General features: G+C 72.2%; 49 protein-coding genes (2 of these 49 running past the window's edge). 35 read left to right on the top strand and 14 right to left on the bottom strand.

The features are described 5' to 3' along the window. The 11 genes from PV342_RS21750 to PV342_RS21700 all read left to right on the top strand — a co-directional run. A protein-coding gene (locus PV342_RS21750) for an ABC transporter ATP-binding protein (RefSeq protein ID WP_500318443.1) crosses the window boundary here: on the top strand, nucleotides 1-68 show its 3' end. Its footprint begins 751 nt before the window's first position; 68 of the gene's 819 nt are visible here — the last part of the coding sequence; the start codon falls outside the window, past its left edge; it ends in the stop codon at nucleotides 66-68. Next, complete coding sequence (locus PV342_RS21745) at nucleotides 61-777, top strand: ABC transporter ATP-binding protein (protein ID WP_018558050.1); 717 nt, start codon at nucleotides 61-63, stop codon at nucleotides 775-777. The genes PV342_RS21750 and PV342_RS21745 overlap by 8 nt, the downstream gene beginning before the upstream one ends. A 30-nt stretch (nucleotides 778-807) precedes the next feature. Next, nucleotides 808-1,653, top strand: a complete 846-nt coding sequence (locus tag PV342_RS21740; protein WP_400807324.1) for a branched-chain amino acid ABC transporter permease — start codon at nucleotides 808-810, stop codon at nucleotides 1,651-1,653. Between the two features lie 7 nt (nucleotides 1,654-1,660). Continuing rightward, a complete protein-coding gene (locus tag PV342_RS21735; protein ID WP_500318442.1) occupies nucleotides 1,661-2,764 on the top strand; it encodes a branched-chain amino acid ABC transporter permease in 1,104 nt (367 codons plus the stop codon). Nucleotides 2,765-2,852: 88 nt separating this feature from the next. Next, entirely contained in the window at nucleotides 2,853-4,169 is a 1,317-nt protein-coding gene (locus PV342_RS21730; protein WP_500318441.1) for an ABC transporter substrate-binding protein, read from the top strand. Between the two features lie 79 nt (nucleotides 4,170-4,248). Continuing rightward, on the top strand, nucleotides 4,249-4,968 hold the full coding sequence (locus tag PV342_RS21725; protein ID WP_400807319.1) for a TetR/AcrR family transcriptional regulator: 720 nt from the start codon (nucleotides 4,249-4,251) through the stop codon (nucleotides 4,966-4,968). Between the two features lie 417 nt (nucleotides 4,969-5,385). Then, nucleotides 5,386-5,613, top strand: coding sequence for a hypothetical protein (locus PV342_RS21720; RefSeq protein ID WP_018558045.1), 228 nt, complete (start codon nucleotides 5,386-5,388; stop codon nucleotides 5,611-5,613). Between the two features lie 102 nt (nucleotides 5,614-5,715). Next, complete coding sequence (locus tag PV342_RS21715; protein WP_026250788.1) at nucleotides 5,716-6,522, top strand: HlyD family efflux transporter periplasmic adaptor subunit; 807 nt, start codon at nucleotides 5,716-5,718, stop codon at nucleotides 6,520-6,522. Continuing rightward, nucleotides 6,519-8,777 carry an NHLP family bacteriocin export ABC transporter peptidase/permease/ATPase subunit gene (locus PV342_RS21710; RefSeq protein ID WP_500318440.1) on the top strand — a complete coding sequence of 753 codons (2,259 nt, stop codon included), beginning with the start codon at nucleotides 6,519-6,521 and terminating at the stop codon, nucleotides 8,775-8,777. Before PV342_RS21715 ends, PV342_RS21710 begins: the two co-directional genes overlap by 4 nt. A gap of 1 nt (nucleotide 8,778) precedes the next feature. After that, nucleotides 8,779-11,640: an NHLP bacteriocin export ABC transporter permease/ATPase subunit gene (locus tag PV342_RS21705; RefSeq protein WP_500318439.1), complete on the top strand. Its 2,862-nt coding sequence runs from the start codon at nucleotides 8,779-8,781 to the stop codon at nucleotides 11,638-11,640. A 703-nt stretch (nucleotides 11,641-12,343) separates the two neighbouring features. Then, on the top strand, nucleotides 12,344-15,289 hold the full coding sequence (locus PV342_RS21700; RefSeq protein ID WP_500318438.1) for a S8 family serine peptidase: 2,946 nt from the start codon (nucleotides 12,344-12,346) through the stop codon (nucleotides 15,287-15,289). A 129-nt stretch (nucleotides 15,290-15,418) separates the two neighbouring features. On the opposite strand, the gene PV342_RS21695 is transcribed toward PV342_RS21700, so the two are convergent. Next, nucleotides 15,419-15,940, bottom strand: a complete 522-nt coding sequence (locus tag PV342_RS21695; protein WP_500318437.1) for a universal stress protein — start codon at nucleotides 15,938-15,940, stop codon at nucleotides 15,419-15,421. Nucleotides 15,941-16,262: 322 nt separating this feature from the next. On the opposite strand from PV342_RS21695, the gene PV342_RS21690 reads away from it, so the two are divergent. Both PV342_RS21690 and PV342_RS21685 read left to right on the top strand, forming a co-directional pair. Beyond that, nucleotides 16,263-17,444: a low temperature requirement protein A gene (locus PV342_RS21690; RefSeq protein ID WP_500318436.1), complete on the top strand. Its 1,182-nt coding sequence runs from the start codon at nucleotides 16,263-16,265 to the stop codon at nucleotides 17,442-17,444. Nucleotides 17,445-17,492: 48 nt separating this feature from the next. Next, complete coding sequence (locus tag PV342_RS21685) at nucleotides 17,493-17,876, top strand: hypothetical protein (protein ID WP_400807307.1); 384 nt, start codon at nucleotides 17,493-17,495, stop codon at nucleotides 17,874-17,876. Nucleotides 17,877-17,889: 13 nt separating this feature from the next. Here PV342_RS21685 and PV342_RS21680 read toward each other — a convergent pair whose 3' ends face one another. The 7 genes from PV342_RS21680 to PV342_RS21650 all read right to left on the bottom strand — a co-directional run bounded on the left by PV342_RS21680 (nucleotide 17,890) and on the right by PV342_RS21650 (nucleotide 25,712). Then, a complete protein-coding gene (locus tag PV342_RS21680) occupies nucleotides 17,890-18,225 on the bottom strand; it encodes a hypothetical protein (RefSeq protein WP_400807306.1) in 336 nt (111 codons plus the stop codon). A 49-nt stretch (nucleotides 18,226-18,274) separates the two neighbouring features. Beyond that, nucleotides 18,275-18,604, bottom strand: coding sequence for a hypothetical protein (locus tag PV342_RS21675; RefSeq protein WP_089227031.1), 330 nt, complete (start codon nucleotides 18,602-18,604; stop codon nucleotides 18,275-18,277). Between the two features lie 316 nt (nucleotides 18,605-18,920). After that, nucleotides 18,921-20,015, bottom strand: coding sequence for a mechanosensitive ion channel family protein (locus tag PV342_RS21670; protein ID WP_500318435.1), 1,095 nt, complete (start codon nucleotides 20,013-20,015; stop codon nucleotides 18,921-18,923). A gap of 332 nt (nucleotides 20,016-20,347) precedes the next feature. Further along, on the bottom strand, nucleotides 20,348-22,363 hold the full coding sequence (gene fusA / locus PV342_RS21665) for an elongation factor G (RefSeq protein ID WP_500318434.1): 2,016 nt from the start codon (nucleotides 22,361-22,363) through the stop codon (nucleotides 20,348-20,350). A gap of 631 nt (nucleotides 22,364-22,994) precedes the next feature. Next, the gene (locus PV342_RS21660) at nucleotides 22,995-24,506 is read right to left on the bottom strand and encodes an NlpC/P60 family protein (RefSeq protein WP_500318433.1); all 1,512 of its coding nucleotides are present in this window, start codon (nucleotides 24,504-24,506) and stop codon (nucleotides 22,995-22,997) included. 147 nt (nucleotides 24,507-24,653) lie between these two features. Further along, nucleotides 24,654-24,779: a hypothetical protein gene (locus tag PV342_RS21655; RefSeq protein WP_400807298.1), complete on the bottom strand. Its 126-nt coding sequence runs from the start codon at nucleotides 24,777-24,779 to the stop codon at nucleotides 24,654-24,656. A gap of 354 nt (nucleotides 24,780-25,133) precedes the next feature. Beyond that, nucleotides 25,134-25,712, bottom strand: a complete 579-nt coding sequence (locus PV342_RS21650; RefSeq protein WP_500318432.1) for a TetR/AcrR family transcriptional regulator — start codon at nucleotides 25,710-25,712, stop codon at nucleotides 25,134-25,136. 298 nt (nucleotides 25,713-26,010) lie between these two features. On the opposite strand from PV342_RS21650, the gene PV342_RS21645 reads away from it, so the two are divergent. After that, complete coding sequence (locus PV342_RS21645; RefSeq protein ID WP_500318431.1) at nucleotides 26,011-27,459, top strand: MFS transporter; 1,449 nt, start codon at nucleotides 26,011-26,013, stop codon at nucleotides 27,457-27,459. A 483-nt stretch (nucleotides 27,460-27,942) separates the two neighbouring features. Here the strand turns inward: PV342_RS21645 and PV342_RS21640 are convergent, their stop codons facing one another. Then, nucleotides 27,943-29,220, bottom strand: a complete 1,278-nt coding sequence (locus PV342_RS21640; RefSeq protein WP_500318430.1) for a nucleotidyl transferase AbiEii/AbiGii toxin family protein — start codon at nucleotides 29,218-29,220, stop codon at nucleotides 27,943-27,945. A gap of 151 nt (nucleotides 29,221-29,371) precedes the next feature. Between PV342_RS21640 and PV342_RS21635 the strand changes: the two genes are divergently transcribed. From PV342_RS21635 to PV342_RS21620, 4 genes are all read left to right on the top strand, one after another. Next, nucleotides 29,372-30,274, top strand: a complete 903-nt coding sequence (locus tag PV342_RS21635; RefSeq protein ID WP_361005601.1) for a metallophosphoesterase family protein — start codon at nucleotides 29,372-29,374, stop codon at nucleotides 30,272-30,274. A 449-nt stretch (nucleotides 30,275-30,723) separates the two neighbouring features. Continuing rightward, nucleotides 30,724-32,724, top strand: a complete 2,001-nt coding sequence (locus tag PV342_RS21630) for an LTA synthase family protein (RefSeq protein WP_500318429.1) — start codon at nucleotides 30,724-30,726, stop codon at nucleotides 32,722-32,724. A 236-nt stretch (nucleotides 32,725-32,960) separates the two neighbouring features. Next, nucleotides 32,961-33,725: an alpha/beta hydrolase gene (locus tag PV342_RS21625; protein WP_500318428.1), complete on the top strand. Its 765-nt coding sequence runs from the start codon at nucleotides 32,961-32,963 to the stop codon at nucleotides 33,723-33,725. 52 nt (nucleotides 33,726-33,777) lie between these two features. Beyond that, entirely contained in the window at nucleotides 33,778-34,638 is an 861-nt protein-coding gene (locus PV342_RS21620) for an alpha/beta fold hydrolase (protein WP_500318427.1), read from the top strand. On the opposite strand, the gene PV342_RS21615 is transcribed toward PV342_RS21620, so the two are convergent. Then, nucleotides 34,633-35,526: a class I SAM-dependent methyltransferase gene (locus PV342_RS21615; RefSeq protein WP_500318426.1), complete on the bottom strand. Its 894-nt coding sequence runs from the start codon at nucleotides 35,524-35,526 to the stop codon at nucleotides 34,633-34,635. The genes PV342_RS21620 and PV342_RS21615 overlap by 6 nt on opposite strands. Nucleotides 35,527-35,644: 118 nt before the next feature. Beyond that, nucleotides 35,645-36,187 carry a glycine-rich domain-containing protein gene (locus PV342_RS21610; RefSeq protein WP_400807277.1) on the bottom strand — a complete coding sequence of 181 codons (543 nt, stop codon included), beginning with the start codon at nucleotides 36,185-36,187 and terminating at the stop codon, nucleotides 35,645-35,647. 703 nt (nucleotides 36,188-36,890) lie between these two features. Between PV342_RS21610 and PV342_RS21605 the strand changes: the two genes are divergently transcribed. After that, nucleotides 36,891-37,160 carry a hypothetical protein gene (locus PV342_RS21605; RefSeq protein ID WP_500318425.1) on the top strand — a complete coding sequence of 90 codons (270 nt, stop codon included), beginning with the start codon at nucleotides 36,891-36,893 and terminating at the stop codon, nucleotides 37,158-37,160. Nucleotides 37,161-37,335: 175 nt separating this feature from the next. Beyond that, a complete protein-coding gene (locus PV342_RS21600; RefSeq protein ID WP_500318452.1) occupies nucleotides 37,336-39,216 on the top strand; it encodes an ABC transporter ATP-binding protein in 1,881 nt (626 codons plus the stop codon). A gap of 142 nt (nucleotides 39,217-39,358) precedes the next feature. Here PV342_RS21600 and PV342_RS21595 read toward each other — a convergent pair whose 3' ends face one another. Beyond that, on the bottom strand, nucleotides 39,359-39,646 hold the full coding sequence (locus PV342_RS21595; RefSeq protein ID WP_500318451.1) for a DUF4333 domain-containing protein: 288 nt from the start codon (nucleotides 39,644-39,646) through the stop codon (nucleotides 39,359-39,361). 111 nt (nucleotides 39,647-39,757) lie between these two features. On the opposite strand from PV342_RS21595, the gene PV342_RS21590 reads away from it, so the two are divergent. The 3 genes from PV342_RS21590 (at nucleotide 39,758) to PV342_RS21580 (ending at nucleotide 41,961) form a co-directional block, all read left to right on the top strand. Next, on the top strand, nucleotides 39,758-39,880 hold the full coding sequence (locus PV342_RS21590) for a hypothetical protein (protein ID WP_500318424.1): 123 nt from the start codon (nucleotides 39,758-39,760) through the stop codon (nucleotides 39,878-39,880). Between the two features lie 611 nt (nucleotides 39,881-40,491). Continuing rightward, nucleotides 40,492-41,028, top strand: coding sequence for a glycine-rich domain-containing protein (locus PV342_RS21585; RefSeq protein ID WP_500318423.1), 537 nt, complete (start codon nucleotides 40,492-40,494; stop codon nucleotides 41,026-41,028). A 258-nt stretch (nucleotides 41,029-41,286) separates the two neighbouring features. Continuing rightward, a complete protein-coding gene (locus PV342_RS21580) occupies nucleotides 41,287-41,961 on the top strand; it encodes a GAP family protein (protein ID WP_500318422.1) in 675 nt (224 codons plus the stop codon). Nucleotides 41,962-41,996: 35 nt separating this feature from the next. On the opposite strand, the gene PV342_RS21575 is transcribed toward PV342_RS21580, so the two are convergent. After that, nucleotides 41,997-42,200 carry a hypothetical protein gene (locus PV342_RS21575; RefSeq protein WP_400807265.1) on the bottom strand — a complete coding sequence of 68 codons (204 nt, stop codon included), beginning with the start codon at nucleotides 42,198-42,200 and terminating at the stop codon, nucleotides 41,997-41,999. 1,157 nt (nucleotides 42,201-43,357) lie between these two features. Between PV342_RS21575 and PV342_RS21570 the strand changes: the two genes are divergently transcribed. After that, entirely contained in the window at nucleotides 43,358-44,977 is a 1,620-nt protein-coding gene (locus PV342_RS21570) for a tannase/feruloyl esterase family alpha/beta hydrolase (protein ID WP_500318450.1), read from the top strand. A gap of 44 nt (nucleotides 44,978-45,021) precedes the next feature. Next, nucleotides 45,022-45,612, top strand: a complete 591-nt coding sequence (locus PV342_RS21565) for a DUF308 domain-containing protein (RefSeq protein WP_400807260.1) — start codon at nucleotides 45,022-45,024, stop codon at nucleotides 45,610-45,612. 66 nt (nucleotides 45,613-45,678) lie between these two features. Here PV342_RS21565 and PV342_RS21560 read toward each other — a convergent pair whose 3' ends face one another. Then, nucleotides 45,679-46,455 carry a DUF5707 domain-containing protein gene (locus PV342_RS21560; protein ID WP_500318421.1) on the bottom strand — a complete coding sequence of 259 codons (777 nt, stop codon included), beginning with the start codon at nucleotides 46,453-46,455 and terminating at the stop codon, nucleotides 45,679-45,681. A 636-nt stretch (nucleotides 46,456-47,091) separates the two neighbouring features. On the opposite strand from PV342_RS21560, the gene PV342_RS21555 reads away from it, so the two are divergent. The 10 genes from PV342_RS21555 to fxsT all read left to right on the top strand — a co-directional run. Then, complete coding sequence (locus PV342_RS21555; RefSeq protein WP_500318420.1) at nucleotides 47,092-48,246, top strand: alpha/beta fold hydrolase; 1,155 nt, start codon at nucleotides 47,092-47,094, stop codon at nucleotides 48,244-48,246. Nucleotides 48,247-48,447: 201 nt separating this feature from the next. Next, nucleotides 48,448-48,858, top strand: coding sequence for a VOC family protein (locus tag PV342_RS21550; RefSeq protein WP_500318419.1), 411 nt, complete (start codon nucleotides 48,448-48,450; stop codon nucleotides 48,856-48,858). 337 nt (nucleotides 48,859-49,195) lie between these two features. After that, nucleotides 49,196-49,324, top strand: a complete 129-nt coding sequence (locus PV342_RS21545) for a hypothetical protein (RefSeq protein WP_500318418.1) — start codon at nucleotides 49,196-49,198, stop codon at nucleotides 49,322-49,324. 126 nt (nucleotides 49,325-49,450) lie between these two features. Continuing rightward, nucleotides 49,451-49,900, top strand: a complete 450-nt coding sequence (locus PV342_RS21540; protein WP_500318417.1) for an LppU/SCO3897 family protein — start codon at nucleotides 49,451-49,453, stop codon at nucleotides 49,898-49,900. Between the two features lie 74 nt (nucleotides 49,901-49,974). Further along, complete coding sequence (locus tag PV342_RS21535; RefSeq protein ID WP_500318416.1) at nucleotides 49,975-50,859, top strand: metallophosphoesterase family protein; 885 nt, start codon at nucleotides 49,975-49,977, stop codon at nucleotides 50,857-50,859. A gap of 138 nt (nucleotides 50,860-50,997) precedes the next feature. Continuing rightward, the gene (locus tag PV342_RS21530; RefSeq protein WP_329184581.1) at nucleotides 50,998-51,321 is read left to right on the top strand and encodes a CU044_2847 family protein; all 324 of its coding nucleotides are present in this window, start codon (nucleotides 50,998-51,000) and stop codon (nucleotides 51,319-51,321) included. A 90-nt stretch (nucleotides 51,322-51,411) separates the two neighbouring features. Beyond that, entirely contained in the window at nucleotides 51,412-52,395 is a 984-nt protein-coding gene (locus PV342_RS21525; RefSeq protein WP_500318415.1) for a trypsin-like peptidase domain-containing protein, read from the top strand. After that, on the top strand, nucleotides 52,392-53,879 hold the full coding sequence (locus PV342_RS21520) for a VMAP-C domain-containing protein (RefSeq protein ID WP_500318414.1): 1,488 nt from the start codon (nucleotides 52,392-52,394) through the stop codon (nucleotides 53,877-53,879). The genes PV342_RS21525 and PV342_RS21520 overlap by 4 nt, the downstream gene beginning before the upstream one ends. Beyond that, on the top strand, nucleotides 53,876-55,000 hold the full coding sequence (locus PV342_RS21515) for an AAA family ATPase (protein ID WP_500318413.1): 1,125 nt from the start codon (nucleotides 53,876-53,878) through the stop codon (nucleotides 54,998-55,000). Before PV342_RS21520 ends, PV342_RS21515 begins: the two co-directional genes overlap by 4 nt. Beyond that, nucleotides 54,997-57,671, top strand: the 5' portion of a protein-coding gene (gene fxsT, locus PV342_RS21510) for an FxSxx-COOH system tetratricopeptide repeat protein (protein WP_500318412.1). 1,777 nt of this gene lie beyond the right edge of the window; 2,675 of the gene's 4,452 nt are visible here — the first part of the coding sequence; the start codon lies at nucleotides 54,997-54,999; the stop codon falls past the right edge of the window. Before PV342_RS21515 ends, fxsT begins: the two co-directional genes overlap by 4 nt.

Below are 57,671 nucleotides of genomic sequence, written 5' to 3'. Positions count from 1 at the left end.
ACGAGGTCACCGAGAGGACACCGGCGCCGGGGGCGCCCGGGGCGCGAGAGGAGTCCTCCCGTGCTTGAGGTCCGTGAACTCGCCGTCTCCTACGGCATGGTGCGGGCCCTGGACGAGGTGTCCCTCACCGTGGACCAGGGCAGCATCACCGCCGTGCTGGGCGCCAACGGCGCCGGCAAGACCACGCTCCTGCGCACCGTCAACGGACTCGTCCGGCCCCGCTCCGGCAGCGTGCTGCTCGACGGCGCCGACATCACCCGGCTGCCCGTGGAGGAGGTCGTGCGGCTGGGCCTGGCCCATGTGCCGGAGGGCCGCGGGGTCATCACCGAACTGACCGTCCAGGACAACCTCCGGCTGGGCGTCCTGTGGCGGAACCGGCGCGAGCGCAGGGCGCTGCAGTCCACCGGGCTGGAGGAGGTGTACGCCCTCTTCCCCGCGCTGGCCGAGCGGCGCGCACGGCTCGCGGAGACGCTCTCCGGCGGCGAACGGCAGATGCTGGCCATCGGCAGGGCGCTGATGACCCGGCCGCGGCTGCTGCTGCTCGACGAGCCGTCGCTGGGGCTCGCTCCCCGGGTCACCGCGCAGATCCTCGCGGTCCTGCGGGAGTTGCGGGAGCGGCAGGGGCTCACCGTGCTCCTGGTGGAGCAGAACGCGCGCAGCGCCCTGTCCGTCGCGGACCACGGCGTCGTGCTGAACCTGGGGCGGGTGGTCGCGTCCGACGCGGCCGCGAGCCTCGCCACCGCGGACGACCTCCGCCACGCCTATCTGGGGTTCTGAATGTACTTCATCAATCTGACACTGGGCGGGGTGAGCAGCGGCATCGTCTACGCGGCGGTCGCGCTGGCCCTGGTGCTCATCTGGCGGGCGACCCGGATCGTCAACTTCGCCCAGGGCGGCATGCTGATGATCACGACCTTCGTCGCGCTCGGCGTGATCCACGCGACGGGTTCGTACTGGCTCGGGCTGCTGGCCGCCCTCGCCTCGGGGTTCGTCCTGGGGGCGGTCGTGGAACGGGTGCTGGTCCGCCCGATCGAGAACGGGCCGCCGATGAACGCGGTGATCGTCACCCTCGGCCTGCTGCTGTTCCTGCAGGCGGTGGCCGGGATGGTGTGGGGCGGTACGCCGCGTTCCTTCCCGCCGCTGCTGGGCATCAAGGGCTTCGCGGTGGGCGACGCACGGTTGCTGCTGTCGCCCTCGGACCTGTTCGTCATCGGGGCCGTGCTCGTGGTGATGGCGCTGCTCGTGCTGCTGTTCCGGGTCACCCCGGTGGGGCTGCGGATGCGGGCGGCGGCGTTCTCCCCCGAGGTGGCCCGGATGTTCGGGGTGCGGGTCGGACGGGTGCTCACGCTGGGCTGGGCGCTGGCGGGGGCGGTCGGGGCGCTCGCCGGGGTCCTGGTGGCGCCGGCGACCTTCGTCGGTCCCAACCAGTTCGACGCGGTGCTGGTGTTCGGCTTCGCCGCCGCCGTCGTCGGGGGTCTGGACAGCCCGCCCGGTGCGGTGGTCGGCGGGCTCGTGGTCGGGCTCACCCTGTCCTACGTCTCGGGGTACCTGGGGTCCGAGGTCGCGTTGCTGGGCGCGCTGGCGGTGCTGATGACGGTGCTGATGATCAGGCCCAACGGCCTGTTCTCGCGTACCTCCGTGCGACGGGTGTGAGGGGCACATGACCGACATGACCGACACGACCGACACCGCCAAGGACCCGGGGTCCGCGCTCGGGGGGCCGGCGGCCACGGGCCTGGCGGCCCGGCTGCGGGGTCCGATGGACCGCACCGCGGTACGGCACCTGGTGCCCGCGCTGCTCGGGCTGCTGGTGGTCTGCGGCGTCAGCGCCCTGCTGTCGCCGTACCAGAACCTGGAGGTCGCCACCGTCGCCACGTATGTGTGCGCGGTCGCCGGGCTGACCGTCCTGACGGGGACCAACGGCCAGATCTCGCTGGGCCACGGCGCGCTGATGGCGGTCGGCGCCTACGGGACCGGCCTGTTCCTGACCGAACTGGGCTGGCCGCTGGCCGTCTCGCTGCCGGCGGGGACGGCGGTCACGGCCGCCCTCGGCGCGCTGGTGGGCGCCGCCGCGGCGCGGCTGCAGGGCCCGTACCTCGCGGGCGCGACCCTCACCCTGGCCGTCGGGCTGCCGGCGCTCGCCAACTACCGGCACCTGACCGATCTGCTCGGCGGCGAGAACGGGCTCGTGGTGAACTCGCCCCCGCCGCCCGAGGCGCTGGGCCCGTACTTCCCGCTGGAGCGCTGGCAGGCCTGGGTCTGCGTGCTGTGCGCGGTGGTCGTGCTGGTGTTCCTCGCCGACCTCGGGCGCAGCCGTGTCGGCCGGTCGTGGCGGGCGATCCGGGACGACGAGGTCTCCGCTGCGCTGGCCGGCATCCACGTGGCCCGGCTGCGGGTGCTCGCCTTCGTGGTCAGCGCGGCCTGCGCGGGCCTGGGCGGCGGGCTCCTCGCGGTGGTCAGCTCGCTGGCCGCGCCCGGGGCGTTCCCGCTGGCGCTCTCGCTGTCCCTGCTGACGGCGGCGGTGCTCGGCGGCCTCGGCAGCCTGGCGGGCGCCGTGTACGGCTCGGTGCTCCTCGTCCTGCTGCCCAACTGGACGGGGGACGTGGCGGACGCCCTGGAGCTGTCCCGGGGCTTCTACGCGAACCTGCCGCTGGCCCTGTACGGCCTCGCCCTCGTCCTGTCGATGCTCCTGTTCCCGCAAGGGATCCAGGGGGCCCTCATCCGTCTGGTCCGGCGGCTCCGCACCCGGGGCCCCGGTACCTGACCGTCCACATCCCGTTTCCTCGACCACCGGCACGTCACATGAAATCCGTTCAAAACCCACCGAATCCGATTCGGTTCCAGGAGGGGTCATGAGAAGAAGTCACCGACAAGGCCTGCGTCTGCGCGGCGGCGCCGCGCTGGCCGTGCTGGCCCTGGTGCTCACCGCCTGTTCGGGCGGCTCGGGCGGCGGTTCCGCCGCACCGGGCGTCACCGAGGACAGCATCGTCATCGGCAGCCACCAGCCGCTCACCGGGCCCGCGGCGCCCGGGTACAGCAACGTCTCGGCGGGCGCCAAGGCGTACTTCGACCACGTCAACGCCAACGGCGGGGTCAACGGCCGGAAGATCGACTTCCGGTACAAGGACGACGCGTACAACCCGACCCAGACGGTGAAGGTCACCAAGGAACTCGTCCTGGAGGACAAGATCTTCGCCATGATGGGCGGCCTCGGCACGCCGACCCACACCAAGGTGGTCGACTACCTCAACAGCCGCCGTGTGCCGGACCTGTTCGTGTCCTCCGGCTGCCGCTGCTGGGACCAGCCCGACAAGCACCCGCAGACCTTCGGCTGGCAGCCGGACTACCTCGTCGAGGGCAAGATCCTCGGCCAGTACATCAAGGAGAACCTCGCGGGCAAGAAGGTCGCCTACTTCTACCAGGGCGACGACTTCGGCAAGGACGGCGTCGAGGGGCTGGACCAGTACGTCCCCAAGGAGTCGGTGGTCAGCCGGCAGAGCTACCAGCCCGGCGGCACCGACATCGCCCCGCAGGTCACGGCCATCGCCCAGTCCAAGGCGGACGTGGTGGTGCTGTTCACCATCCCGACGTACACCGCGCTGTTCAAGCTCACCTCGCTCAAGCTCCAGTACAACCCGCAGATGGTGGTGACCAACGTCGGTTCCGACCCGACCACCCTGGCGGGACTGCTGCAGTCCTTCGCGAAGCAGGCGGGCGGCACGGCCGACCCGGCGGCGCTCATGGACGGCATCATCACCGACACCTACATGCCGCCCACCAACGACGCCTCCAACAGCTGGATCAAGCTCTTCCGCGGGATCCACGACAAGTACATCCCGAAGCTGCCCTTCGACGGCAACGTCGAGTTCGGGATGTCCATGGCCTACACCTTCGTCCAGGCGCTGCAGGGCGCCGGGAAGAACCCCACGCGCGAGTCGCTGGTGAAGGCCGTGGAGAAGGGCGGCTTCACCGGACCCGGGCTGGTGCCGTTCCGGTTCAGCGGGGACTCCCACGCGGGCTACACCGGCGTCCAGATCGGCATCCTGAAGGGCAGCACCGAGGTCGCCCTGCAGGGCACGCCGCTGGTGACGGACTCCGAGCGGGGCGCCATCACGCCGTACACCACGGCGCAGCCGGAGGCCCCGGCCGACGGCGTCCCGGCACCCTGAACGACCAGGGGTAGTGTGCTGCCCCTCCAGGCAGTGGGTTCACGGCGCGACGCGACCGTGACGGACGGAAGGTCCCGGGATGGGCGACACACGCGGTGACGAGCTGCTCATCGGCGATCCCGCGGACCTTCCCACGACCGGTGGGGCGTCCGGGCCGGCCCCGGCCCGGACGCCCGGCCGGGCGGCGACCACCCGGCAGTCGCTCCTCAAGGCGGCCCGCGAGGTCTTCGGGGAGTCGGGGTACGCGGCGGCCGGCATCGCCGAGGTGGTCCGCCGCGCGGACGCCAGCGTCGGCGGGCTCTACCACCACTTCGACGGCAAGGTGGACCTCTTCCTGGCCCTGTGGGAGGAGTTCCGCACCGCGCAGGCGCAGACCACGGCGCGGGCGGTCGCCCGGCTGCGGGAGACCGGCGAGAGCCGCCCGCGCGCCCTCTTCCTCACCGGCACCCGCGCGTACCTGGAACACACCCGGGCCCGGCGGGAGATGGCCAGGCTCTTCTACACCGGGGACACCCCGCCGGGCTTCGACCTGCTCGGCCGGCAGAACCTCAGGACCTGGATCAGCCACAACGCGACCCTGCTCGGCATCACCCACGAACGGCCGGGCGACCGCGCCCTGCTGATCGCGCTCACGACGACGATCGCCGAGATCGGGCGGGAGCTCGTCGTCTGCGACGACGCCTGCGAGGCCGCGGACCTGATCGACACCGCCCTGGAACTCATCGGCAGGCTCTGCGACTTCGGGCTGTCCGGCGCAGAGGGCGACGCCGCCGGCCGGGCCCGTCCGGCCACCGCCTGAGCCCGTCCGGGACCCGGCCCCCGGCGCCCGCGGACCGCGGGATCACCCCTGCTCACGGGGCGACAGGCCCCGCCTAAGCCCAGGGCTGAACATTACCTCCGGTAAATCTGCACACCGCACACGTGGGCGACATACGCCCGCACGTCCGCACGGGACACCCCGCGCCGGTGCGCGCGGTTTGATCCGGAGTGCCCGGTTCCGCGACCCCGGCGCCCGCCCCGGGTGTGAAGGAATTGCCACCGCGAGGTGGGAAACAGCGCACACCGGTGAAGCCGCGGATCCGAAACAAATTCGAACGCCCCGATCGTCAATTGGCCGCACCACCGGCTCCCGTGCTTGTATCCCGTGCCGTGGCGAAGAGGTTGCCCCCCTGATGATTCGCCACATGAAATGTGTTCACACGAAGGGAAACCCCCCATGGACTTCACCTCCCAGGTTGAGACCCGCGAGATCTCCGACGCGGACCTGGACAACGTCTCCGGCGGTCTCGTGGGCGGCCTCGTGGCCAACGCCACCGGCACCGTCGAGTCGATCGCCCCGGTCGCCGGCACCGTGTCCGGTGTCGTCGGCACGGTCGAGGGCATCTCCGGCGTCAACACCGGCGCCGTGACCGGCCTGGCCACCGGCCTGATCGCGGGTCTCTGACACTGATGGATCCGCGGGTCCCGGATGCCTCCCGTCCGGGACCCGCGGACGCCATTGCGGCCTTGTGCCCCAATGGCGAGGCATGCGGCTGAGGGAAGTTCCGTGCAGTTTCGCCAAAAGGCCCTTGCCAAGCTCCAATCACCGGAAGCACTCGACCTCCCGGTGCGTTTCGCGCGCCCGCAGGGCCGTGTCGTGCTGGCCGTCGCCATTCTCGTGATCGCCGCCGCGAGTTCCTGGGCGGTAAACGGTTCCGTGTCCTCGAAATTGAGCGTGCCGGGAATTATCGGCTACGGGCAGGGCAGTTACGTCCTGCAGAGTCCGGTCGCCGGCCAGGTCACCCGGGTCCTCGCCGAGGAAGGGCAGCGCCTGCCCGCCGACGCCCCTCTGCTCAACGTCCGTACGGCGCGCGGCGACACCGTCGTCCGCACCGTGGCGGCGGGCCGGGTCACCGCCCTGGTGGCCTCGATCGGCACCGTCGTCACCGTCGGCGCGGACGTGGCGGCCGTCGAACGCGTCGCCCGCACCGGCGACCCTCTCGTCGCGACCCTCTACGTCCCGGCGACCGGCGCCTCCTCGGTACCGGTGGGCGCCGCGGTGGACCTCGCCGTCGAGTCCGCGCCCCAGGCCCGGTACGGGGTGCTGCGCGGCCATGTGCAGACCGTCGGCCGCACCTCGCGCACCGCCCGGCAGATCGCCGCGGACCTCGGCGACCCGCAGCTCGCGGCGCAACTCACCCGGGCGGGACGCCCGGTGGCCGTCGTCGTGAGGCTCGACGCCTCCTCCTCCACCCCGACCGGATATCGCTGGTCCAAGGGCGACGGTCCCGCCTACGAGCTGGACTCGATGACCCTGGCCACCGGCGCCGTCCATCTGGCCGCACAGCGCCCGATCGATTGGCTGCTCCCTTGACCGCGCCGACCGCCCGGCCCCAGCAGCGGCCACTGCCGCCCGCCGGCCGCCGCAGACACCGTCCCGAGCCCGCGCGCGCCCGCCGGCAGCGTCCGCGCCGCAGGCCGCGCACGGTCCGCACGCCGACCGTGCTGCAGATGGAGGCGGTGGAGTGCGGGGCGGCCTCCCTGGCGATGGTGCTCGGCCACTACGGCCGGCACGTGCCGCTGGAGGAACTGCGCATCGCCTGCGGCGTCTCGCGCGACGGCTCCCGTGCCAGCAACCTGCTCAAGGCCGCCCGCGGCTACGGCCTGCAGGCCAAGGGCATGCAGATGGAGACCGCGGCCCTCGCCGAGGTTCAGGCGCCGGCCATCCTCTTCTGGGAGTTCAACCACTACGTCGTCTACGACGGCACGGGCCGCCGCCTCGGCCGGCGCGGCGTCCACGTCAACGACCCCGACAAGGGGCGGCGTTTCGTACCGGTGGAGGATTTCGACACCAGCTTCACCGGTGTCGTGCTGACCTTCGAGCCGGGCCCGGACTTCCACCGCGGCGGCCGCAGGCCCGGCGTCCTCGGCGCCCTTCCGGCCCGGCTGCGCGGCACCAGCGGCACCATGCTCGCCGCGCTGGTGGCCAGCCTCCTGCTGGTCGCGGTCGGGGCCGCGCTGCCCGCGCTCAGCCGCACCTACATCGACCTGTTCCTGATCGGCGACCAGACCTCCCTGCTGGGCGTGCTGTTCGCGTCGATGGCCGTCCTGGTGGCGCTCACCGCCGCGCTCACCGCGGTCCAGCAGTCCAACCTGCTGCGCGGCCGCATCATCTCCTCCACCCTCGGCAGCGCCCGCTTCCTGCGCCACCTGCTGCGGCTGCCGGTCACCTTCTTCACCCAGCGCAGCCCGGCCGACCTCGTACAGCGCCTGCAGTCCAACGACGCGGTCGCCGAGACCCTCGCCCGCGACCTGGCCGCGGCGGCCGTCGACGGCGTCGTCGTCGTGCTCTACGCGCTGCTGATGTGGACGTACGACCCCCAGCTCACCGTCCTCGGGGTGGGGATCGCCCTGCTCAACGCCGTCGCCATGCGCGTGGTGACCCGGCTGCGCGCCACCCGGACGCAGAAACTGCGCGCCGACAGCGCCCGGCTCACCAACACCTCGTACACCGGCCTGCAGTTGATCGAGACGATGAAGGCCACCGGCGGCGAGAACGGCTACTTCCGCCGCTGGGCCGGGCAGCACGCCTCCACCCTGGAGGAGCAGCAGCGGCTCGGCGTGCCCAGCGCGTGGCTGTCCGTCGTCGCCCCGACGCTCGCCACGCTCAACAGCGCGCTCATCCTGTGGATCGGCGGGCTGCGGGCGGTGGAGGGGCACATCTCGATCGGTCTGCTCGTCGCCTTCCAGGCCCTGGTCACCCGGTTCACCGCGCCCATCACCCGGCTCAACGGCGTAGCCGGCCGCATCCAGGACTTCGCCGCCGACGTGGTGCGGCTCAAGGACGTCGAGAACTTCCCCGTGGACTCGCTGTACGCACGTCCCGAGTCCGGGGCGAGCAACCGCCGTCTGAAAGGCCACGTCACGCTGGAGGACGTCACCTTCGGCTACAGCCTCCTCGACAAGCCGCTGCTGTCCGGCTTCTCGCTCTCCGTCGCCCCCGGCCGCCAGGTGGCGCTCGTCGGCGGCTCGGGCAGCGGCAAGTCCACCGTCTCCCGGCTCATCGCGGGGCTCTACAGCCCCTGGGAGGGCGCGATCCGCATCGACGGGACGCGTCTGGAGGACATCCCGCGCGGGGCCCTGGCCGCGTCCGTCTCCTTCGTCGACCAGGACGTCTTCCTCTTCGAGGGCACGGTGCGCGACAACGTGGCGCTGTGGGACCCCTCCATTCCCGACGGCGACGTGGAGGCCGCCCTGCGCGACGCCTGCCTGTACGAGGTGGTCGCGCGGCGCCCCGGCGGCCTCCACAGCCGCGTCGAGCAGGACGGCCGCAACTTCTCCGGCGGGCAGCGGCAGCGGCTGGAGATCGCCCGGGCCCTCGTCCGGCGGCCCAGCGTGCTGGTGCTCGACGAGGTGACCAGCGCCCTCGACGCGGAGACCGAGCAGGCCATCATCGACAACCTGCGGCGCCGCGGCTGCGCCTGCGTGGTGATCGCGCACCGGCTCAGCACGGTCCGCGACAGCGACGAGATCGTGGTCCTCGACCACGGCACGGTCGTCGAGCGCGGGCGCCACGAGGAACTCATCGCGGCGGGCGGCGCGTACGCCGCCCTGGTCAAGGAGCACTGAGGTGACCCCCGTCGAGCCCGGCACTACCGCCGACGACCCGGTCCTGGCCGCCCTCGGCGGGCTGGGCACCCCCGTCGACTGCGCCGGCCTGCGCAGCCTCCCGCTGGAGGGGCCGCACGTACTGTGGCTCGTGGTGGCGGGCGCCCTCGACCTGTTCGCGGTCGACGCCGCCCAGCAGGGCCACTGGCACTACCTGGGCCGCCTGGAACCCGGCGCCCTCCTGCTCGGCCCGGTCGAGGGACCCCGGCACACCCTCGTCGGCCGCCCGCTGCAGGGCTGCCACCTGCGCCGTGTCCCGTTGCGCGAGCTGTACCGGCACCCGCAGCAGGCGGCGTACGGCGACGGCTGGGACCGGCAGGGTCCGTACGGCGCCGGCCACGACACCCGCGAACTCGCCCTCAGCCTCCTCGAGCACGCCTTCGCGCTCGGCGTCGGCCGCAGCCAGCGCGTGCTGTACGAGGCCCCGCTGACCGGCCGCGCCACGGACGCCGAGCACGTCGCCGACGACGACATCCTGTGGCTGCCGGTCCTGCCGGGCAGCGTGCAGTACGGCGCCGCGTACTCCGCGGAGGCGGCGGGCGACCTGCTGATCGACGGCGCGATGTGGCAGAGCATGGTCAACCAGCAGTACCGGCTGCTGTCCACGCTCGACGGCTGGATCGAGGGCATGGAACGCGCCCACGAGGACCGTACGGCCGCGGGCATCAAGGCCGGGGAGGCCGTACGGGAACAGGCCGACCGCGATCTGCTCGCCTCCATCACCGCCTCGCGCAAGGCCCCCTCGCGTACGACCGCGGCCTCCTCCGACGACACGACGTACGCCGTCTGCCGCCAGGTCGCCGAGGCCGCCGGGATCACCCTCGTCCCGCCGTCGCGCAGCGGCGCCGTCAGCGACCGCATGGACCCCGTCGAGCGGGTCGCGCTCACCTCCGGCATCCGCAGCCGACCGGTACGCCTCGACGGCGAGTGGTGGCGGGAGAACACCGGCCCCCTCGTCGGACGCCGCGCCGCGTCCGGCGCGCCGGTGGCACTGCTGTGGCGGCGCGGCGGGTACGAGGCGGTCGGGCCGGGCGGCAGCAGCCGCGTACGGGTCGCCGAGTACAACGCGGAGGACTTCGAGCAGCGCGCGGACATGCTCTACCGGCCGCTCCCCGAACGGGGCACCGGTCTGACGCGGCTGCTGCGCTTCAGCCTCAGGGGCTCTTTCGGTGATCTGCGCAACCTCGTCCTCAGCAGCCTGGTCACCGTCGGCCTCGGCGCCCTCGTGCCCATCGCGACCGGGCAGGTGCTGGGTACGTACGTACCCGACGCCGAGACCGGGCTCATCGTCCAGGCCGCGCTGGCCGTCGCCGTCACCGGCCTGGTGTGCGCCGCGTTCATGCTGACGCAGAACCTCACCGTGCTGCGTATCGAGGGCCGTATCGAGGCCACCCTGCAGCCCGCGGTGTGGGACCGCCTGCTGCGCCTGCCGACCGGGTTCTTCGCCGGGCGCTCCACGGGTGAGCTCGCCAGTGCCGCCATGGGCATCAGCGCCATCCGCCGCGTGCTCGCAGGCGTCGGCCCGGTCGCCGTCCAGGCGACGACGGTCGGGGCGATGAACCTCGTCCTGCTCCTCCTGTACAGCGTCCCGCTGGCTCTCGCCGCCCTCGGCATGCTCGTCGTCATCGGCGCCCTGCTCCTCGGCCTCGGCCTGTGGGAACTGCGCTGGCAGCGACGGCTGGTGGAACTCGGCAACAAGCTCAACAACGAGGCCTTCCAGACCCTGCGTGGCCTGCCCAAACTCCGCGTCGCCGCCGCCGAGAGCTTCGCCTACGCCGCGTGGGCCCGCCGCTTCGCGCGCAGCCGCGAACTCCAGCAGCGGGCCGGCCGCGTCAAGAACATCACCACCGTCCTCAACGCCGTCTACCTGCCGCTCTGCTCACTCATCATGTTCATGCTGCTGGCCGGTCCTGCCCGGGGCTCGCTGTCCGCCTCCGGCTTCCTCACCTTCAGCACCGCCATGACGATGCTGCTGACCTCGGTCACCCAGCTCACCGGGGCACTGCTGTCGGCCGCGGCGGTGCTGCCGATGTACGAGCAGGTCAAGCCAATCCTCGACGAGGCCCCCGAGGTGCGGGGCGGCAGCACCCAGCCCGGCGTCCTCTCGGGCGCGATCGAGGCCCGCAACCTCTCCTTCCGCTACTCCGACGACGGCCCGCTCGTCCTGGACGACGTCTCCCTGCGGGTCGGGCCCGAGGAGTTCGTGGCGATCGTCGGCCCCAGCGGCTGCGGCAAGTCCACGCTGCTGCGGCTGCTCATCGGCTTCGACCGGCCCGCCTCCGGCAGCGTCCTGTACGACGGCCAGGACCTGGCCGCCCTCGACCAGGGCGCGGTCCGCCGCCAGTGCGGCGTCGTGCTGCAGAACGCCCAGCCGTTCACCGGCTCGATCCTCGACTGCATCTGCGGCGCCGAGGCGTACTCGCAAGAGGAGGCGATGGAGGCCGCCGCCATGGCCGGTCTCGCCGAGGACATCAAGCGCATGCCCATGGGCCTGCACACCATGATCGCGGGCGGCAGCACCATCTCCGGCGGCCAGCGCCAGCGCCTGATGATCGCCCAGGCCCTGATCCGCCGGCCCCGCGTCCTCTTCCTCGACGAGGCCACCAGCGCCCTCGACAACGAGACCCAGCGCATCGTCATCGACAGCACCCGGCGGCTGCGGGCCAGCCGTGTGGTGATCGCCCACCGGCTCTCCACCGTCCTGGACGCCGACCGCGTCGTCGTCATGGAGGACGGGCGCGTCGTCGAGGAGGGCCGTCCCGCCGACCTGCTGGCGAACCCCGGCGGCCGGCTGCACGGGCTGGTCCGGCGCCAGATGAGCTAGATCAGGGGGACGGCGCCCCGGTAACGTGCGGGCGTCTGCCGATGACTGACGCGGCGTTGCGGCGAGCTACCGCTTCTCGTCACTCTCGGGGCGGGATCGCGAGGGCTCCTGCGGGTGACGGAGCCGGGGTGGGCGTCTCCGCGCTCGCCGTATGCGGTGGCGACCGCACGGACCCCGAGTGCGGTGTCGGATCCCCGGCAGGCGAGAGCAGTTGCCCCCTTTGGACAGGGAAGGTGCCGTCTCGCGGTGTCGGCATCCCGACACCTGTCTGCAAGACGACAGGCGGTCGGGCGCGGAAGTCGCCCGGGGCCTCGGCGACGCGCCGCCCCCGAGAACCCCACGGTCACCACCCGCGAGCACGGACCGAACCACTCGCGGCCATATCCGAGTTTGCGCTGGTCAAGGCTTTGGGAGGCTCGATTCCCCGCACCTCGGCGATCGACCGGCCGCCGTTCCCGACCCGGGGAACTCACCGCTCTACCAAGGCGCATGGCCCCCTGCCGGGCGGCCGCGGCGACGCCGGGCGGAACGGATCGTCATACGAACGTGATCTTCCCGTAATTGCCTGGAGGTTGGGTGTGACGGACATTCACACCGTTAACTTCATGGGAGGAGACTCGTGGTCACGAGCCCGAGCCTTCGACGACGACGCCGAATCGCCGTGGCGTCGGCAATCACCGTTTTCGCCACCATATTCAGCGGCTTGGGGAACTTCGGTCCTGCCGCCGCACAGACCGGCACCCCGCTGCCGGACCTGAAGCTGGGCCGGTACGACCACGCCCGCCCCTCCCTCACGGGTGGTGGCGCCCTGCGCACCGCCGCGCAGCCCGGCACCATCAAGGGCCAGTACGTGGTGCGGCTGCGGGAAGCGCCCGTCACTTCGTACACGGGCGGCGTCAGGGGACTCGCGGCGACGAGACCGGCGGCCGGGCAGGAACTCCAGCCTCATTCGGCCGCGGCCGAGAAGTACCGGCAGCACCTGGGCGACGCGCAGCGTGACGTGCTCGGCGACTTCGGGGTGCGGGCTCAGCGGACCTACACGACCGCCTTCAACGGCTTCGCCGTCAAACTGACCGGCGCACAGGCCGGCAAGCTGTCCAAGGACCCGCGGGTCGCGGCGGTCACCCCGGCCCGTCTCGTGAAGGCCGACGCGGCGACGACCCCGACCACGCAAGCGGCGCAGCCCACCGCACAGGCGCCGGGGCGGACGGCGTCGCGGACGGCGACGACCGCGACGGCGACGGCGACGGCGACCACGACCACGACCACGACCAAACCGGTCCACGGCTCCAATGTGGTCGTCGGTGTGATCGACACCGGGATCTGGCCGGAGAGCGCCTCCTTCGCCGCCACCATGGCGGCGCCCGCGGGCTGGCGAGGCACCTGCCAGAGCAGCAAAGACTTCCCCGCCACCGCCTGCAACGGCAAGATCGTCGGGGCACGGTACTTCGCCGACGGGTGGCTCAGCGCCTACGGCTCGCTGCCCGACGGCGAGAGCCTCTCACCCCGGGACATGAACGGGCACGGCACCCACACCGCCTCCACCGCGGCGGGTCTTCCCGTCAAGCACGCGATGGTCCTCGGGCACGACTACGGCGCGATCTCCGGAGTGGCGCCGGACGCGCGGATCGCCGTCTACAAGGCACTGTGGGGCGGCTCGGGTATGGACGCCGACATCATCGCGGCGATCGACGCGGCCGTGGCCGACGGCGTCCAGGTGATCAACTACTCGATCGGCACGGCGATGGGGGACTACCAGCCGAACAGCCCGATCGGGAACGCCTTCCTCAACGCGTACCTCGCCGGGGTGTTCGTCGCGGCGTCCGCCGGCAACGACGGCATGTCCGGGATGATCAGCAACGCCGAACCCTGGGTCACCACGGTCGGTGCGACGGTGGAGCGGTCCCACGAGGCGACCGTACGACTCGGCGACGGCACCCGCATCGTCGGCACCTCGATGGACCAGCTGCCGTCCCGTCGCAGCACACCGATCGTCTTCGCCGACCAGGCCGGATCACTCGACGACGGCGCGCAGTACTGCTGGTCCGGAAGTCTCGACCCCGCCAAGGTCAAGGGCAAGATCGTGGCCTGCGACTTCATCGACTCCGTCGACGCGGTGGCGACGGTCAAGGCCGCCGGCGGTGTCGGCGTGGTGCTGTTCCAGTCGACCGGCAACGCACGCCTCAACGTGATCTACGACTTCCCGACCGTCTACCTGTGGAGCGCCGAACAGGCGGGCAAGCTCTTCAACTACCTGTGGGCGCACCGTACCGACGGGACCGCCTCGCTGGCCCAGGGCGGGGACGGCAGCAGCCTCGTCGGACTGCCGAGCGTGGCCGGACTCTCGTCCTACGGCCCCGACCAGACGCACACCGGACTCCAGAAGCCCGACCTCGTCGCGGACGGCATCGACGTGGTCGCGGCGGTGTCGCCGATGGGCGGCGGGCGCCTCTTCGACGCCTACTCCGGCACCTCGATGGCGGCCCCGCACGTGGCCGGCATGGCCGCACTGCTGCGCACCCGGCACCCGAAGTGGTCGCCCGGCGCGACCGCCTCGGCGCTGCGTACCACCGCCACCGACACCCGGGGCACCACCAGCCCCCTCCGCCAGGGCTCGGGCCTGCCGCGCACCTCGTCCGCCGACGACCCCGGCCTGGTGATCGAGCCTTCGGCGGCCGAACTGACCGGCTTCGCGGCCGCGGCGACTCCGGACGGCAAGGAGATCAACCTGCCGTCGATCGCGCTGCGCGAGTACGACGGGACGAAGCCGGTACAGCTCACCCGACGGCTGACGAACGTCGGCACGCGAACCGAGACGTACACCGCGCACGTCGACGGCCTCGCCGGGATGAAGGTGAGCGTCAGCCCCCGGACGATCTCGGTGAAGCCCGGAGCCACCGCCAAGGTGACCATCACCCTGGAGCGGGGCACCGCGACCTGGGACCGCTACACCACCGGCTCACTCGTCTTCAGCAGCGCCAAGCACCGCGTGCGCCTGACGGTCGCCGGCCGGCCGTGGGGCTTCACGCCCCGGCCGTACGACGACACGGGCATCGAGTTCGGCCGCACCGGCGGTCAGGGCCAGGGCTTCCTGGAGCCCGGCTTCACCGGACCGCTGGCCGGCCGCACCACCGGCTACACCCCCGTGACCTGGACGGACAAGAAGCTCACGACCACCGTCAGCGGCGGCGTCTTCTCCCCCGGCGGGCTGGGCACCCAGGGCACGAGAATCGTCGTGCCGCGCGGCTCGGCCGGACTGGTCGTGCAGACGGCCTCGGACGACCCCGGCACGAATCTCGACCTGTACCTCTACAAGGACGGCAAGCTGGTCGATCGAAGCTGGGCCTCGTGGCACAGCAGCGAGCGCAGCGTCCGGTTCTTCCCCGAACCCGGCGTCTACACCGCCTACGTTCACGCCCAGACGGCGACCTCGTCCGACGTCCCCTACCGGCTCGGGGTGACCGTCATCCCTGAGAACGCCGACCGGCGCAACGCCACCATGACCACACCGGCCAGGGTGGAGCGGGGCGGGTCGTCACAGGTGACCCTCGACCCCGTGGGTCCGCAGCCCGACGTCGAGCAGTGGGCGTACACCGAGTTCCGCACCGGCCGGACCGTCGTACCCGGCCTGCTGATCAGTTCCCGCTGACCGCGGACCGATGCGCTGACCAGCTCACGCCGCGCCGGGGGCCGGCCTTCCCTAGGGGAGGCCGGCCCCCGGCTCGTCGGCACGGGGTCTTCGGCAGGCGGTCCGCGCAGGAGGTCGCGAGGGCCGCCGTCAGGGGACGACGATGACCGGGCGCCGGGCCCTGCGCGCCAGGCGGTCGGAGATCGAGCGGAAGAGCCTGCTGCCGGTTCCGCGCCCGCCTCCCACGATGATGGCGTTCGCCCGGTACTTGCGCCCCGCCTTCTCCAGTTCGTCCGCGACGGCGCCCTTGCGGTGGATGAGCGTCCAGGGCAGCCCCGACAGATGGTCCTCGCCCGCGAGCTGCCGCAGGAGCGTGTGCGTGCCCCCGCGGGGCCCGACCCCGCCGCCCGCGTTCTCGTAGCCGAGCAGCGACGCGACGGGGTTCTCCCTCGCGACGTGGACGATCAGGAGTGCCGCGCCGGTGCGCCGCGCCATCCCGGCCGCGTACGACAGGGCCCGTCTGCTGGTGGCGGAGCCGCTGTATCCGACGAGCACTCCGTACCTGTCGACGGCCGCGTGGGCACCGCCGGTCACGGCGGCCGGCTGCCCCGCGGTGGAGGACCGCGGCAGGGAATCGTCGCCGAGGGGTCCGGGAACGCCATGGCCTGCCATGAGAAACCTTTCGGGGCTGAGCTGAACGGCTGTGCTGAACGGGAGACGGCCTCGGTAACCGGAGGCGGTCGCACGAGGACGACCGGGCATCCACCGCTACCGACCGGCGCCGCCCGCGAAGTGTGACAAGCCAGGCACCTCGGGACGGGACGGCGCGCCCGGCGGCGGCGTGTCCGCCGGGGAGTGTCACACGCGCGCGGGACGCCCGGTCTCAGGGGAGGAAGCAGAGCGCCGACCCCGGGAATGTGAGGAGACGCACCGTGAGCGAGGAAGCGGTTCGCGGGAGGCGCGGCGCGTCGTCCGCCGCGGGGACGGGAGCGCCGTGAGCGCGCCGCAGACCGCCGGCACGGCGTGGCGGCGGCGGATGGTCGCCCGCGTCGCCGACGAGAAGCACCGCACCGCCACCGCGCTGGAGCTGTTCTTCGACCTCTGCTTCGTCGTGGCCGTCGCCCAGACGTCCGCCGCGTTCGAGGAGGAACTGGCCGCGGGACACGTCGCCAGCGGCGTCCTCGGCTACGCGCTGGTGTTCTTCGCGATCTGGTGGGCGTGGATGAACTTCACGTGGTTCGCCTCCGCCTACGACACCGACGACATCCCGTACCGCCTGCTCACCGTCGTGCAGATCGGCGGCGCCCTCGTCATGTCCGCGGGCACGGCGGCCGCCCTGCAGGACGGCGACTACACGGTCATCACCTGGGGCTACGTCGTCATGCGGCTCGCCATGGTGAGCCAGTGGCTGCGCGCCGCCCGCTCCGACCCCGAGCGGCGCCGGAGCTGCCTGCGGTACGCCGCCGGGATCCTGGTGGTGCAGACCGGCTGGCTGGCGCACCTCGTCGTGCCCGGCGGCCTCCGCCTCCCGGCGCACGCCGTCCTCGCCCTGGCGGAGCTCGCCGTCCCCGTCTGGGCCGAGCGGGCGGCCAACACCACCTGGCATCCGCGCCACATCGCCGAGCGCTTCGGCCTGTTCACCCTGATCGTGCTGGGCGAGTCCATCACGGCCGCCGCCGGCGCCGTACGCGCGGCCCTCGACACCGACGCCACGTTCGGCGACATCGCCACGCTGGTGCTGGGCGGCACCCTCACGGTCTGCGCCCTGTGGTGGCTGTACTTCGCCCAGAACGCGTCCCGCCGCCTGGGCGGCTTCACCACGGCCACGCTGTGGGGCTACGGCCACTACGCGGTCTTCGCCTGCGCGGCGGCGGTGGGCGCCGGACTGGCCGTCAACGTCGCCCAGGCGACCGGGCACGGCCATCTGACCGCGTACGGCGCGGCAGCCGCCTACACGGTGCCCGTCGCCGGATTCGTGCTGTCCGTGTGGCTGCTGCACCGCACGGCCGCCGGGCACCCCACCGCGCCGGACGTGGTGCACGCGCTCGCCGTGGCGGCGATCCTGGCCGCCACGTTCGCCCCCGCCCCGGTCCTCGTGACCGGTGCCGTCTGCGCGCTCCTGGTCGCGGCGACCTGTGTCCCGCGCGAGCGCGGCGGCGTACGGGCGGCGGCCTGAAGGGCGCCGCCGACGGAACCCCTCACGCGGTGGCGGCGTCCAACCGCCATGACCACCAGGCATTTCGCGTGCGCCACCGCCCTCGCTGCCGCCGCCGCCGCTGCCGTCCTCACGGGCTGCACCGACGGGGACCCCTCCGTGGCGCTCCCTACCGCGGCGGCACCGAGTATCCCGGCGCCGACCTCCATCCCCTACGAGCTGTACACCCACTGCGGAATCGACGAGGCCCGGATCGGCTCCACGTACTTCGAGGCCGAGACCCCGCTCTCCGACGGCTCCTTCAATCCCCCGCCGGGCTGGGACAACCCCACGCAGCACGGCACGATGACGCTGGTGTCGCCGACGGAGGCGGTCTTCACCGACCCCAAGGGCCACGAGGTGCGTTTCCGGGCCCGGAAGGGGGCGGACGACTTCAAGCGCGTCTGCGAGTGACGGCCGTGGGCCGTCACGGCACGGCCCAGGTCGAGAAGATGTGGAGCGCCGCCTCGATCCGGGCCTTGTCCGCCTCGCCGGGTTCTCCGGCGAGGCGGACGAGCACCACGGCCGAACCGGGGTCGGCCGCGACGAGGAGCGTCAACGGGACGCGGCCGGACAGCGGATAGGCGTACCAGCCGTCGTGGCGTCCGGCGTCCGTCGCCGGGAGGGCGCCGCCGATCGCCTGCCAGTCCCGGTCGTCGAACGCGTATCCCGTGAAGTGCGCCACCGCCTCGCACAGAGGCCGCAGGTTGGTCTCGAAGACCCAGTGTCCGCTGAAGACCCGGTCGTCGTCCCCAGTGGTCAACTCTCCCCCGTCTGCGCCCGTGTTCTGAGGGAACCATTGTGGACCGGGCTCAGCAGTAGGAGTTCCAGCCGGAGCGGTAGCCGTCGCGGTAGCCGCGGCGGTATTCGGAGTTCCAGCTCTGGGGGCGGTAGGAGTCCCACTGGTTCCGGCAGCGCGGGCGGGAGCGGGCGTCGTGACGTCCGTCGTCGCGGCCGTCGCGGTAACCGCGCCAGTACCGGGTGCCCGCCTGCGGGGCGAGGGTGCCCGCGGCCTGCGCCTGTACGGTGCCCGCCGTGGCGTGGCCGGCGGTCGCGGCCTGCGCGGGCGCCGCCGGCAGGACCGCCAGGGCTCCTACGGCTACCGGGCCTGCGAGCAGTGCGAGGAATCGCTGTGCGCGCATGGCTGTTCGTCCTCTCGGAGGCGTACGGGGTGGGTGCCTCGCCCCTGGTCAGGCCCAAATCCGGGTGTCAGGCGCGCCTTTGGGAGCGGCGAGGCACCGGCTCGATGGGGCGGATCGCACCCACCCCCGACCGTATCGAGCCGAATTGGACATGTCCACTTATGGAGTAATCTGCCCCGTGTTTTCTTGCGGGCGCGCACTGTCCGTGCCCCCTCCGTCACCATCGGCGGTCCCGAAGCGGCCGGAAGCCTTTGGCCCGGGCAGCGGATCGGGGCCGCCGCCGGGCACGCACCGGAGTGCGTGCCCGGCGGGGCCGTCAGGCGCCGGGGGTGCGGCCCGGAGCCGGGACCGTGCGCTGCTGCGGCAGCGTTATCCCGTCGTGCTGCTCCTGACGCAGCACCACGTTCCGCGTCGGGAAGGAGATCTCGATGCCCTCCTCCTGGTAGCGGCGGTGCAGGCGCTTGATGAACTCGTGCTTGATCCGGTACTGCTCCCCGTACTCCGAGGTCCGCAGGATCACCGAGAAGTCGATCCGCGACTCGCCGAAGGTGTGGAAGCGGACGACCGAGTCGTGCTCGGGGATGCCGCCCTCGACGTGCGCCATGACCTGAGCGGCGACCTCGATGGTCACCCGCTCCACGTGCTCGAGGTCGTTGCCGTAGCCCACGCCCGCCTGGACGATGAGCGACATCTGCTGCTCGGGCTGGTGGAAGTTGGTGGCGATCGCGCTCGCCAGCTTGGCGTTGGGGATGATGACCAGGTTGTCCGACAGTTGGCGCACCACGGTGTTGCGCCAGTTGATGTCGACGACGTAGCCCTCCTCGCCGCTGCTGAGGCGTATGTAGTCGCCGGGCTGCACGGTCTTGGACGCGAGGATGTGGACGCCCGCGAAGAGGTTGGCGAGCGTGTCCTGCAGGGCCAGGGCGACGGCGAGACCGCCGACGCCGAGGGCGGTGATCAGGGGCGTGACGGAGATGCCCAGGGTCTGCAGCAGGACCAGGAAGCCCACAGCCATCACGGCGACACGGCTGATGTTGACGAAGATCGTCGCGGAGGCGGCGACCCCGGACCGGGACAGCGCCAGCGACCGCACCGTCTCGGCGACCATGCGGCCCGCGGCTATCGTGGCCGCCAGGATCAGCACCGCGACGAGCACCTGGGCGACCGTCCGGTCCACGACGCGGGTCAGCGGCAGCGCCGCGGCCCCCACCCAGGCACCCGCCGCCAGCGCGGCCCACGGCACGACGGTGCGCAGGGCGGCCACGACGATGTCGTCGCCGCCCCACCTGGTGCTCCTGGCCCGCTCGCTCAGCCACTTCAGGGCCAGCCGCAGCAGCAGCCCCGCCAGGGCGCCGGCGGCGATCGCCGCACCGGCGACGACCAGGTCGTGCAGCGTGAGGGCGCGGTTCACCGGTCGCCTCCCCACGTGCGTACGGATTCACCCACGGGGCGCGGGGGATGCTGTGTCGTCACTGGTCGCCTCATCGTTCGGGGGACGTGCGGGGAACATTCGGGGGACGTTCGAGGGAACCGCGCCGAACAGGCGTTGGCCTGGCGCGATCTGACACATCCTGCCGCAGTGGTGAGGCGGCCCGCATACGGCCCCCACCCCTGCGACCCGATCCCGCGAAGATCGCGGCGGCCGGGCCCGGCGACCGGGGGCGTGGCGGTATCCTCCCTGTTCACAATGCCCGATGCCCGATGCCCCGCCCCCGCGCGAACGAGGGGCGGGGCCGGGCGCCGCTAGCGGCTCACCGTGCCCGCCGGTGCCGGGGCGTACCCGGCGGGGCGGGTGGTGAAGGTGCCGCGGCCCTGGGTCCGGCTGCGGAGCCGGGTCGCGTAGCCGAACAGTCCGGCCAGCGGCACCGTCGCCGTGACAACCGCCGTGCCGGAACGCGTCGTGGAGCCGGTGACGCGGCCGCGGCGGGCGGCGAGGTCGCCGAGGACGGTGCCCACGGCGTCGTCGGGGACGGTGACCGTGAGCTCGACGACCGGTTCGAGCAGGGCCATGACGCCGCCGCGCAGGGCCTCCCGGAGCCCGAGGCGGCCCGCGGTGCGGAAGGCCGTCTCGGAGGAGTCGCGGGAGTGCGTGGCGCCGTCGGTCAGGGTGACCCGTACGCCCGTGACGGGGTGGCCGCCGAGGGGGCCCTCGGCGAGGGCGTCCCGGCAGCCGGCCTCGACCGCGCGGACGAACTCCTTCGGCACCCGCCCGCCGACGACCGTCGAGGCGAACGCGAACGCGGACTCCTCGTACGGCTCGACGTCCAGGACGACGTGCGCGAACTGGCCCGCGCCGCCGTCCTGTTTGACGTGCCGGTAGACCAGCCCCGGCACGCCGCGGACGAGTGTCTCCCGGTAGGCGACCTGCGGCCGCCCGACGCGGACGTCCAGCCCCCGCTCGCGGCGGATCTTCTCCACCGCGACCTCCAGGTGCAGTTCGCCCATGCCGGACAGGACCGTCTGGCCGGTCTCGGGGTCCGTTCGCACGGCCAGCGACGGATCCTCCTCGGCCAGCCGGGCCAGCGCCACCGCCATGCGTTCGCCGTCGGTGTTGCGGGCGGCCTCGACCGCGACGAACACCACCGGCTCGGCCGCGGAGGGCGGTTCGAGGACCAGAGGTGCCCCCGGGGCGCACAGGGTCGCGCCCGCGGCGGCGGACTTCACCCCGGCCACCGCGACGATGTCCCCGGCGACCGCGGCGTCGACGTCGACGTGCCGGTCCGCCTGGACCCGCAGGATTCGCCCGATGCGCTCGGTGCGTCCGGCGCGCGTGTCCAGCACCGCGTCCCCCTTCCTGATCGTCCCCTCGTACACCCGCAGATGGGTCAGCCGCCCGGAGGCGGTCACGTTCACCTTGAACACCAGTGCGGCGAACGGCGCGGCCGGATCGGCCGCCTCCCGTACCGCCGGGACGTCCAGCGGGGACGGCAGGTAGTCCACCACGGCCTCCAGCAGCGGCTCGATCCCGCGGTTGCGGTACGCCGAGCCGCACAGCACCACGACGCCCTCGCCCGACAGCGTCAGGTCGCGCAGCGCGGAGCGCAGCGTCGCCTCCGACAGCGCGGACCGTTCGCAGAACTCCTCCAGCGCGGCCGGGTGCAGCTCCGCCACCGCCTCCTCCAGCGCGCGGCGGCGTCGCAGCGCCTCCTCGCGCAGGCCGTCGGGCACGGGGCCCTCGGCGTACGTGCCCTGACCGTCCGGCCACACCAGGGCGCGCATGCGCAGCAGGTCCACGACACCCGTGAAACCGTCCTCCCGGCCGATCGGCGCCTGCACGACGAGCGGCACGGTGTGCAGGCGTTCGCGCAGGGAGCGGACGGCGGCGTCGAGGTCGGCGCCGGCGCGGTCCAGCTTGTTGACGAACGCGATCCGCGGCACGCCGTGCCGGTCGGCCCGCCGCCACACCGACTCGCTCTGCGGCTCGACGCCGGCGACCGCGTCGAAGACGGCGACGGCGCCGTCGAGGACGCGCAGGGAGCGTTCGACCTCGTCGGAGAAGTCGACGTGACCCGGGGTGTCGATCAGGTTGAGCCGGTGGCCGTCCCAGTCGCAGCTCACGGCCGCGGCGAAGATGGTGATGCCGCGGTCGCGTTCCTGCGGGTCGAAGTCGGTGACGGTGGTGCCGTCGTGGACCTCGCCGCGCTTGTGGGTGGCGCCGGTGAGGAAGAGGATCCGTTCGGTGACGGTGGTCTTGCCCGCGTCGACGTGGGCGAGGATGCCGAGGTTGCGGACGGCGGTCAGCGGATTGACGGTGCGCATGGCCCGGTGGCCTTTCGGGTGATCCGAGAGTGGGCGGCGCGATTCCCGGACGAGGCGGCCCGAGGGCGGGCCGTGGCGATGTCCCGGCGCACGGCGGTACGGACCTGGGGCGCGGCGGGGGGTACCCGGCCGTCGTCCCCGGCTCCGCCGGTGCGGGAGGGGTCAGTCGGTCGTCGCGGACTTCCGGTGCCGGCCGCGCAGCGGGCACCGGGCGGGCGAGGACACCAGGATCACCTCGTGCCGTGACGGGGGCACGACGGCTGCGGTACGCCAACGCACGGCCGGGCTCCCTTCGTTCGTCACGGGCGCGCCGCGCTGTCGGGCGGCGCGCGATGGACGTGAGTGTAGGGGGCGGGGCGGGCACGGGGCACCGGGTTTTCCCGGGGCGGTCGCGAGGCGTGCCGGCCGGGCGTCCTACCGGCCCGGATCGCGGGCGCCCGGCCGGTCGTACCCGTCGTAGCCGGGCAGGGGGCGCCGCCGGCGCAGGGGGGCCGCGGGGCCGCCGGTAGGGGGCGCGGTTCCCGGGGTCGCGGGGAAGGGGTGCGCACGGTCCAGACATGGCCACGGGCCGGCGGGCCCCACCGCCCCCGTGAGCGGTGGGACCACGCCGGCCGTGGCGGACCGGGGTCGCTCAGATGGCGCCGCCCGGGGCACCGCAGCTCGGCACACCGGACAGCCAGGCGTCGCCGCGCATGTAGATGTTGCTGATCCAGCCCTGGTACTCCGGCAGGTACGACCAGGCGTTGTTGGTGTAGCCCTCGGCCGTCACCGACTCCGCGTACTTCTGGCACGCCACCGCGACGCCGGTCGGACCGGCGAGCCGGACCACCACGGCGGACCCGGTGGCCGGGTAGGCGTGGACCGCCACGCCGGTGCCCCAGGTGCCGTACGGACTCGCGCCGGCCGGCGTGGAGGTGCCCTTGCCGTCGCAGGCGGGGACCCCGGCGAGCCAGGCGTCGCCGCGCATGTAGATGTTGCTGATCCAGCCGCCGTACTGCGGGAGGTAGGACCAGGCGTCGTTGGTGTACCCCTCGGACGTCACGGTCTGCGCGTGCGTCTGGCAGCTGACGGTGACGTCGGTCGGGCCGGCCAGCCGGGCCACCGTGGTGCCGGTGGTCGTGGACGGCTCGGAGCGGACCGCCACGCCGGTGCCCCAGGTGCTGTGGGCGCCGCCCTGCGAGACACCGCCGCCGCCCCCCGAACCGGTCTGCGGGTCGTAGGCGGAGCCGGTGCACGTGGGCACCTCGGGCAGCCAGGCGGGCCCCCTCAGGTAGATGTTGCTGATCCAGCCGCCGCGGTTGGACAGGTACGTCCACGCGTCGTTGGTGTAGCCCTCTGCGGTGACGTTCTCCCCGTGCTGCTGGCACGTCGCGTACACCAGGTCCGGCCCGGAGAGCCGGGTCACCAGCGCCGCCGATGTGTTGGGGTGCTGCCGTACCGCCACGTCGGTGCCCCAGGTCACCTGGAGGGTGCCGTCGTACCCGGGCGGCTCGGTGAAGGGGCCGCCCTGCGGCATGCGCGCCACCCCGGCCAGGCGGTTGTTGTCGATGCGCGCGTTGATGTCGATCACCCGGATGGGGCGCTGCGACTGGTACGCCTCCACGACGTACCCGTCGCCGAGGTAGAGCATCACGTGGCTGATGCTGTCGACCGTGCCGCCGACCCCGGTGAAGACGATGTCCCCGGGTTGCAGGTCGGATACGGCCGGCTTGCCGCCTCCGCTGCCGTGGACCGCCTGGTACGTGCGCCCGGCGCTCCGGTACATCGCCTCGGCGGTGCCGCCGCCGAGGATGTCCCACCCGACGGCCTTGTACCAGGCCCAGCGGACGAACCCCGAGCAGTCGAAGCCGCGGGTGTTCGGGTCGTTCCAGGTCTCTTCCAGGTCGTGGATGTCGATGGTGCCGTAACTGGCGCCGGGTGCGGGGCCGTGCCCGCCGCCCCACGTGTACAGCGTGCGGTTGCGCCACTCCTGGCAGGCCGCGTCCGCGGCCCGGTGCGCCTCGTCGGAGGCGATGCCCTGCAGGCTGCACCAGTTCTGCTCCCCGGTCCCGGCGGCGCGCGCGGCGGCGGCCGGGACGAGCGCGAGGAGCAGGGCGGTCACCACGGCGGCGACCACTCCGCCGCACCGGCGTCGTGCTCTCATGCGGTCTTCCCCCCCCAGGACGGGGCGGCGCCCGGCGCCGCCCTCGGTCACGTGTCGGCCCTCACGGTGGCCCCGAACGGACCGCCGGCAACAGGGGTTTCCCGTTTCCTCTTCGCCGGGCGGCCGGAAAACCCCAGGTGGGCGAGGTCAGCCGCGCCGGACCTCGATGTGGGTGACGGCGTCGTCGAGCGCCGACCCGACGTACGGAACGCTCCCGGGGTTCCCGGCGGTCGCCCCGTGCGACGGGCGGTTGCTCTCCCCGGTGCGCGACACGACGGCAGGCGCGGCCATTCGGGTCCGGCGGTGGGAGGAGGGCGAGCTCGGCGCGTGCGTCCGGGAGCTCGCCGCGGTCCGCGACCGGGACGGCCACCCGGTCGACTGGCCCGCCGTCCCGGGGGCTCTGCGGGCGATGCCGCGCCCGGGCTGTGGAGAGCTTCGAGGGCGTGGACACCGGGCGGACCGCCGTCGTCGGCCGGCTGTTCGTCGCGCCGGGCTCCCGGGGCCGCGCTGGGGACGCTGGCGGCCACCGTCGAGCAGGAACGGGGCCCGGACCGGCGGGTGGCCGTGCGCGCCTGCGCCGCCCCGCGGCCGGGCGGCTGACCGGCGCGTGCGGCGCGGTTCGGCGGTTCAGCGGCGCGCGCGAACCCCGTCGAGGGCGACGCCGAGGATGCGGTCGCGCTGGGCCTCGTCCGGGAAGTAGGTACCGGAGATGCCGGAGACCATGCGGAGCAGGTCGTCGAAGGAGATGTCGCCGCGGACCTCGCCGGCCTGCTGGGCGCGGTCGAAGAGCGGGCCGCCGGCCTGGAACATGGACTCGCGGCAGGCCAGGAAGACGTCGGACTCCTGGTTGAGGGCCTCGCGGATGGCCCGCTTGGTCACGGTGTAGGCGACGAAGCGGCCCAGCCAGGAGGTGAGCGCGTCCCACGGCTCGCGGTCGGCGACCTCCTGGGCGACCCGGCACAGGTCGTTGACCTCGTCCGCGTAGACGGACTCGAAGAGGTGTCGGCGGGTGGGGAAGTTCCGGTAGAGGGTGGCGATGCCCACGCCCGCGCGGCGGGCGACGTCCTCCAGTGAGGCCTCGGCGCCGTTCTCCGCGAAGGCCTCGCGGGCGGCCGCCAGGAGGGCGTCGTAGTTGCGCGCCGCGTCCTTTCGGTGCGGGCGCTGGGACGCGACGATCGCGCTGACGGGGAACGTGTCGGCCGTCACTGCTGCCTCCTGACCGGAACGTTTGAAGTGGAGGGTGGCCTCCGCTACAGTGGAGGCATACCTCCACTTTACCAGTCGGGGTGTGCTTGCCTTCGCCGCGTGCCCGGCACGCGACGGCCAGGCGTGCACATCCCGCGCTGACCCTGCCACGGGCCCTGCGCCGGCGCATCGCCCGCCCCCCGACATTCCCCGGCGACCGCCGCGCACGGTCACCGCTTCCCAGGCTGCCCACGCGGCCCGCACGACCACGGCCGGACGCTCCCGGCCACGCCCCCGTTCGGAATCGGAGAGGCATCCCATGCCACGCAAGTCCACGCGCCTCACCTTCGCGGTCCTCGCGACCGGTGCGGGCGTGTTCTCCATGCTCCAGTCGCTGATCGCGCCGGCCCTGCCGACCGTCCAGCACGCCATGCACACCTCGCAGTCCACCGTGACCTGGGTGATGACGGCCTACCTGCTGTCGGCCTCGGTCTTCACCCCCATCCTCGGCCGCGTCGGCGACCTGATCGGCAAGAAGCGCACCCTCGTCGCCGTCCTGGTGACCCTGACGCTGGGCTGCCTGCTCGCCGCGCTGGCGCCGTCCATCGGCGTCCTGATCATCGCCCGCGTCATCCAGGGCATCGGCGGCGCGCTCTTCCCGCTGTCCTTCGGCATCATCCGGGACGAGTTCAGCGCGAGCCGGGTGGGCCCGAGCATCAGCAACCTCTCCGCCGTGATCGCCGCGGGCGGCGGCGTCGGCATCGTGGCCGCCGGCCCGATCGTCTCCGCGCTCGACTACCGCTGGTTGTTCTGGCTGCCCGTCGCCGTGGTCGCGATCACCGCGCTGATCGCCTTCCGCTACGTGCCCGAGTCCCCGAGCCGGGCCGAGGGACGCGTCAACTGGCTCGGCGCGATCCTCCTGTCGGGCTGGCTCGTGGCCCTGCTGCTGCCGCTCAGCCAGGCCACCCGGTGGGGGTGGACCTCCGGCCGCGCCCTCGGCCTGTTCGCCGCCGCGGTCGTCCTCTTCGCCTTCTGGCTGACGGCCGAGGCCCGTTCCCGCCACCCCCTGATCGACCTGCGCATCATGCGGCTGCGCGCCGTGTGGACGACCAACACCGCCGGTCTGCTCTTCGGCGCGGGCATGTACGCGATCTGGTCCTTCCTCCCCGGCTTCGCCCAGACCCCGAGGGCCGCGGGCTACGGCTTCGGCGCCAGCGTGACGGGGGCCGGCCTGCTGATGCTGCCGATGCTGATCGCGATGTTCCTCTCCGGTGTCCTCAGCGGCCGCCTGGAGCCCGTGGTGGGCGCGAAGCGCCTGCTCACGACCGGTGCCGCGCTGGGGGCGGTGGCCTGCGGCTTCCTCGCGGCCTGGCACGACCGGCAGTGGCAGGTGGCCTTCGCGGCCGGCATCTTCGGCCTCGGCATCGGCCTCGCCTTCGCCTCCATGGCCAACCTGATCGTGCGCAGTGTCCCGCCGGAGCAGACCGGCGCCGCGAGCGGCATGAACGCCAACATCCGCACCATCGGCGGCTCCATCGGCGCGGCGGTCACCAGCGTCCTGGTCACCAGCCGGCTCCAGCCCTCCGGCCTCCCCTACGCCTCCGGCTACACCCACGCGTTCGGCCTGCTGGCCGTGCTGTGCCTGGCGGCGGCCCTGGCCGCCCTCCTCGTCCCGGTCCACCGGGCGGCCGCCGCCCGCCACGCCGCGGGCGGCAGCGCGGCGGCCCCGGCGGACGCCGAAGCGGTCGCGTCCGGCGCACGCGGCTGACCCCGGCGCGGGTGCGGCGAGCCCCACAAGGGCCGCCGCACCCGCCCGCGTTTCCCACGCGGCCATGGCCACCGGCCGACCACGGCAGCGCCGTGCCGGCAGGAGCGGTGAGGTCGGGCGCACGCGGCTGACCCCCTGCTGGGCGGCACCCTGCGCAGGGTGCCGCACCCGCCCGCGTCCGCCATCACTGCGGACGGCGCGCCCAACCCTGCGGCCACACCCGTGTCTTCGATTGCCGACGGAGTCGAGACGACCCCGTAAGGACACCCCGACGGCGCCTGGACGCACCACGCGCGGGCGCGGCCGACCTCGCGAAGGTCACCGGACCTGCCCGCGCGGCGCCGTCATTCCCCGGCCGGGAAGAGCGCTCCTGCCCCCGCAGATGCCCTGCCCCGGCGTCGGACACCCGCTGTGGTCACCCGCTGTGGTCACCCGCCACCCGAACCCTCCGGCCGCAGCGCCGGCCCCGGCCGGAGTCCGCCCTCACTTCCCCGGTTCGGCCAAGTGCTCCCGACGCCACTGCGGTTGGCGCTCGTAGATCTTCACCCACGGGGACCAGGCCGGGTCGGCCAGCATGATCTCGAGGGCGTCCTCGGGGCTGCACCGGCCCAGCCCGAGCACATGCCGGGTGATGACGACGGCGACCGGGGGGCCCGCCTCGGCGGCCAGCCGCTGCTGCAGACCGGTCATGCCCTCGCGCTCGTGGACCTCGCGGTACTCCGCGAGCCAGGGCGCCATCCACCAGGCCCGCAGCGCGGCGCCCCGCGGGGCGTCCACGAAGGTCGGGGCGAGCGCGTCGGTCAGGCGGCGGCCGTACGCGGCCGCGTCGCCGCCGAGCCGGGGGTACTCGCCCACGAAGTGCCGCCACTCCACCGCGGGAACCAGTTCGCCGAGCGCGTCCGCGGTGACGGGGCGCAGCGCGTACGAGGCCTCCGCGTCGAGGAAGACGTCGCGCAGCACCTCGTAGCGCAACCGGCACGACTCGGCGAGCAGCACCGCGTCGTACAGGTCCTTGCCCTGCGGGTACCGGTCGCTGACCAGCCACATCAGCTTCCACGCCAGCGACAGTTCCGGGGAGACCCCGAGCACCGCCGCCTCCGGGCCGCCCGCCGACAGGGCGAGGAGCCAGGCCACCTCCGGCGGCGTGGGCAGCCGCTCGTTGAAGACGACGTCGAGCTGGACGATCCCGCCGGGCAGCCCGTCCGCCGTCCACGGCAGGACGAGCCGGCGTCCTGGCACCCGCTCGTACGTCCAGATGTCCTCGGCGACCGCGTCCTCCGCGCGGATCCGCACCGGCCCGGACGCGGAACCGTGCCCGGCCGCGCGGGCGATGCCGTCGAACATCGCCTCCGTCCGCCGCTCCTCGATCCGCCATTCCCGGGGCACGACGACGAAGTCGAGGTCGCCGGGCTCGCGGGCGGCGTCCCCGAACCACGCGCGCAGCAGCCTGCTGCCGCGCAGCACCAAATGCTCCGCCCACGGCGAGTCCGCGACGGCCGCGAGCACGAGGTCCGTCGCCATGCGACGCGCCTGCAGCCACGCTGCCTCCACCTCGGGGTCGGGGAACCGCGGGTCGGCCGCCCGGTAGGCGTTGAAATGCTGCTTGAGCGCCGGGTCGAACACCGGCCGCTGCACGGCCCGCCGGTCCTGTACGGCCCGCAGCGTCAACGGCACACCTCGTTGCAGGCGTTGCCCGTCGTCCAGCGGCGCCTGCGGCACCTCGGTGGCTCTCCAGTCGAAGTCCCTCCACGACGGCTGCATGCCCCTCCCCCTCTTCCCCGGCGTCCGGCTGCCGGGCCCAGCCTCACGACCGCCGCGCCGCCGCGCAACTTCGTTCCGCGGCACCCCGCTCGTCCGTTGCGCGGCGCAATGATCGGTGACGGCACGGTGCGAGCCGAGTACCGTACGCGCAATGCGGATCCTGCATCTCTCCGACACCCATCTCGACCGCTTCGGATCACCGAAGGCGGGTGGTGTCAACGCGAGGGAGTCGCTGCGCGGGCTCCTCAACGACCTGGAACCGGTGGCGGACATCGACGTCATCGTCATCAGCGGCGACATCGCCGACGACGGATCGCTGGACGCGTACCTCTCCGTGCGCGACATCGTCCGGGACTTCGCCCTGCGCCGGCAGGCGCCGGTGTTCTACAGCACCGGCAACCACGACGAGCGGCGGGCCTTCGCGCGGGCGCTGGGCAGCGGGCACCTGCGCCCGGACGGCCGCAACCACGCGCAGGCCATGCTCACCTCGCCCGCCGGGGAGCGGGCGGCCGTGAGCATGGTTGACGGCTACCGCTTCATCACCCTCGACTCGCTGGTGCCCGGCATGGGGTACGGACTGCTCGGCGGGGCGCAACTCGCCTGGCTGCGGGAGGTCCTGGCCACCCCGGCCCCGATGGGCAGTGTGCTGGTGCTGCACCATCCGCCGATCGCGCTCGACGTCGAGGTGCAGCACGCGCTGGGACTGCGGAACCCCGGCGACCTGGCCGACGCGATCCGCGGCACGGACGTGCGGCTGATCCTCTGCGGCCATTTCCACCTCCAGCTGTCCGGCCACCTGGAGTCGGTGCCGGTGTGCGTGACGTCGGGGGTCGTCGGCCGGGTCGACCTCACCGCGCCGCCCGGCACCGAGCGCGCCGTCCGGGGAGCCTCGGCCACGCTGGTGCAGATCGGGCCCCGCGGCGGACCGTTGTTCCACACATTGCACGCGCGCGACCCGAGGGCGGGCGAGACGATCTACGAGCTCGACCGGGAGCAGCTCCGTACGATCATCGATCAGCTCGGCCCGAGCGCCCGGTCCGCGCCCGGCAGTTGACCCTTCGGGGAGACCGGCTTGACCTCGCCGCACGTCGCCGCGTGACGATCCGCCCCGGCGGCGGACGAAAGGGAGATCCCCAGCGCATCGGGTCCCGTTCGGGGTTTCGGATCGCCACGTCGGTCCGTGGCCGCGGACGCCGACCAGGCACGGGCTCCCGGCGTCGCGTGCCGCCTGCGCGCGGTACGGCGCGCGGTCGCGCACCCCACCCACCGCGATGCCGATGAAGGGGGTGCCTCGTGAGCGCGCCGACGGCCGTGTGACGCCCGGCACCGCCCGCGCGAGCCCCTCCCGATTCCGTAAAGACATCCCCATACGTTGGTCCGTTTTGGCGATCGGCCGGATTCGGGTGAACCGGGGCGGCAGGTGAGCCGTACAGGCTTGTCGGTGGCCCTGCTCCTGCGGACGGGGCCCCTCCCTCACTGTGGCTCGCTCGGAAGGAACTTGGGGTGTCGCTCTCCAGCGCTCATCAGCGACCGACTACGGACCGGGCGGGCACGTCGGATCAATCGCCACCGGATCCCGAGGCCGGCGCGCCCGGGTCGGACGGGGTCGCCGGGACGGCGGACCCCGGGAAGGACCCGGAGGCGGCGAGTGCCGACGAGGCCGCCGCTCCCGGCCCGGACGGCACTCCCGCCGACGCCGACGCCGGAACCTCCGAAGCCGGGACGGAAGACGCGGCGGCCCGCGACACCGAAGCCTCCCGAGCCGGGACCGACCGCACCGCGACCGACGGCGAGCAACACGAGGCGCAGGCACACGCGGAGGACCCCGCGGAACCGGCCCCCGCCGCGAAGAACGCGGTCGCCCGATGGCGGGAGCGGCACCCCGACATCACCCGCGCCCTGTCGTGGAGCCTCACGGTCCTCGCCGCCGTCCTGGTGCTCTTCGCCTTCCTGATGCCCGATCGGCTCCCCCAGCTGACCGCGTCCCGCTTCCTCCGCGTCCCGGCGGAGCCGATCCTGCTGGCCGCCCTGCTGCTCGTGCTGCCGCCCCGCCCGCGGCGCGTGGTGGCGGTGCTCGGCGGGATCCTCCTCGCCGTGCTGGTCCTCCTGAACTGCGTGGACATGGGCTTCTACCAGACGCTGCGACGGCCGTTCCACCTGCTGTTCGACTGGTCCCTGTTCGCCGACGGGCTGTCCTACCTGAAGGACACGGAGGGGGCGACGAGCGCGTACGGGACCCTGGCCGCAGCCCTGCTCGCCGTCCTCGCGCTGCTGGTGCTGATGCCGCTGGCGATCGTGCGGCTCTCCAAGCTGATGGCGCGGCACCCCTCGGTGGCACGCCGCAGCACCCTGGTGGCCGGCGTGGTCTGGATGACGTGCGCGACGCTCGGCATCCAGGTCTCGGGGGTGAGCGTGGCCGCCAAGGTCGCCGGCCAGCGGGTCCGGGGCCAGGTGGCCACGGTGCAGCAGGGACTGGCCGACCGGAAGGTGTTCGCCGAGGAGGTGGCCGACGACCGCTTCGCCAGGGTGCCGCAGGACCAGTTGCTGTCCGGGCTGCGGGGCAAGGACGTCATCTTCACGTTCATCGAGAGTTACGGCCGCGGGGCGGTCGAGGACCCGGCGATGGCGCCTGGCGTCGACGCCGTGCTCCGCGACGGCACCCGGCAGCTCGCCGACGCCGGGTTCTCCGCCCGCAGCGGCTGGCTGACCTCGCCTGTCACCGGCGGAGGCAGCTGGCTCGCCCACACCACCTTCCTGTCCGGGCTGTGGGTGCCGGACCAGCAGCGCTACCGCTACGTCAGCTCCAGCGACCGGATGACCCTGACCAGTGCCTTCAAACGCACCGGCGACTTCCGGACGGTCGGCATGATGCCCGGCGTCACGCGGGCCTGGCCGGAGAGCAAGTTCTTCGGCCTGGACCACGTCCACGACTCACGCACCATGGGCTACCAGGGGCCCAAGTTCGGCTGGTCGCCGGTGCCCGACCAGTACACCCTGTCGGCTTTCGAGCGCCTGGAGCACGGGAAGGCGTCGAACCAGCCGATGATGTCGGAGATCATCCTGACGTCCAGCCACACCCCCTGGGCACCGGTCCCCCGCACGATCGGCTGGGACGAGGTCGGCGACGGCTCGGTCTACGACGCCATCCAGAAGGAGGGCAAGAACCGCGAGGACGTCTGGAAGGACGCCGCCCTGGTGCGCCAGGAGTACGCCAAGGCCATCCAGTACTCGCTGACCAACCTCATCGACTTCGTGACGAAGTACGGCGACGAGAACACCGTGCTGGTCTTCCTCGGCGACCACCAGCCGGTGTCGACGGTCGTCGGCACCGACGCCAGCCGGGACGTGCCGATCGCGATCGTCGCCCACGACCCCAAGGTGCTGGACCAGGTCTCCGGCTGGGGCTGGAGCGACGGCCTGCAGCCCGAACACGGCGCGCCCGTCTGGCGGATGGACACCTTCCGCGACCGCTTCCTGACCGCGTTCAGCTCCCCGCAGCCCTGAGCCCGTTCCCGTCGCCCCCCACGCGAGCCGGGGGGCGACGGGAACCACGGGAGGCGGCGGAAAACCGGCTGCCCCATGAGCACGGGCCTGATAACGTCACCGCGCAGTGACGACCGAGGAGGTGAGACCCATCAACGCTGTATCAGGACGGGTGCTCCCCTCCCGCACGGCTGCGCGGATCCTCTGACGCAGGTGTCCCCGGGAGTGCCCGCAGGCATCCCGAAAGGCACCGAACCATGCGCTTCCTCTCGGAGACGACCGCCGACGGCGTCTCGGAACACCGCTTCGTCCTCGGCGACATCACCGGCGTGCTCTGGTCCCCCGCCGGCGCGGACGGCGACCGCCCGCTGATCCTGCTGGCCCACGGCGGCGGACGCCACAAGAAGGCCCCCGGCGTCCTGGCCCGCGCCCACCACCATGTGACGACCGGAGGCTTCGCGGTCGCCGCCATCGACGCGCCCGGGCACGGCGACCGCCCGCGGACCGCCGCCGACGAGGCCGCCGCGGTCCGCATCAGCGAGGCGGTCGCCTCAGGCGGGCCCGTCGCCCCGCTCGTCGCGGCCCACAACGCGGCGCTGGCCGCCCGCGCCGTCCCGGAGTGGCGTGCCACCCTGGACGCCCTGCTGGAGGACGGCCGCGTCGGCCGGGACGTCCCCGTCGGGTTCTGGGGCCTGTCGCTGGGCACCGCCGTCGGCGTGCCGCTCGTGGCCGCCGAACCCCGGATCACCGCCGCCGTGTTCGGGCTGCTCGGCCACGAGTCCCTGGCGGACGCGGCGGCCCGGATCACCGTCCCGGTCCGCTTCCTCCTGCAGTGGGACGACGAGCTGGTGCCGCGGTCGTCGTCCCTCGCCCTCTTCGACGCCTTCGCCTCCCGCGACAAGACGCTCCACGCCAACCCGGGCCGGCACTTGGAGCTGCCCACGTCCGAGGTGGAGAGCGAACACCGCTTCTTCGCCGGCCGTCTCGCCCGGGACTCCGGTGCGCGGCAGGCACACCACTGACCCCGCGCCCCGCTCCCGCGTTTCCCCCAGCACCGCCGAAAGGACCTCCGCCATGCCCTTCTTCCCCTCGTACGACGGCACCGAGCTCGCCTACCACGACCTCGGCTCGGGCCGCCCGCTGCTCTGCCTGCCCGGTGGGCCGCAGGACTCCGTGTACCTCGGCGACCTCGGCGGCCTGTCCGCGCACCGGCGGCTGATCAGGCCGGACCTCCGCGGCACCGGTCTGTCCGGACTGCCGCGGGACCTCGCCTCCTGCCGCTGCGACCGGCTCGTCGACGACGTCGAGGCCCTGCGCGGGCACCTCGGCCTCGACCGGATGGACGTGCTCGCGCACAGCGCCGGGGCGAACATCGCCGCGCAGTACGCGGGCCGCCATCCGGACCGTGTCGGCGCCCTCGTCCTTGTCACGCCGAGCGTCCGGGCCGTCGGGATTCCCGTCGCGGGCGGCCTCCGGCGCGAGACGGCCCTGCTGCGCCGGGACGAACCGTGGTTCCCGGAGGCGTTCGCGGCCCTGGAGGCGATCGTGGCGGGCGAGGCCACCGCCGAGCGGTGGCAGGCCCTCGCGCCGTTCTCCTACGGCCGCTGGGACGATGCGGCGCGGGCCCACCAGGCCGCCGAACGGGAGCAGACGAAGGACGAGGTGGTGGCCGCGTTCGGCGCCGAGGGCGCCTTCGACCCGGAGGGCACCCGCGCCGCGCTCGCCCGGCTGACCGCGCCCGTCATGCTGCTGGCCGGGCAGGTCGACCTCGGGGCTCCCCCGGCCGCGGTCGCCGAGTTCGCCGGGCTGTTCCCGGACGCCGCGCTCGTCGTCCAGCCCGGTGCCGGCCACTTCCCCTGGCTCGACGACCCGGCCCGCTTCGTGACGGCGGTGGCGGGGTTCCTGGCAGGTGGGGCCGTGGTCAGGGCCTCATGACGTACGGCGGTGGCGGGCCGCCCGCACCGCACGGGCCAGGGCCGGCGGGACGAGGTCCTTCGCCAGGCGGCGGACGGCGCGGGCCTGTTCCCTGACCGGGGACGTGCGGCCGCGGAGTGACGCGTGGCGGGATACCGGCGGAGCCGGGGACTTCGCCTTCGTGCCCCTGATGCGGATCAGGGGCACGCCCGCCACCTGGTCCACGGCGTGCCAAAGGTCCTGACGCGTCCTCAGCCACCTCTGCAGTTCCTCGCCCGCCGGGGCCGGGTCGCCCCAGGTGCCGTAGAGCTTGGTGCTCGTGACCGCGATGGGCCTGAGTCCGACCGTCGCCACCGCCGCCCACACGGCGGCGGCGACGCCCGGGCAGTGCTCGCTGCGGAAGTCGTCGAAGGCCGCGATGCCCTCCGGGCGGAGCAGTTCGCGCGCCGCCGCGACGTCGCCGCAGACGTGCTCGTACAGATGCGACGCGTCGATGTGCACGAAGCGGCAGCTGCCGGCGCCGACGTGCGAGGTGATCACCGATGTGGGGGCCTGCACCATCGTGGGCAGCCGGTCGTGGAACGACAGGTAGTTGGCCTCGAACGCGCGCCGGGTGAGCGTCGCGTACGCCTTGTTCATCTCGGCGTTGTTGGGGTCGTCCACGGCCGGGGAATCCCACAGGTCGCACACCGTGAACCGCTCCCCCTGGCGGAGGTAGCCGCCCATGAAGATGGCGCTCTTCCCCATGTAGGCGCCGAGTTCCAGCAGGTCACCCTGGTGTTCGAGGTTGCTCTGCCGTTGCAGGAACCAGTCGAAGAGCAATTGGTCGACCGGCCAGAACCAGCCTTCGACGTCCGCGAACCGCTGCGGCCGGGGAATCGCGTCCGCGGTCTCTCCCGAATGTGGCATGAGCTTCTCCCTGGAGAAGGTGGTCCGCCGAACTGGACGCGAGGATATCGATCTCCGGCCGGAATCCCGGGGAGGCCGTGAGGCGAGGGCGGGCGCGCTCGGACCGGAGGGCGGTCCGTCACCACCAGATGACGACGTATCCGTCGCCGCCGGCCGAACCCGGAAGGTCGGTGTCGCCGCCGCCGTCGCCGCCCTCGCCCGCACCGGGTGGCGCCGGCTGGACCACGCCGTCCACCGCGGGTCGACCGCCCTGGCCCGGGGCGCCCGGTGGCGGGTTGCCCTCCTGGCCGTCCGCGCCCGTGCGGACGGTGCCCTGCCCGGGACAGACGCCCGTGCCACCACTGCCCCCGATGAGCAGCGACGCGCCCCCGCCGCCACCGGCCGACACGACGCCGCCCAGGTTGTTGTCCACTTCGGTCGGCGTCCCCGGAGAACCGTTGGCCGCGCCGGCTCCACCGGCGCCGCCGGCGCCGACGTCCACCGCGACCGGTGTGCCCGGCTGGACGGGGAGGACGCACCAGGCGAAGCCGCCGGCGCCGCCTCCGGCGCCGGTGATCGCGCCGCCGCCTACGGCTCCGCCCCCGCCGGCGCCCCATGCCTGGACGAAGACCGTGGTCACCCCGGCGGGCGGCACGAGCACACCGTCGTCGTCGAAGTCCACCAGGCCGTGGGCGGCTGCGGTTCCGGGCGGCCCCTGGGGCCCGGCGGGCCCCTGGGGACCTGCCGGTCCGGCGGGCCCGGCGGGTCCTTGGGGACCGGTCCCGCCCTGCGGCCCCTCAGGTCCGGCGGGGCCGGCGGGGCCGGCTGGTCCCTGCGGACCGGGGGGTCCCGGCGGACCAGGGGGCCCCGGCGGACCGGGGCGGCCGGGCCGGGCCGGGCAATGCCAGGGCAGATACGGGAAGGGCGAGCACGGCTGGGCCGCACGCTTCCCGGCGAGAGGTCCGCCCGCCTCGAACGGAGCACCACCGTCGGCACCGGCCGCGTCGGCCGCACCCGCCATCGAACCGGCCGCCAGCGCCACGCTCGTGACCACCGCCCGCAACACGCGGGGCATGACTGTTCGAGACACCACGTCACCTCCAGGAACGGCCCGCGACGGACGGCAGGTACCGCTTCCGGAGAGTGAGCGGTCGTGAGCGGCGGGCCCACGTCAAGAGTCGCCTCGGGCACCTCGTCGTGCACATTCAGTAGCCGGACCGGGTGATCCCCGGGTCCCGGAACCTTCACGTGAGGCGTTTTGTCATCTTGTCGACTTGGTGGGGCGGCCCGCATCCTCGTTGTCTGTCGACGGATCGGGGGATGCGGTGGCGGTGTGGCAGTGCACGCGATGCGGGTCGACCCAGGTGCAGAGCCTGGAGCTGTACGTGGCGACGATCGATCCGGGCTCGGCGCTGAAGAAGGGTCTCGCGCAACCGGCGGAGGAGAAGGCGGCGCTGGTCGGGCCGCTGCTGGTGGCCGGGTTCGGGGTGGCGCTGCTGGCGTCGGGGGTGATCCTGCTGGGGCTGCTCGTGACGGTCGGCGGGGCGGTGTGGGGTGCGCGGGAGCGAGGCAAGGAGCAGACCTCCCAGCGCAGGCGTGCGGAGTGGTCGAAGAAGATGATCTGCATGCACTGCAAGGAGCCGTTCCTCCCGTGACGTAGCCCGCGCGTGACGACGCGGCCCGCCCACGATCGCGGGCGGGCCGCGTCGGCGCCCCCGGGAGAGGTGCTCCCGGGAGCCCGGGAGCCCGGGACCGGGTGCGGGCACCCGCGCGTTCGCGGGGGTGCCTTGACCTCAAGGACGGTCGAGGTTCTACGGTCAGTGCATGAGCATGGAGACCACGGCCTGGACCCAGCTGCACAGCGTCATGAACGCCACGCAGGACCGCCGCCCCCTGGCCCGCGACACCCTGCGCCGCGTCGGCGCCTTCGCCCGGCCGCACCGGCGGCGCATCACCCAGTTCGTCCTGCTGAGCACCGTGACCGCGCTGCTCGCCGTGGCGACCCCCGTCCTCGCCGGATGGGTCGTCGACGCCATCGTCTCCGGCGGGGACCCCGGACGGGTCACTACGCTCGCCGTGCTGATCGCCGTGATCGCCCTGGCCGAGGCGGGTCTCGGGCTGCTGGGCCGCTGGCTGTCCGCGAACCTCGGCGAGGGCCTCATCCTCGACCTGCGCACCGCCGTGTTCGACCACGTCCAGCGCATGCCGGTCGCCTTCTTCACCCGGACCCGCACCGGAGCCCTGGTCAGCCGCCTCAACAACGACGTGATCGGCGCGCAGCGCGCCTTCAGCAACACGCTCTCCGGGGTCGTCGGCAACCTCGTCACCCTTCTGCTGACCCTCGGCGTCATGCTCACCCTGTCCTGGCAGATCACCCTGCTCGCCCTCGCCCTCCTCCCGGTCTTCGTCGTCCCGGCACGCCGCATGGGCACCCGCATGGCGCGCCTGCAGCGGGAGGCCGCGACGCACAACGCCGCCATGGGCACCCAGATGACCGAGCGCTTCTCGGCGCCCGGCGCCACCTTGGTGAAGCTCTTCGGCCGGCCCGCGGACGAGTCGGCCCGGTTCGAGGAACGTGCCCGCCGGGTCCGGGACATCGGCGTGCGGACCGCCATGGCGCAGTCGGCCTTCATCACCGCGCTCACCCTCGTCTCGGCCCTCGCGCTGGCGCTCGTCTACGGCCTGGGCGGCCACTTCGCGCTGACCGGCGCCCTCGACGCGGGCTCCGTCGTCACCCTCGCCCTCCTCCTCACCCGGCTCTACGCGCCCCTGACCGCGCTCGCGGGCGCCCGCGTCGACATCATGAGCGCCCTGGTCAGCTTCGAGCGGGTCTTCGAGGTCCTCGACCTGCGGCCCCTCATCGCCGACCGGCCCGACGCCCGGCCGGTGCCGGACGGGCCCGTCGCCGTGGAGTTCGAGGACGTCCGCTTCGGCTACCCGTCCGCCGACAAGGTGTCGCTGGCGTCGCTGGAGGAGGTCGCGACGCTGGACACCCGCGCCGGCGGCGAGGTCCTCCACGGGATCTCCTTCCGCGCGGAACCCGGCCACACCGTCGCTCTCGTGGGCTCCTCCGGTGCCGGGAAGTCGACCATCGCGCAGTTGCTGCCGCGCCTGTACGACGCCGACGAGGGCGCCGTCCGCGTCGGCGGCACCGACGTCCGCGACCTGACGGCCGCCTCGCTGCGGGCCACGGTCGGCATGGTCACCCAGGACGGCCACCTCTTCCACGACACGATCCGGGCCAACCTGCTGCTCGCCAGGCCGGAGGCCACCGACGAGGAACTGCGCGACGTGCTGCGCCGCGCGCGCCTGGACCGTCTGGTCGCCGAACTCCCCGACGGCCTCGACACCGTCGTCGGCGAGCGCGGCTACCGCCTGTCCGGCGGGGAGCGCCAGCGCATGACCATCGCCCGGCTGCTCCTGGCAGGGCAGCGCGTCGTCATCCTGGACGAGGCCACGGCCCACCTCGACAGCACCTCCGAGGCCGCCGTCCAGGAGGCCCTCGCCGAGGCCCTCACCGACCGCACCGCCGTCGTGATCGCCCACCGCCTGTCCACGGTGCGCGCCGCCGACCTCATCCTCGTCGTCGAGGACGGCCGTATCGTCGAGCGCGGCACCCACGGGGAACTCCTGGCGGCGGACGGCCGGTACGCGGAGCTGTACCGCACGCAGTTCAGCACGGAGAGCGTCCTGCCCGGCGCTGTGGGCTGAGCGGTGGCCATCGGCCCGGCACGGAGCGGGCCCGGCCCGCCCGAAGCGCCCGCCTCCGACTGCGGAGGCGGGCGCATTGCGCGCTGCAGGGCTCACACGAAGCCGAACGCGGTGGCGGGCCGATTCCGCTGCGCGGCCCCTGCTACCCGCCGGACGACACCGAGAGGTCTCCTTGATCGCTGGTGATCTCGACGAACACCGTCTCAGGGTTGGTGTCGCCATAGACGCGGCAGTCGAACTTGGTACCTACCTTGACCACGACGGACAGAGGGCAGGCCACGTAGGCCCCTGGGTTGTCCTTCTTCAGGCCGCCGACTTCACCCGCCACCTGCTTCTCCAGCGCTGTCTGATCCAGGACGCGCGGTGGTTCGACGGAGATGGGGCTCGAGGTCACCTTGATCGTCACCGCCACTGCGCAGGCGGCGACCACGGCCAAGGACAGCGCTATGACGCTACGGGCCAAGCTTCGGTGATCAGTCACCCGAGCAGTCCTACCGAACCACTGCCCGGGTGACAAGACAGGCAGTCGGACCGCCGGATCGTGACCGGCTACAAGCTCTCCGTCGCAGCCATCGAGGAGCGCATGGTCAAGGAGATCCCGCCGCGGCGCATGGCGGAACTCCTCATCGACCTCGACCGCATGACGGCAGCCCTGGAGGGCTGACACAGAGCAGGTACAGGTCACCCGGTCGGCTACTGAATGTGCACGACTCGCTATGCAGGGCGATTCTTTCTGTGGGCTCGCCGCTGTCCCCGACAGCTCTTCTCTCCTGGTGGGCGGCGTCTGCCGCGCATTGCGGGCCCCCTTGCGGAGGTGACGTGTTGTCTCAAGTATCCGTGTCTCAGGCGCCCATACGGCGGCGTCGAGGTGGTCTGCGTTCGTGGACGATGGCAGCGTGCGTGGCCCTGGCGTCGAGCGCCCTGACGGGGCCCGCGTACGCGGGGAGTTCCGACGGTGGCCAGGCTGATGCTGTGAAACCCGGCACTGTGGCCGGTCTCGCCGACCCGTGCTTCCTCTTCCCGTACTTTCCTGGGTACTGCCCGAGCCGTCCCGGCTACCACGGGCACCCAGGCCGCCCCGGCATTCCCGGCCCTCCTGGCCCGCCTGGACTTCCCGGACCCCAGGGCCCTGCCGGGCCCGCCGGACCTGCCGGACCTCAGGGGCCGCAGGGCGAGACCGGCCTTCAGGGACCTCCCGGCCTTCAGGGGCCTCCCGGCGAGCAGGGGCCTCCCGGCGAGCAGGGACCGCCGGGAGTCTCTCCCACTCACGGCCTGGTGGACTTCACCAACGACGGCCAATTCGCGCCGCCCGACGGGGTCACCACGGTCTTCGTCCAGGCATGGGGTGCCGGCGCAGGCGGGTCGGGAAGTGACATCAACTCTGGATCGGGCGGCGGCGCCGGGGGCTTTGCCTGGTGCGTCCTCGCCGTCCAGGCGGGCACACCGGTCACGGTGGACATCGGCGCAGGAGGAGCAGGCGGGCCCGCGAACACGAGCGGCCAGCCGGGCACATCGAGCACGGTGAACAACGGTCTCGGCGGCGTCGTGGAGGCAAAGGGCGGCCTGGCCGCCTCGGGCAATGCCGGCGGCCTGGGCGGCGGCGCCTCCTGTCCTGGCCAGGGCACGACCCGTCAAGGCAACGTCGGCGGGGCCGGCGGGACCAGCATTCCGGCCCCGGGGGGCCGTCCGGCAGTGGACGGCGTCATCCAACCGGCACCAGCGTTTGCGGGCATCGGCGGCAACGGCGGCCCTGGTGTCTTCGGGAACGACGGCGGACCCGGCGGCCCCGGATACGTCGTCATCTGGTGGTAGACCGCGAAAGGCCCGGCGCACCGACTCGTGCGCCGGGCCCGGCCGCGGGCGGAGCACCCCGCCCCGTCCCTCGTGAGACGGCGTCGAACAGACCGGCTACGCGGCATCACGCCCGTCGGTCACCCGTACGGCACGAATACCGAGCCCCGGCGTCGAGGTCGTCCCACGATCGGTTACGGGGCCCGGCCGGTGCCCGCGGCCGCTGTGTCGCCATGGCACGCACGCGCACGTGAACTCTCCGCCTTCGAGGAGGCCGCCTTGGGTCACGCCGTCGGCGATGTGCTCGGCCTGGCCGCCGCCGTCGCGGTCAGCCCGCTGCCCATCGTGGCCATGATCCTCATCCTGGCCACCCCGCAGGGCCGGACGAACGGCACGCTGTTCGCCGTCGGCTGGTTCCTGGGCCTGGCCGTCCTCGGCGCGATCACGCTGGCGGTGGGCGGCCCCGGCGGGGCGTCCGCGCACGGTCAGCCGGCCACGTGGGTGGGGGCCCTCAAGCTGGCGCTGGGCGTCCTGCTCCTCCTGTTCGCCGCCCGGCAGTGGCGAGGGCGTCCACGCGACCCCGCACAGGCGCGGCTGCCGAAGTGGATGGCGGCGATCGACCACTTCACCCCGCCGAAGGTGCTCGGCCTCGGACTGCTGCTCTCGGCCGCGAACGCCAAGAACGCCCCTCTGACCATCGCCGCCGGGGCCTCCATCAGCTCGGCGGGGATCCCCGTGCCGCAGCAGATCGGGGCGCTCGCCGTGTTCGTGGTCATCGCTTCGCTCGGAGTCCTCGCCCCGCTCGCCGTGTACCTGTGCATGGGTGAGCGGGCCGAGGGCATCCTCGCCAACTGGCGGAACTGGGCCGCCCAGCACAACGCGGCCATCATGGCCGTCCTGTTCTTCGTCCTCGGCCTGAAGCTCCTGGGGGACGGTATCAACGGCCTGGCCTGAGGCCCCCGCAGGCCCGAATCGGGCTTCGCGTCCACCTACGCGTAGAGCCGGTCGCCCGGGCACTCGGTCGCGTCGGCAAGGCCGGACACCATGGCGTCGGTCGGCACGGTCATGCCCTTGCCCGCGTGGTTCCGCGCGTTCGCCGTCGCGCTGCCGTCGGCACCAGTCCTCTTGTTCGCGAAGTCGACGTAGCCCTCCGCGACATCGGCGAGATACCCGGAGCAGATCGACCGCACCACATCGCCGCACTTTCGTCACCACCTTGACCGGCAATACGTTCTGATCGACCCTGGCGCTCGCAGGCCGTCTCGGGGGCACCTGCCGAGGTCACGGGGCAGCCCGTCCGTAGGCCAACCCCGGACGTCCTCGCGGCGGAGGGCCGGTACGCGGAGCTTCACCGCACGCAGTGCAGCACGGAGAGCGTCCTGCCGGGCACCCTCCTCCGACCTGGTCCGGAGAAACCCGCTTCGGGACGGACGGATCGGCTGCCGCGGTGCCCGCCGGTCCGAACGCCAAGAACCTGCGGTGGGCTGTCCCCGACCGCTGTCGCCGCATTCCCAACCTGGGCCGTACCCACTGCGGATGGTATGGGCGGCCCTTCCTTCGCGGGCCTCCCCGATGGGGCCGAGCCGATCCTCGTGACGCTCATCGCGGTCTTCGTGCCGGCCGAAGTCTTCCGGCGCGGCATCCCGCGCGTCTTCGGCCTCGCCGGCCTCGTCCCAGGCGGGCCATGACCATGGGGCCCGGCGCACCGTCTGGCGCGCCCATCAGGGCGGATCACCCGGTCGGCTACTGAATGTGCACGCGGGTCGACTTCGCGGAACGGCTCGGTCGTACCCTGCACGTCGCCGTCACCGGGCTGCTGACCCTGGGCTGACGCCCGGGCCGGTCCGCGCGGAGCGGACGGCGCGCCGGGTCAACCGCGCCGGCAGCTCCGTCCCGACGTTCGGCGTCGGGGCGGGCGTATCCGGGGCACTGGATGCGCCTCGACGGCGACCTGCCCGGGCCGGGCCGGAGTGGCGGCCGCACCGGCGTCCGCGATGCCCCACCCGCGGGCCGCGCCAGGCGAGTTGACCTGCTACTCCCAGGCGGGTCCACCCCCTGACCCGGTCCCGGATGTGCGGCGCACCGCCGGACGGATCGTATCGGGGCCGCGGGTCACACCTTTGGATGCATCCCACTCACTTTCGCCATCTACTTTCATCACCCACTTTCGTCACCGCCTTAACCGGTGATAAGTTCGGATCAGTCTTGACGCCCCGAGGCCGACTCGGGGCGTCTGCCGAGGTCACGGGGCTGCCCGCCCGTAGACCCGCCTCGCCCTTCCCGTCGTGCGATGTGCCTATGTGTCGCCGCGGTCAGGCGCACAGCTACTCAGGATGTGAAAGCAATGAAGATGAAGAAGAAACTTCTGGCCGTGATCGCGGCCGGAGTGCCGCTGGTCGCGGCGGTGTACCTGCCGACCGCTTCGGCACAGACCCCGACTCCCGCTTCGGCCACGCCGTTCGACTGCGCATCCATGCCGGTGCGGGCCCCTGCCGGGACCGAGGTGGAAACCGTGGGGGCGGTCCGCGACGTGGGCGGCACCATCAAGGGGACCGGTGTCCTGCGGGGCGAGGTCACCGGCGTCCCGGCCTTCTGCAAGGTGACCGTCACCCTCACCCACCCGGGCGAGGACGACCACGCCACGGTGACCACCTGGCTGCCCGAGAAGGCCTGGAACGGCCGCTTCCAGGCGCTCGGCGGCAGCGCCTACCTCGCCGGGGACAACGGTGTCGGGATGGGCACCGCGGTCAAGGACGGCTACGCGGCGACCACCACGGACGCCGGCGTCGGCGACGCCCTCGACGTCAGCTGGGCGCTGAACGGCGAAGGCGGGATCAACACCACTCCGCTGAAGAACTTCGCCTCCCGTTCCCAGCACGAGGCGGCGGTCGTCGGCAAGGAGGTCGTCGACGCGGTCTACGGCAAGCGCGCCGCCTACTCCTACTTCACCGGCTGCTCCACCGGCGGACGCCAGGGCTACATGGAGGCCCAGCGCCACCCCGACGACTACGACGGCATCCTCGCCGACGCGCCCGCCGTGAACTGGGACGAGTTCGAGGTCGCCACCCTGTGGCCGCAGGTCGTCATGAACAACGAGAAGACCTTCCCGACGGGCTGTGAACTGGACGCGTTCACCGATGCCGCCGTCAAGGCGTGCGACTCGCTCGACGGTGTCAGGGACGGCCTGGTCAACGAGCCGGAGCGGTGCGACTTCGACCCTCGCGGGCTGATCGGCACCAAGGTCGCGTGCAACGGCGACGAGTTGACCATCACGGCGGCCGACGCGGCCGTGGTGCGCAGGATCTGGGACGGCCCGCGCACCGCCTCCGGCAAGAAGCTGTGGTACGGCGTCCCGATCGGGGCCGACCTCAAGGGCCTCGCGGCCGTCACGACCGACCCCGACGGCACCGTCAAGGGCAGCCCCTTCCCGGTACCCGCCGCGTGGGTCCGGCTCTGGGTGAAGAAGGACCCCTCCTTCGACCTGTCGAAGATCACCTACCGTCAGTTCACCGAGCTGTTCGAGCAGTCCCAGGCCCATTACGACGAGGTGATCGGCACGGACGACCCCGACCTGTCCGGCTTCCGCACCTCCGGCGGCAAACTGCTGACCTGGCACGGGCAGGCCGACCAGTTCATCCCCGCCCAGGGCACCGTCGCGTACCGCGAGCAGGTCGAGCGGAAGATGGGCGGCGCCAAGCGGGTCGACGACTTCTACCGCCTCTTCCTCGCCCCGGGCACCGACCACTGCGGCCTGAACGGCACCGACGGTTCGGCCGACGGCCTTGCCGCGCTGACCGCCTGGGTCGAGCACGGCAAGGCCCCCAAGACCCTGCCCGCCACCCTGGTCGACTCCTCCGGCAAGAGCGTCACCCGTGACCTGTGCGGCTACCCCGAGGTGTCCCGTTACAAGGGCCACGGAGACCCGGACCTCGCCTCCAGTTTCCGGTGCGTCCTCCCGCCCCGGCACTGACCTCGCCGTCACCGAACCGACCCACCCGAGAAAGGCCGAGCACCATGAGTACACAGACGGCGAATCCCCCGGCCCGGGGGACGACGAGAGAACGTTCCTTCCTGCTGAGGCTGTATCTGGGCCGCGGCGTCCTGGCTGTGGCGTGGGCCCTGGTGTTCGCCGGTGCCCATGACTCCGTCGACGCCCCGGCGATCACACTGCTGGTGCTCTACCCGCTGATCGACGCCGTGTCCTCGCTGATCGACCACCGCGCCACCCCCGACGGCTCCGAGCGCCGCGTCACAGCGTTCAACGGCGTGTTGAGCACGTTCGCCGCCCTCGCCGTCGGCATCGCCGCAGCGGGCGGCGTGGAGCCGGTGCTCCACGTGTTCGGCGCCTGGGCGGCCGTCTCCGGAGCGGCCCAAGTGGTCGTGGGCCTGCGGCGGCGCGGCTCCGAGCTGGGCAACCAGTGGCCGACCCTGATCTCGGGCGGACTGTCCCTCCTGGTCGGCGTCTTCTACAACATCCAGGCCGTGGGCGACGACCCCTCGCTCGACGTGCTGTCGACGTACGCGACCGGCGGCGGGGTGTGGTTCATCCTCCAGGCCCTGCTGCTGGGCTGGAAGTCCCGACAGCTGCGCACCCGGACCGCCTGACGGTCGTGCAGCGTCACGTCCCGGCCCGCGCCCCACGGCACGGGCCGGGACGTGACGCTGCTGTTGTCAGCGGACGTCGACGTAGTCTCCGGCGGCCTTGACCGCCGGGGTGGTCGACGTGCCCGCGAAGTAGTAGCGCCAGTAGCCGTCCACGGTGGCCTTCGCGGTGGACTTGAGGTTGCCGTGGGAGTCGCTGTACGTGGTCCGGACCGTGGTGTACGTGCTCGTTCCCCGCTTGCGGAACTGCAGCTTGACGGGCCGGCCGGTGTAGCCGTGGTATTCCAGGTGGTCCCACCAGCTGGCCCGGGTCAGCTTGCCCGTGACGGTGACGGTCTTTCCCTTGCGGACCGGCTTGGGTGAGGGTTTCACCGTCAGGCGGGAGTTCCGCAGGATGCGGACGCTGGAGAAGGGGTCGGAGTAGGCGTGTTCGCCGTTCTTCGCGTAGGCGACGACGTACACCTGCCAGGTCCCGGCCGTCGCGTTCGTCAGCAGTACCGGAATGCCGCTGACGGTCTCCTTGCACGTGGAGGTCGCCGCGTTCACCACACGGCAGTCGGCTTGGTTCGTCGTCGGGTTCAGGACGCCGTCGTAGGGCGAGGTGTTCAGGTGGGTTCCATGGAAGAGCACCAAGGACACGTTCTTGATGCCGGAGGGGGCGCTCGCGGTGATCGAGACCGAGATGGTCTTGGTGGTCGTCCCGACCACGATGTCCTTGCCACCGTTGACCGTCACGTTCTGGAGCTTGATGTCGCTGCTGCCGCCCACGGTCGCGTGCGCGCTCGGCGTGACCAGCGCGACGGGGATCAGCGCGAGGAGCGCAGTGGCAACGGTGGATATCCGCATGAGGTTCCCTGGGTACGAACTGGAGGCCGGTGTACGTCGCGATCATGACCGAGCGGCGCGCCGAGTCCAGGGATGGGGCGGTCAACGCAGAGCAAAGAACGGTAGTCAGTGCGATGGCCTGTCGGCTTTCCCCCGGCGTCCCAGCAAAGAGCACGGCGGGCGCGGGCGGCTCTCGGGAAGAGCGGGAGCGGTGCTGAAACACCCCTTCGGCGCAACGAACGACGACGCGCCTCATCGCTCCCCTTCTCCGGCGAAGGCGGCGCGGTCGGAGGGGAAGCAGACGCCGGGCGATCTTTGGCCGATCACTGTGGCACCCGGGGTGGCTCGGTTCCCGTGCCGCGACCCCCGTTCCAGCTTCCGGCACCACTCGACGTGCCGTTGATGACCTTGAGATCCGCAGCCACTGAGGCCGTCATGCGAGCCCGCGGCTGCTGCACTACCTGCCGGACGCAGGCCGGAAACAACTCGAATGGTCCAGTGACACTCCATCGGGTTGGACCGCGGTCCGGCGCGTTCTGCTCAGCTTGCTGCCCGGGTGAACTTGGGGGGAAATGGAGACGGCCTGCCAGGGGAGTTCGTCGTCGTGAGCCGCTCCCGATTCGACGCATCACGAGAAAGCAGAATCAGGAGGGACTCATGGGTGCCCGAATAGGGAAGACCGACAGGATCACCGCGCTCATCGTGGCGCTGGGTACCGCCTTGATGGTCACCGTCGCCGCAAGCACCACAGCATGGAGTCAGAGCGGGGAGGATGGTTCCGGGGACGGGCAGTCGGCTTTCCCGCAAGCGGAACCACCCCCCGGTTTCCAGTCCAAGTACGCCGAAGTCAACGGCTTCCGTATGCACTACGTGCAAGGCGGCAAGGGTTCGCCGGTGGTGCTGATCCACGGCTTTCCTCAGACGTGGGCTGAATGGCGGAATCAAATGGGCCCGCTTTCCGAGAACCACACCGTGATCGCCGTCGACCTGCGAGGCATGGGCGACTCCGAACTCACCAAGAGTGGTTATCAGACAGCACAGATGGCCGGGGACGTACATGAACTGCTGAAGCAGCTGAAGCTGAACAACGGAGTCCAGCTCGTCGGCCACGACATCGGTCTGTGGGTCAGCTACGCCTACGCGGCCCAGTGGCCGTCGGAGGTGCGCCGCATGGCCGTGATGGAAGCTCCTGTCCCGGACGAGAGCATCTACACCTTCCCGGCTCTGGAAGCCGATCCGAACAAGCCGTCGGCGTGGCACTTCGGTATGTTCCAGCTGCCTCTCGCCGAGCAGCTCATCACCGGCCACGAGCGCGCCTTTGTCGAGGGATTCGTCGGCGAGTACCTGGGAGACAACAAGTCCGCGTTCACGCCGGCCGACTTCGATTTCTACGCCCACTACCTGAAGCGGCAGGGACACACGACCGCCTGGATGAGCTTGTACCGCCAGCTCCGCGAAGACATCCGACAGAATGCGAAGTTCGCGGCCGAAGGCAAACTGAGGATGCCCATCCTTGCGATCGGCGGCTCGGAATCGTTCGGGAGCGGGATCGCCGACCAATGGCGTAAGTACGCCGTGAACGTCGACGGCCGTGTCCTTGAAGGTTCGGGGCACTGGGTGACCGAGGAGAAGCCGCAGGAAGTGACGGCTCTGCTGCAGTCCTTCCTGGAGACTTCGGCCGGGACACAACCGTCCCTGGCGGCCACAGGCTCTGACGAGACTCTGGTGGCGCTCGGTGTCGCCGGGGCCACGATGCTGGCGGGTATCGGTGCGGTGGCGGTCGTGCGCAACAGGCGGCGTGTCATGGTCTGAGCGCCGTCGTCTCCCGGGTCGGCCAGCACGTGTGCGAGGTGATCGCACCGGTGGCAATTGCTTCGCGGCACCGGGCACCTTGCGGCTCTCCAGCGGCCTGGCGGCGGCTGGAGAGTCGCAACCTCCTTCCAACGACAGGTCATTTGACGTGCCGTGGGGTTCGCTGATGCGTCCGCAGGACGCCGCCGGTACGGTCGCCCCATGTCGGTCTTCCGCACGCCTCAAGTGATTCTGTTCAGCGATGATCTGCCGCGGGCCGTCGACTTCTACAGGCGGCTGGGATTCACCGAGACGTTCCGCGTGCCCACTGATGGCGAGCCCACTCACGTCGATCTCGTGCTGGACGGATACAAGATCGGCATCGCCTCGGCCGCTTCCACCCGCGACGACCACGGCTTGGACCCCATCATTGACGGCCATCGCGCGGCCGTCATCCTATGGACGGACGACACAGCCGCGGCCTATGAGGCTCTCGTCGCGGGCGGAGCACCCGCCCTCGCGTCCCCGTACGCCTGGCTCGGTCGGCTGCTGATCGCCTGGACGGCCGACCCTGATGGCCATCCCCTCCAGATCGTCCAGCCCTTGACACGACCGGCCACGGCTCAGCGGTGAATCCAGCGGTTTCGGTCCTCCGATTTTGAGAATGCAGGTCGAACGGTCTTCTCGACCTGGTGGCCGCCGGGCGCCCGGCGCCGACATGCGCCGGCACCGGACCGTTCACCGGACGTTCCGCCGGCCGTCGCGGGAGGATGTGATCTTCGCGCTCGCCTTTTCGACACGACGAAGCGGAAGCCCAGGGACATGCGCGATCTCCTCCCCAACGTCCCGAAGCAGGGCTGGTTCACCCAGATACGCGACCTCCCCCTGTGGCAGGGCGTGCTCGCGGCCGTGCCGTTCGGACTGCTGTTCATCGGCGGTGCGATCGGCGGCGTCCTCCGCACTGGGGGCGGTGGCCAACCTGAGGCTCGCCCGGACCTCGCTGGCGCCCGCGGCGAAGGCCCTGTGCATGGCGGGCGTTGTCGTCGGCTGCGTGGTCGTCTACCTCGCGGTCGTGGCCGTCCTCTCGGCGCTGCTGTAGGGCGGCGCACGCCCTGTGTCACGTCAAGGCCACAGATTTCCGGCGACCGGGCTGTTCGGGCAGGTCCCGGTGGTAACTTCCACCGATCAATTGACCTTGCCTTTACGAGATCCAGGGGGAAGCACGATGGCCACTCCGCCGCCACCGCCCGGCACCAACCCGTACTCCCAGCAGCCGCCCGCCCCGTACGGCCCGCAGGGCGGCAGCCCGTACAGCGTGCCCGGCCCTCCGGCGCCCGCGCCCCGGCGCCCCCGGAGCGTCAAGGGCATCGCCAAGGCAGTCCTCAGCGTGGTCGTGATCGGGGTCGTGGCCTACGGCGGCTACACCACCTGGTTCGGGGGCGCCGCGACCGCCGACGCCGGCGACTGCCTGCACGCGGGGAACGCGGCGGCCACGGGCGTGATCTCCGTCGGGGACCCGGAGTTCGAGATCGTGGACTGCGGCGACTCCAAGGCCCAGTTCAAGGTCGCCAGCAGGCAGTCCGGTACGGACGGGACCTGCGACGAGCCGTACAGCCGGTACACCCAGGGCGGTTCCGGCCGGGACTTCACGCTCTGCCTCGAACGGCTGAAATGACCACGCGCCGAATGCGCTGAGACCGGCTCCCGGCCCCGGTGACGTCGCGTCAGGCGCTGCGTACCGTGGTGGGGATGCGGATCCTTCACCTGTCCGACATCCACATCGGCCCCGTCGAGGGGCCCAACTCCCGCGGGATCGACGCGAGGGAGTCCCTGCGCCGGATGCTCGCCGGCCTCGACTCGGTCCCGGACGTCGGCGCCGTCGTCGTCAGCGGCGACGTCGCCGACGACGGCTCCCCGGAGGCGTACGCTGCCGCCCGCGACATGGTGCGGGAGTTCGCCGCGCCCAGGCGGGCGCCCGTGGTGTTCTGCACCGGCAACCACGACGAGCGCGGCGCCTTCGCCAAGGTGCTGGGCAGCGGCCACCTGGGAGCCGACGGCGGCGACCTGGCGACCGCGGTCGTCGACTCCCCGGAGGGCGAGCGGGCCGCCGTGAGCGTGATCGGCGGCCACCGCTTCGTCACGCTCGACTCGCTCGTCCCCGGCAAGGTCTACGGCCGGATCGGACCACGCCAGCTCGACTGGCTGCGCGAGGTGCTCGCCGAACCCGCGCCGCACGGAACCGTGGTGGTCCTGCACCACCCGCCCGTCACCCTCGAGGTCGAGGTCCAGCAGGCCCTCGGGCTGCAGGACGGGGCCGCACTGGCCGACGCCGTACGCGGCACGGACGTACGACTCGTCCTGTGCGGCCACTTCCACCTGCAGCTCTTCGGCCACCTCGCCTCGGTCCCGGTGTGGGTGACCCCGGGGGTCCTCAGCCGCATCGACCTCACCGGCCCGCAGGGCACCGAGCGGGCGGTACGCGGGGCCTCGGCGACCCTCGTCGACCTCGGCGGCCCGTACGCCCCGCTGTTCCACGTGCTCCACGCACGCGACCCTCGGGCGGGCGAGACCGTCTACGAGCTCGACCGCGACCAGCTCCGCTCGATCGTCGAGCGGCTGGGCCCCGGCGCGTGACGTCCCGCAGGCAACTGCCGTAACTGGCCCTGATGAGTGCCAATCTGACGCTACGTTGACCCATGCACAGATGTCGCGTCACATCGAGTGACGGTGACACCATCGGTAAGCGCTTCATATGAGGACGGGGGAGAGCTTGTGACGCACCTCATCAGCTTTCGTACAGCAGACGGCGGTGAAGCCGTGGTGGAGATCGCCGAGGACGAACCGGGAGTCGTGGCCGTCTCGAGGACCGGCGACGCCATTGCGCAGGCTTCCGCTTCTCTGGAATCCGGGCTGGACCGCATCCGGACCGTGGCCGAGACGACGCTCGACCGGCTGATCGCGCTCCCTCGGCAACCCGACGAGGTCAGCGTCGAGTTCGGTGTCCGCTTCAATGCCAAGGCGGGGGCCGTCATCGCCCACACCGAAGGCGAGGGACACCTCAAGGTCGCCATGGTGTGGCGGCGAGGGACCTCCTGAATCCCTGCCGCCTACACTTGTCGCAGCGGGTGCGAAGTACAACGGTGACGCTCGGGGGAGACGATCGCTGTGGGGCCTGAACGTGGTCAAGTGCGCGTCCTTTCCGCGGACGGGACGCTGTGGGGAGCCGGAGTCCTGGTCGCGCCCAAGGACTCCACGACGGCCGGTGCCCACGTGCTGACGTGTGCCCATGTGGTCGAAGCCGCCGTGGACGGCACTCCCGGAGGCCGCCTGCTGGTCGATCTGCCCGGACGTGAGTGGTCCGCCTCCGCCCACCCCGTGCCCGCCGCCTGGTCGCCCCCTCCACCGCTCGACGGCCCCGCTCCGGGCGTCTCCCTCACCGACCGCTGCGACTTCGCCGTCCTCGCCCTGGACGTGGGCCATCCTCCCCTCCCCCGTGGCTGCGGCACGCTGTCCTTGGCACCGGACCCCGCTCCCCCCGGCCACCGTGTGTCGATCATCGGCTATCCCCGGGACGCCCCCGCCGGCCTCATCGCGACAGCCCGGCTCGCCGGAGCAGGTGGGCCGTGTCCGGAGTGGGTCCAGCTCGACGGAATGCGTACCACTGGTGCCGTGGTGCAGCGGGGATTCAGTGGCGCGGCCGTGTGGGATCCGGACGGGTCCCGCGTCGTCGGGATCGTCACGGCCGCCCACACCGACCGCAGCACGAAGGTCGCATGGATGCTTCCCGCCGACGTCGCCATTCGGCTCTGGCCACCGCTGTCGGGCGCAGCGCGGCCTCCTTCACCACGCACCTGCACTCCGCCCTCGCTGGAGAAGCAGTACGAGCTCGCCGACGCGCTGCTCGACGTGCCGCAGATCGGCTACGACTCCGGCCGTGCCCTGCGGGACGCGCTGCCGGCGCGGGTTCGCCGCGGCATCCGTGATCACCCATGGCCGCGGCAGCAACTCCACGCGGTGGTGCAGGCCTGCACGGACCACCGCGAGGGTTGCCCGGCCCTGCGCGCCGCTCTGCTCACCCTGGGCGGGGATTCGGAATCGGCGCTCGACGCCCTGGGACTCCTCGACCGCATGTGCTGCTCCGGCGCGCCGGGATCGGGGGGTGGTCGATGACGATCGCGGAGCGGGTACCACCGCGGTATCTGGTGGACGCCGTGGCGCAGGTCAGCTGCCTGCGGGACACCGAGACGCTGCGTCAGGTCGTGCACCGGCTGTGTCCGCAGCTGAGCCCGTCCTTGGACACCACGGCGGGCACCTCCCGACGCGGCGTGGTCTTCGCCGTCATGGAGGAGCTGTCCGTCCAGCCCGCGGGCATCGCCCGGCTCATCGAGGCCCTGGAGGTACGCGAGGGCAACTCGATCACGATGCGGAAGCTCAAGGTGGCCACCGCCGCCTGGGAGGTGGAACTCCTGGACGACGAGAGCTGGGAAGAGCTCTTCGATCTCCTGGACGGCATCCGGATACCCGATCTGGATCGCCGCTACGCGGAGTTCCTCGACACCTTGGGAAGGTTCGCTCCCCCGCTCCCCTGCACCGAGCCCTGGACGGTGTTCCTCCACGCCGCGACGCTCAACGCCCGGCCGGGGAACCAACTCCCCTGCTTCCAGGTCCTGCAGCAGCTCCTCGCACTCGGAGCCGACGGTGAGCGACAGCAGCTCATCATCGACTGGGCGGAGGAACACGACCCCTACCGCCCCGCAGCGACGGGGCGGTCGGAGCGGCCGTCCGCGGCGGACGAGGGTTCCCCGGCGTCCGAACACATCGACGTATGGAACCCTTCCGATTACCTGATGGTTCAACTGCGTCCGCTCCTCGACGCGGAGTCGGGACGCGATACCCTCCTGAGCCACTGGCTGCGCGTACATCCGGGTGGCCGGATCAAGGGAGAGGACTCCCGCATCGACCTGCGCGACGCCGAGAGGGAGGTGGCCACCCTGGTCTTCCACGCGGAGAGCGACATGGCGCACCGCAGGGCGGATCTGGCATTGGAGTTCGTACTCCCCAGGGACCTCCTCGACCTGGATGTGGAACGATGGCACAAGACTTCATTCCAAGGAGTGGGCGGGGTGCTGGGCGAGGATCACCACGTCGTCGTCCGCAGTCTCGACCGACTGGGCCGACGTGATCTCCACGGCCGCTGGGGCCGGAGGTGGGATGCCTTCGCGCACGGCCGTGCCGGGCGTGTGCATTGGTATCCCGAGGACGGCAGGTCGCACCTCCTCTCGGAACCTCCCCCCGCGGTGGCGGTCCTCAGCGACCCGCCCACCGGCGCACGCGGCGAAACGGGGGCGCGTGGAAGCCGGGACGAACTGGTGGAGGCGCTCAGGGCCGGGGTCCCCGTCATCCTCTGGGACCGGAGAGGCCCAGCGGATCCGGCATTCCTGTCCGCTCTGCGCTCATTGCTGGATCGCCACGATCTCCGCGGATTACCCGGTGTCGTGAAGGCGTTGCGCATCGCAGCCATCGACAGCGATCCTGAGAACGATGTATTGGTCGGCCGCCATGTCGCTCTGCTCTGGGATGATCCGAACCGGATGCCCGTCGCGTCGGTGGGCACATCGGCGGGTCCTCCCCCGGGCGGGGAGGAGAGTTCGTGACTCGCCCTGACGACGATGCTGTGCCCGTTGCCGGTCACAACGACGGGAAACCACCGCGCTGGTGGATCTATCGAGGGGCCGGTCAGCCACTTCAGGACACCCGCCTCGCGGATCTCCTCCCCCCTCCCCCGCCGTGGAGGAGCTTCGGCGGCGGCCCGGTCCTTCCGCCGCCGCCCGACGACGACGCCGAGATCAGGCGCCGGCTCGGGCTGCACCGGGCCCCGGCGCGGCAGTTCGCGAACTTCGCCGAACACGAGGCGAACATGGTGAACTCCGCGCTACTGCTGCGCCGGCCGCTGCTGGTGTCGGGGCGTCCGGGGACGGGGAAGTCCAGCCTGGCGTACCGCATCAGTCGTGAGTTACGCCTCGGACGCGTCCTGCGCTGGCACATCACGAGCCGCACCACCCTCCAGCAGGGTCTCTACGAGTACGACGCGATCGGTCGCATCCAGGACACCGCTGCGCAGAGGGCAGCGGAAGGAGAAGGCCACTCCGGCGGCGACCGCTCCGCGCCGCCCGGCATAGGTGACTACATCCAGCTGGGCCCCGTCGGTACGGCGCTCCTCCCCTATGCCGAACCCCGGGTGCTACTGATCGACGAACTGGACAAAAGCGACCTCGACCTGGCCAACGATCTGCTCAGTGTCTTCGAGGAGGGCTCCTACTCGATCCCGGAACTCCTCCGGGCGCGCCGCAGGCATCCGACGGTGAAGGTGCTGACGGACGACCCGGACAGGGAGGCGGAGATCACCGGAGGGACGGTCACCTGCCGCGCCTTCCCCCTGGTCATCCTGACGTCCAACAGCGAAAGGGAGTTCCCGCCCGCGTTCCTTCGCCGGTGCCTCCTGCTCGACATGCCCGAACCCGACGAGAACGACCTCGCGGACATGCTCGTCGCGCACTTCGGCGGCGAGGCCGTCACCGAGTGGGCCGACGACCTGATCTCCCGGTTCGTCGAGCGGAGCCGTCAGCGCGGCGGGCTCTCCAACGATCAGCTGCTGAACTCGCTCTACCTCGCCATGTCCGCTCGCGCCTCGGACGAGACCGGCCCGCTCCCGGAGTTCAGCCGGACGGTTTGGCACGGGCTCAACGGAACGGATCCCGGAGCGAGGACCGCGTGACCGGGGAAGAGGGAGGCCCGTCGTCGCGGCCGACCCAGCAGGAGTTGCTGGACGCGCTGTACCTGGCGGCGTGGCGGGACTCCGCGTCTCCCTACCCATACCTGGACTGGCCGTCCGGCCGCTCCGCCGAGCACGGCTCCCCACGGCCGACAGCGCGGCCGGCGACGGGTCCGGGCGGCCGGCCCGGTGAGACCTCCCCTCCCGGCGAGGCATCCGATGGCACCGGCGGCGGTGCCGACGACTCCGGATCCACGCGCGAGGACGGCGACGCCGGGGATTCCGGCGACGGCATCCGCCGTCCCGAGCACGATGGCCATAGGACCGAACCGGCCGCGCGCCGCGCGTCGGAGCCCATTGTCGCGAACGAATGGCGCTCGGACGCGACGGGGCCCGCGCCAGCCGTCCGGGCTGCCTCCTTCTGGTCCACCGCGCCCGGGCGTGACCCGCAGTCGGGCAGCCGCCCCGCCGCTGCGGCACCGTCAGGTGATCTCGCACTGGCCCGCTCCCTGCGTCCGCTGCGGTTGAGGCGGCCCTCCCACGCGGCCTGGGAGGTGGACGAGGCGGCCACGGCGGAACGTGCGGCGGGGGACGGACTGTGGATTCCGGCTTGCCACCCCGCCGAAGAGCGCAGGCTCGAACTGCTGCTGGTGGTCGACGACCACCCGTCGCTCACCCTGTGGCAGGACACCGTGCACAGGCTCCGCCGGTTACTGGAACGGACGGCGGCGTTCCGGACCATCACCGTGACCCGCGTCGCCATCGCGGAGAAGGGCGCCCGTATAAGGGGACTCGGAGCCACGTCACGGCGGAGCTCACCGGGTCCCGACTGTGTGGCGCTCGTGGTCACGGACGCGGTCTCCCCGAGTTGGCGCAACGGCGACGCGGCCGCCTACCTCTACTCGCTGGCGCGATCGTCACCGACCGCCGTGCTCAGCGTCATGCCACAGGAAGTGTGGGAGTTCACCCTCCCCACCGCCGTGAGGGTGGAGCTGACCGTCCCGGCACCGGTCTCACCGAACCGGCTGCTGAGAACACGCCGGATCAGCGCCGGCCTGTCGGCCCTGGGCGATCCGCCTCACCCGAACGCCGCCGATCCCCTGCCCGTACCGCTTCTGGAGTTCACGCCGGGGTCCCTCGGCCGCTGGGCACGGCTGATCGCCTCCACCGGCGGGCGTCACACCATGGCCGCGCTGCTCACGGGCATCAACGGTGACCTTGAGACCAGAGCCGATCAGCAGGTCTCCCTGTCGGAGCCCACGCCGGGCCGGGCCCGGGAGACCGTCGGCCGGTTCATGGCCAAGGCATCACCCACCGCCTTCACGCTGGCCCGCCGGCTGGCCGCCGCTCCGCTCAACCTCCCCGTCATGCGCCTCGTGCAACGGATGCTCCCGGAGGCGAAGACCTGGAACCTCGCCGAGATTATGATGTTCGGTCTGTTGCGGTCCGTGCGTGACGACTACGACGCCGAGGACGCCGAGAGGGTCTCCTTCGATTTCGCGACAGGCGTCAGGCAGGAACTCCTCGCCCTGGGCACGCGGGCGGAGACGCTGGGCGTGCTGCGGCATGTCTCCGAGCATCTGGGGCCCCGCCTCGCCTCGGCTTTCGCGGGCGGGGAAGCGGTGGTGGCCTGGCAGACCGACGCCCCGGACCCCCCGGTGACCGAGCAGACAAGGCCGTTCGTCAAACACCTGCGCACGGCGCTCTCCGCGGTCTCAGGTCCCTATCAGGCTCGCGCCGATCGTCTGGAGTGCTTACTGAGCGAGGAACGGCGAGCTTCACCCATACATCCCCTACCAGCGCATATGACGACGGGTGATCGGTCGGATACGCTTGAGCGGCGGTCCGCCGCCGCTACGACGCCTCCGCAGGAGTCGCCCTCCCCAGCAATCCCAGGAGGTTCCGTGTCGTCCCCCGTGAAGCAGTCCGCAGGCCCGTTGACGGTTCAGCCGCAGACTGCCCCGCCGAACCCGAGGCGCATCGGGGCGAACCTGCCGCTGCGCAACAGGAATTTCACGGGACGCGAGGAACAGCTGGCCAAGCTCCGCCAGAGGCTCGCCACCGGTATAACCACCGCCGTACTGCCCGAGGCGTTGCACGGAATGGGCGGAGTGGGAAAATCCCAGATCGCCATCGAATACGTGTACCGCTACGGCAGGGACTACGAGCTCATCTGGTGGATTCCCTCCGAACAGACCAACCTGATCGTGCAATCCCTGATCGAACTCGGGGAACACATGGGTTTGCGGGCAGGCGCCGACCGAAGCGCCGTACCTGCCGTCCTGGAAGCACTTCGCGTGGGCCAACCCTACTCGAACTGGCTCCTGGTCTTCGACAATGCCGAAAATCCGCATGAAGTCCGGCAGTTCTTCCCTCATGACGGTCCGGGGCGCGTCATGGTAACTTCCCGCAACTCCCAATGGTCTACTCTGGCCAGCTCACTAGAGGTCGATGTGTTCACACGTTCGGAAAGCGTCGCATTGATCAAGCGACGCAGTCCGCAAATTCCCGACGAGGCCGCCGACCGGCTGGCCGACGCCCTCGGCGACCTGCCTCTCGCCGTTGAACAGGCGGCCGTGTGGCTCGCCGAGACGGGAATGCCTGCCCATCAGTACCTCGACCTCTTCGAGACCAAGTGCTCGGAGCTGCTGGAATTGGCGCCTCCCGCCGATTA

Source organism: Streptomyces sp. PA03-3a (assembly GCF_033792735.1).
Classification (GTDB): domain Bacteria; phylum Actinomycetota; class Actinomycetes; order Streptomycetales; family Streptomycetaceae; genus Actinacidiphila.
The sequence above is the reverse complement of the archived record's forward strand: the minus strand, read 5'-3'. Positions and strand labels throughout refer to the sequence as shown.

Bases quoted from the DNA above. Each gene is read 5' to 3' on its own strand.
- PV342_RS21735 (WP_500318442.1), top strand. From the start codon at position 1,661: ATGACCGACATGACCGACACGACCGACACCGCCAAGGACCCGGGGTCC.
- PV342_RS21730 (WP_500318441.1), top strand. From the start codon at position 2,853: ATGAGAAGAAGTCACCGACAAGGCCTGCGTCTGCGCGGCGGCGCCGCG.
- PV342_RS21725 (WP_400807319.1), top strand. From the start codon at position 4,249: ATGGGCGACACACGCGGTGACGAGCTGCTCATCGGCGATCCCGCGGAC.
- PV342_RS21720 (WP_018558045.1), top strand. From the start codon at position 5,386: ATGGACTTCACCTCCCAGGTTGAGACCCGCGAGATCTCCGACGCGGAC.
- PV342_RS21695 (WP_500318437.1), bottom strand. From the start codon at position 15,940: ATGGCAGGCCATGGCGTTCCCGGACCCCTCGGCGACGATTCCCTGCCG.
- PV342_RS21685 (WP_400807307.1), top strand. From the start codon at position 17,493: ATGACCACCAGGCATTTCGCGTGCGCCACCGCCCTCGCTGCCGCCGCC.
- PV342_RS21675 (WP_089227031.1), bottom strand. From the start codon at position 18,604: ATGCGCGCACAGCGATTCCTCGCACTGCTCGCAGGCCCGGTAGCCGTA.
- fusA (WP_500318434.1), bottom strand. From the start codon at position 22,363: ATGCGCACCGTCAATCCGCTGACCGCCGTCCGCAACCTCGGCATCCTC.
- PV342_RS21660 (WP_500318433.1), bottom strand. From the start codon at position 24,506: ATGAGAGCACGACGCCGGTGCGGCGGAGTGGTCGCCGCCGTGGTGACC.
- PV342_RS21645 (WP_500318431.1), top strand. From the start codon at position 26,011: ATGCCACGCAAGTCCACGCGCCTCACCTTCGCGGTCCTCGCGACCGGT.
- PV342_RS21640 (WP_500318430.1), bottom strand. From the start codon at position 29,220: ATGCAGCCGTCGTGGAGGGACTTCGACTGGAGAGCCACCGAGGTGCCG.
- PV342_RS21635 (WP_361005601.1), top strand. From the start codon at position 29,372: ATGCGGATCCTGCATCTCTCCGACACCCATCTCGACCGCTTCGGATCA.
- PV342_RS21625 (WP_500318428.1), top strand. From the start codon at position 32,961: ATGCGCTTCCTCTCGGAGACGACCGCCGACGGCGTCTCGGAACACCGC.
- PV342_RS21620 (WP_500318427.1), top strand. From the start codon at position 33,778: ATGCCCTTCTTCCCCTCGTACGACGGCACCGAGCTCGCCTACCACGAC.
- PV342_RS21615 (WP_500318426.1), bottom strand. From the start codon at position 35,526: ATGCCACATTCGGGAGAGACCGCGGACGCGATTCCCCGGCCGCAGCGG.
- PV342_RS21600 (WP_500318452.1), top strand. From the start codon at position 37,336: ATGGAGACCACGGCCTGGACCCAGCTGCACAGCGTCATGAACGCCACG.
- PV342_RS21570 (WP_500318450.1), top strand. From the start codon at position 43,358: ATGAAGAAGAAACTTCTGGCCGTGATCGCGGCCGGAGTGCCGCTGGTC.
- PV342_RS21565 (WP_400807260.1), top strand. From the start codon at position 45,022: ATGAGTACACAGACGGCGAATCCCCCGGCCCGGGGGACGACGAGAGAA.
- PV342_RS21560 (WP_500318421.1), bottom strand. From the start codon at position 46,455: ATGCGGATATCCACCGTTGCCACTGCGCTCCTCGCGCTGATCCCCGTC.
- PV342_RS21555 (WP_500318420.1), top strand. From the start codon at position 47,092: ATGGGTGCCCGAATAGGGAAGACCGACAGGATCACCGCGCTCATCGTG.
- PV342_RS21550 (WP_500318419.1), top strand. From the start codon at position 48,448: ATGTCGGTCTTCCGCACGCCTCAAGTGATTCTGTTCAGCGATGATCTG.
- PV342_RS21540 (WP_500318417.1), top strand. From the start codon at position 49,451: ATGGCCACTCCGCCGCCACCGCCCGGCACCAACCCGTACTCCCAGCAG.
- PV342_RS21535 (WP_500318416.1), top strand. From the start codon at position 49,975: ATGCGGATCCTTCACCTGTCCGACATCCACATCGGCCCCGTCGAGGGG.
- PV342_RS21520 (WP_500318414.1), top strand. From the start codon at position 52,392: ATGACGATCGCGGAGCGGGTACCACCGCGGTATCTGGTGGACGCCGTG.